This window comes from Pseudomonas sp. RW3S2, assembly GCF_014268955.1.
Classification (GTDB): domain Bacteria; phylum Pseudomonadota; class Gammaproteobacteria; order Pseudomonadales; family Pseudomonadaceae; genus Aquipseudomonas; species Aquipseudomonas wayambapalatensis.
Genome location: NZ_JABWRM010000005.1, coordinates 228,796 through 285,848 on the forward strand (window position 1 = coordinate 228,796; position 57,053 = coordinate 285,848).

Here is a 57,053-nt window from a genome sequence, read left to right on the forward strand (position 1 = left end):
CCTGGAGCCCGGCATGATCCTCGAAGGCGTGGTGACCAACGTCACCAACTTCGGTGCCTTCGTCGACATCGGCGTGCACCAGGATGGTCTGGTGCACATCTCGGCGCTGTCGGAGAAGTTCGTCAAGGATCCGCGCGAGGCGGTCAAGGCCGGCGACGTAGTCAAGGTCAAGGTCATGGAAGTGGACATCCCGCGCAAGCGCGTCGGCCTGTCCATGCGCATGAGCGACACCCCCGGCGAGAAGGTCGAAGGCAACCGTGGCGGCGCACGCGGCAACGGCGGCAACCGTTCGCAGCAGGCACCACGCCCACGCGAGACAGCCACCGCCGCACCGGCCAACAACGCCATGGCCGCGCTGTTCGCCAACGCCAAGCAGTTGAAGAAGAAGTGATGGACGTCCCGAAGGAATACGTCGAAAGCGCCTTCAGCCAGCTTCTGGGCTGCCGCCTGCAACGCCTGGACACAGGCGTTGCCGAGGTGGTCCTGCCGCTGGAACCGCACTTGCGCAACCGTGGCCAGAAACTGCACGGTGGGGCGATCTTCAGCCTGGTGGACATCGCCATGGGCCTGGCCTGTTCGGCCAGCCATGGCTTCGACCAGCAGAGCGTGACCATCGAGTGCAAGATCAACTACATGCGCGCTGTCAGCGACGGCGAAGTGCTGTGCACCGCCCGGGTGATACACGCCGGGCGGCGCACGCTGGTGGTCGACGCCGACGTGCTCCAGGGCGACAAACTGGTGGCCAAGGCACAGGGAACCTTCGCGGTTCTCTAGCTGCCCGAGTGATAACTGCGGTATTTTTGCCGGTATTGGTCGGGCGCTGTCACTGACCCTATCGCGTGACAAGCCCGCTCACACAGGTGCCTCGGTGCTTTTGTGGGAGCGGGCTTGTCACGCGATGGGCTCGGCACGGCCCCGAAGTATCTGCGCTACCAGCACCGGAACCGCGTAAACCAGGCGACAACGCCAGTTCCTTTGTCCCTACCCTTGTAGACCGTCATTTCTACCCCCATATTGGGGCGACTGACGCGTGAAGGAATCCATCTTGAGCGACCTCCTCAATCGCCGCCTGAGCTTGCTCGGCGCCAATCTCTCCCTGCTCAAGCAGTGCCTGCACGGCATTGAGCGCGAATGCCTGCGAGTAACCGACGAAGGTCGGCTGGCCCAGACCCCACACCCCGAAGCCCTGGGTTCGGCATTGACCAACGAGCAGATCACCACCGATTATTCCGAGTCGCTGCTGGAGTTCATCACGCCGGCCCTGGCTGATCCGGCCAAGGTGCTCGAGAACCTCGAGGAGATCCACCGTTTCGTCTACACCAAGCTCGGCGACGAATACCTGTGGAGCCCGTCGATGCCGTGCGCGCTGCCCGCCGAGGAAGACATCCCGATCGCCGAGTACGGCAGCTCCAACATCGGCAAGCTCAAGCACGTGTACCGCAAGGGCCTGGCCCTGCGCTACGGCCGCACCATGCAGTGCATCGCCGGCATCCACTACAACTTCTCGCTGCCCGAGGCCCTCTGGCCCCTGCTGCGTGAAGCGGAAGGCAGCGAGCAGGACGACCGTGACTATCAGTCGTCGGCCTACATTGCGCTGATCCGCAACTTCCGCCGCTACAGCTGGCTGCTGATGTACCTGTTCGGCGCCTCGCCAGCACTGGACAAAGGCTTCCTGCGCGGCCGCCCGCACCAGCTCGAAGAGCTGGATGCCAACACCCTCTACCTGCCCTACGCCACTAGCCTGCGCATGAGCGACCTGGGTTACCAGAGCAACGCCCAGGCCGGCCTGACGCCCTGCTACAACAACCTGTCCAGCTACACCGACAGCCTGCGCAAGGCCGTTGGCACGCCTTACCCGCCCTATGTCGAAGTGGGTACGCACAAGGACGGCGAATGGGTGCAGTTGAACACCAACATCCTGCAGATCGAGAACGAGTACTACTCGAACATTCGCCCCAAGCGTGTCACCTACACCGGCGAACGTCCGATCCAGGCCCTGATCGCGCGCGGCGTGCAGTACGTCGAGGTGCGCTGCCTGGACATCAACCCCTTCCTGCCGGTGGGCATCGACCTGACCGAGGCTCGCTTCCTCGACGCCTTCCTGCTGTTCTGCGCGCTTGAGGACAGCCCATCGCTGGACAACGGCGAATGCGGCCAGTGCACCAGCAACTTCCTCACCGTGGTCAAGGAAGGCCGTCGCCCAGGCCTGGAGCTGCAGCGCGATGGTCAGCCGGTCGCCCTGCGCGAATGGGCCAGCGATCTGATCGCCCGCATCGGCCAGCTGGCCGGACTGCTTGACCAGGCGCAAGGTGGTGACGACCACGCCAAGGCCCTGGAGGCGCAGCAGGCCAAGGTCGACGACCCAGAGCTGACACCTTCTGCACAGGTCCTGGCGCGCATGACCGAGCACGAAGAAAGCTTCGTCGAATTCTCGCTGCGCCAGAGCAAGCTGCACGCCGAAACCTTCCGTGAGCAAGCGCTGCCTGGCGAGCGCCAGCAAGCCTTCGAAACACTCGCCCGCGACTCTCTGGCCGAACAGTCGCGCCTGGAGCAGCAGGAAGTCGGCGACTTCGACCTGTTCGTCGGTGCCTACCAGGCCAGCATCCTGGCGATCAGCAACTGATGAGCCGCACGCCCTCGCCGCGCAAGCCCCGCGCCAGTAGCCAGGCCAGGATCGAAGCGATCCTGGCGGCCGCTCGCGAGCTGCTGGCAGGCGAAGGTGTGGCGGGGCTGTCGATCTACAGCGTGGCCGAACGGGCGCAGATCCCGCCGTCCTCGGTCTATCACTTCTTCGCCAGCGTTCCGGCGTTGCTCGAAGCCCTGACCGCCGACGTGCACCGCGCCTTTCGCGAGGCGCTGAGCGCGCCGATCGACAGCCACGCCTTCAGCACCTGGCAGGGTCTGTCACGCCTGGTCGAGCAACGCATGCTGGATATCTACAACCAGGACACTGCCGCCCGGCAGTTGATCCTCGCCCAGCATGGCCTGAGCGAAGTGGTCCAGGCCGACCGCCAGCACGACATGGAGCTGGGCGATTTGCTGCACAAGCTGTTCGACCGGCATTTCCTGCTGCCGGTGATGCCTGGGGACGTGGATGTGTTCGCCCTGGCAATGGAGCTGAGCGACCGGGTCTATGCCCGGTCGATACAGCTGCACGAGCAGATCACACCGCGCATGGCAGAGGAAGGCATGCGGGTGTTCGAGGCTTATCTGGGGCTGTATCTGCCGCCGTTCCTGGCCAAGCGCACAAGCTGAAATTGCCTTCGCGGGCAAGCCCGCTCCTACAGGTTACTGTGGGAGCGGGCTTGCCCGCGAAAGCCTTCACACGGCCCGGGAGTCGAACGCCATCACAGCTTGGCGATGGACACCTCGGTGGATTTCACGAAGGCAATCACTTCACTGCCAACCTGCAGTTCAAGCTCGCGCACGGAACGCGTAGTGATCACCGAAGTGACGATGCCGGAGGCGGTCTGCACGTCGATTTCCGACAGTACCGGGCCTTCGAGGATTTCTTTGACGGTGCCTTTGAACTGGTTGCGGACGTTGATCGCTTTGATGGTCATGGCTTGATTCCTTTGATTGGCTTCGCAGATTCAGTGGGCCCAACGCAGTTGCGTGGGCAAAGGGGCTACAGGCTCCGGCTCGGGCGGGGTGCCAGGGACGGACAGGACACGGTTGAGCACTTCGCTTTCCAGCGCCGCCAGGCGGTGCGAACCACGCGCCCGCGGCCTTGCCAGGTCGACGGTGAGGTCCAGACCGACCTCGCCGTCCTCGATCAGGATCACCCGGTCGGCCACGGCGACGGCCTCGTTGACGTCGTGGGTGACCAACAGCACGGTGAAGCCGTGTTCGCGCCAGAGGCGCTCGATCAGTTGCTGCATTTCGATTCGCGTCAGGGCATCCAGTGCACCCAGTGGTTCGTCGAGCAGCAGCAGGCGTGGCTGGTGGATGAGCGCGCGGGCCAGGGCCACGCGCTGCTTCTGCCCGCCGGACAGCGCAGCTGGCCATTCATTGGCACGATCGGCCAGGCCGACCTCTTCCAGCGCTTGCACCGCGCGTGGCCGCCAGTCTCCGGACAAACCCAGGCCGACGTTGTCGATCACCTTCTTCCAGGGCAGCAGACGGGCGTCCTGGAACATCAGACGGGTTTCCTCGCGGGCATCGGCCAGCGGCGCGGCACCGGCCAGCAGCTCGCCGGCGCTGGGTTGGTCCAGACCGGCCAGCAGGCGCAACAAGGTGCTCTTGCCACAGCCGGAGCGGCCAACGATGGCGACGAACTGGCCTGCCGGGATGTGCAGGTCGATACCGCGCAGCACTTCACGCTTGCCGAACGTCTTGCGCAGGCCGTTGGCGGCCAGCGGGATGCCACGCAGCAGGCGCGGCGGTTGTTCCTTGAGCACGGTCATGCGCCCTCCTTCTTCGCCACCTGGTAGGCGGGGTGCCAGCGCAGCCAGACACGCTCCAGGCCACGGGCGGCGAGGTCGGCGAGCTTGCCGAGCACGGCGTACATGACGATGGCCAGGACCACCACGTCGGTTTGCAGGAATTCACGGGCGTTCATCGCCAGGTAACCGATGCCGGCATTGGCCGAGATGGTCTCGGCAACGATCAGGGTCAGCCACATGAAGCCCAGGGCAAAGCGCACACCGACCAGGATCGAAGGCAGCGCACCGGGCAGGATCACCTGGCGGAACAGCGAGAAACCGGACAGGCCATAGCTGCGCGCCATTTCCACCAGCGCCGGGTCGACATTACGGATGCCGTGGTAGGTGTTCAGGTAGATCGGGAACAGCGTGCCCAGCGCGACCAGGAAGATCTTCGCCGACTCGTCGATGCCGAACCACAGGATCACCAGCGGGATCAGCGCCAGGTGCGGCACGTTGCGGATCATCTGCACCGAGCTGTCGAGCAGGCGTTCGCCCCAGTTCGAAAGGCCGGTGACGAACCCCAGCAACAGACCGATGCTGCCGCCGATCAGAAAGCCCACACCTGCGCGCCAGCCACTGATCGCCAGGTGCGTCCAGATCTCGCCGCTGCGCACCAGTTCGACACCGGCGCTGAGCACAGCGCTCGGTGCCGGCAGGATGCGCGTGGACAGCCATCCAGCGCTGACCGCCAGCTGCCACACCGCCAGCAGCAGCACGGGCAAGGCCCATGGCGCCAGGCGCTGTGTCAGGGTGGAGGAAGTTGCACGACTCATGGCCTGGCCCTCAGCTCTGCGACACGGACTTGGGCAGGATGTCGTTGGCGACCATTTCACCGAACGGGCTCACGTAGCCCCCGGTCTTGGCCTGCTCCGGGCGCTGCACGTCCAGGTGCGGGAACAGCAGCTCGGCGACGCGGTAGGACTCTTCCAGGTGTGGATAACCGGAGAAGATAAAGGTATCGATGCCCAGGTCGGCGTATTCCTTGACCCGCGCCGCGACCGTCGGGCCATCGCCCACCAGTGCTGTACCGGCGCCGCCTCGTACCAGGCCGACGCCCGCCCACAGGTTGGGGCTGACTTCGAGCTTGTCGCGGTTGCCGTTGTGCAAGGCCGCCATGCGTTGCTGGCCAACCGAATCGAAGCGCGCCAGCGAGGCCTGGGCGCGGGCGATGGTGTCATCGTCCAGGTGCGAAATCAGTCGATCGGCGGCAGCCCAGGCTTCTTCGTTGGTTTCCCGCACGATCACATGCAGGCGGATACCGAAGCGCACTTCGCGGCCTTGCGCAGCGGCTTTCTCGCGCACCGCGGCGATCTTCTCCGCCACTGCAGCCGGGGGCTCACCCCAGGTCAGGTACAGCTCGACCTGCTCGGCGGCGAGGTCTTGTGCGGCCTCGGACGAACCGCCGAAATACAGCGGCGGGCGCGGCTGCTGGATCGGTGGATAGAGCAGCTTGGCGCCCTTCACCTGGATGTGCTTGCCGTCGTAGTCGACCACTTCGCCTTCCAGCACCTTGCGCCAGATGCGCGTGAACTCGACCGAGGCTTCGTAGCGCTCCTGGTGGTTCAGGTGCAGACCATCGCCGGCCAGCTCGTCCGGATCACCGCCGGTCACCAGGTTGAACAGCGCCCGGCCATTGGACAGGCGATCCAGAGTCGCGGCCTGGCGGGCGGCCACGGTCGGCGAAATGATGCCCGGACGCAGCGCGACCAGGAACTTCAGGTTCTGCGTCACCGGAATCAGTGACGCCGCGACCAGCCAGGAGTCCTCGCAGGAACGACCGGTAGGGATCAGCACGCCACCGAAACCCAGGCGATCGGCCGCCTGGGCGATCTGGGTCAGGTAGCCGTGATCGACGGCGCGGGCGCCTTCGGTGGTACCCAGGTACTTGCCGTCGCCGTGGGTGGGGAGGAACCAGAAAATGTTAAGGCTCATTGGAGTTGTCTCCTCAAGGGGGGCTCAAGCCGCAGCGATGCTGCGGCGCAGGCGAATCGTTCAAGGCGCGCTGGCGACCTTGGCCGGTGGGGTCCAGATCACGTCCTTGATGCTCAAGGGCTTGGGAATCAGCTTCAGAGCCTGGAAGGTGTCGGCGATCTTCTGTTGCGCGGCGATCACCTCCGGGGTCAGCGGCGCGGCGCCGTAGCCCTGGCGCTTGACCGAGGTCAGGGTGATATCGGCCGGCAGGCCGAGCAGCGGCGCGACCTGGTCGGTCACTTGCTGCGGGTTGGCCTGGGACCACTCGCCCACGGCGCGCACCTCGTCGATGAGGGTGCTGATCACCGCCGGGTGCTGGGTGGCGTAGCTGCGGGTAGCCAGGTAGAACTGGTGGTTGTCGACCAGGTCCTTGCCATCACGCAGGGTACGGGCCTGCAACTGCTGTTCGGCAGCCGCCTGGTACGGGTCCCAGATCACCCAGGCATCGACGCTGCCACGCTCGAAGGCGGCGCGGGCATCGGCAGGTGGCAGGTAAACGGGCTGGATGTCGCTGTATTTCAGGCCGGCGTCCTCAAGGGCGCGGACCAGCAGGTAGTGCACGTTGGAGCCTTTGTTCAGCGCGACTTTCTTGCCTTTGAGCTCCTTCACCGACTGGATCGGCGAGCCCTTGGGCACGAGGATCGCCTCGCTGTGCGGCGCAGGCGGCTCATAGGCCACGTAGAGCAGGTCGGCACCGGCGGCCTGGGCGAAGACGGGTGGCGTTTCGCCGGTGACACCGAAATCGATCGAGCCGACGTTCAGCCCTTCGAGCAGCTGCGGGCCACCGGGGAACTCGGTCCATTGCACGTCGATGCCCTGTTCCTTCAGGCGCTTTTCCAGCGAGCCCTTGGCCTTGAGCAGCACCAGGGTGCCGTATTTCTGGTAACCGATGCGCAGGCTCTCGGCCTGGGCTTGGGTGATGGCGCCGAAGGACACAGCCGCCGCAAACAGGGCGACCAGACCACGACGCAAGAAGACTGTGCGCATGGCGCTCTCCTGTGCGAATGAGGTTTGGGTTGCACCTGCTTGCCTCGTTGTCGGGCGAGTAAGGTGGAAAAACGGTGACGCATTTGCGGGGTCGTTCAGATGCTCCAGCGAGCACTGATCAGGCGTTCGTTGAGAACACCTGGAGCGACCGGCTTGGGCCGACGCGCCAAGGCACTGTGAAAGGTTTCCAGCGAGTCCAGCAGGCGGGCCTCCAGGGCCTCGGCCAACTGTGCCGGGCGATTGCCTTCGGCGTAAGCGACCTGGCTGTCGTCTGCGAAGATCCCTTGAAGGGTCTCCTGCGCCTTGAGTGCCGACAGCACAGGCTTCAATGCGTAATCCACCGCCAGCATGTGGGCGATGCTGCCGCCGGTAGCGATCGGCAGGACTACCTTGTGTTCCAGCGCGCGCTCGGGCAGCAGGTCGAGCAAGGTCTTCAGGGCCCCGGCGAACGATGCCTTGTACACCGGGGTCGACACCACCAGCCCATCAGCCTGGGCTACCAGTTGCTGGAAGTGCTGCACCTGTGGGCTGTCGAAACGTGCGTGGAGCAGGTCTTCTGCCGGAAACTCGCGCACCTGGAAGGTCACCACCTCCACACCACGATCCTGCAACCACTGGCGCGAACGCTCGAGCAGCACGCCGGAGCGTGAACGGGGACTGGGGCTACCACCTATCGAAACAACCAGCATTGCAGCGCTTCCTTCAGTTCGGTTCCGGGGTGTGGCCCCTGTGAATGACTCCGACATTAGCAGCTCGCCACATATATCTAGAAATCATATTTTTTCATTTGTTTATGCTTTATGGAGATATAGCGTTTTGACCTCGCCCGTTTCGCGGGCCAGCCCGCTCCCACAAAAAGCGGGCATAAAAAAAGGCCGTCGAAACGGCCCGAAATCCCTGCTATGGCTAAGAGCAATGCAACGAGGATTCAACGATTGGGTTGCGGGGTGAGGCGCAGATAGGGTTTGACGGCCCGATAACCTTTCGGGAAGCGCTGCTTGATCTCGTCCTCATCCTTCAGCGAAGGCACGATCACCACTTCGTCACCGTCCTGCCAGTTACCTGGGGTGGCGACCTTGTAGTTGTCGGTCAGCTGCAACGAATCGATCACCCGCAGGATTTCGTTGAAGTTGCGCCCTGTGCTGGCTGGATAGGTGATGGTCAGGCGTACCTTCTTGTTCGGGTCGATCACGAACAGCGAGCGTACGGTAAGGGTGTCGTTGGCGTTGGGGTGGATCAGGTCGTACAGGTCAGACACCTTGCGATCGGCATCGGCGATGATCGGGAAGTTGACCACGGTGTTCTGGGTCTCGTTGATGTCATCGATCCACTTGTGGTGCGAGTCGACCGGGTCCACCGACAGTGCGATAGCCTTGACCCCGCGCTTGGCGAACTCATCCTTAAGCTTGGCGGTCAAGCCCAGTTCGGTGGTGCACACTGGGGTGAAGTCGGCCGGGTGGGAGAACAGCACGCCCCAGCTGTTGCCCAGCCACTCATGGAAACGGATCTTGCCGGCGCTGGAATCCTGTTCGAAGTCGGGGGCGATGTCGCCGAGTTTGAGGCTCATGGAAGCGGCTCCTGTGCTGTGTCTGGCCTTGTGGGATTCAATGTGCCTGCTTCCGATTAAAAACAAAAAGAATGAATACTGATTTATTTATAACCAGAAAGAATACGAATTTGCACACACAAAAAAGCCTCGCACCAGGCGAGGCTCTTTCGTTGCAGCTACGACTTACATGAAGTTGTAAGTGTAGTTGACGATGAAGCGGGTTTGATCCTGGTCTTGCAGGGAACTGGTACCCGACCCACGGTAGACACCGTGACGCAGGCTGGCGCCCAGGCCTTTGAGGGTGCCTTCCTGGATGACGTAGTCAACGCGAGCATCGCGCTCCCACTCACTGAAGGTACCGTTGCCGTTGGCGTTCTTGCCGTCTTCACCACGCAGGTACGACACGGAAGCCTTCAGGCCAGGAACACCCAGACGCGCGAAGTCATACGAGTATTGACCGAAGGTGGTGTTCTCACCGGCCTTGGCGAACTGGTTGATCATGCTGTCGGTGAACAGGTAGAAGCTGGAGCCGCCAGCGCCTTCGTTCGGCAGGCTACCCTGGTTCAGCCAGACAAAACCGCCGTCGTCGTTGACGCGCTGGTGACCGAGCAGGAAGGCATGACCACCCAGGGTATAAGTGAACATCGCCGACCAGGTCTTGTTGTCAACTTTGCCTGGCGTCTTCGCGTAGCCGCTGTTGTTGTTGAAGTTCCAGCCGCCGCCGCTGCCATTCTTGCCATCGCTGCTGCTATCGAAGTAGCGAAGGTCGGTCTTGAAGGACTGGTCGTCGGCGATCTTGAAGACGTGCGTCGCGCCTAGGAAGTGCTGCTTGTAGAAGTCTTCCAGGTTCGAGTAGTAGTACTGCAGGGTCAGGTCAGGCGTAAGCTTGTAGTCCAGACCACCGTAGCGGAACTTGTTGCTTTCCTGGGAAGCGCCGTTGACCGACAGGCCGGTACGGTTGCTCGAAGCACGCCCCATCGCATGGGTCAGCTGACCGGCATTGATGGTGAGGTTGTCGATTTCCTTCGATTGGATGGTGCCGCCTTCGAAGGTTTGCGGCAGCAGTCGGCCATCGTTGGCAACCAAGATCGGCAGGTTCGGCGCTAGGGCGCTACCGAAGTGCACTTCGGTCTTGGAGAAGCGTGCCTTGGCGTTCGCGCCCAAACGGGCCCATTGACTGGCAGAGCCGTCGCCGTCATCCGGGAAGAAGCCGCCTTTGTGGTAACCCTGACCGCCATCCAGGTGAATACCCCAGAGTGCCTGCGCATCGACACCAAAGCCAACGGTACCTTGAGTGAAGCCAGAAATGTAATCCAGCTTGAAGCCCTGACCGGACTCACGCTGATCCGGACGGATACCGGCCGTGGAAGTCGGCGCTTCACGGTTGTCGTTGTTGAAGTACATGGTACGCGAGCTGAGAGACAGCTTGCTGTCCTCGACGAAACCGGCTGCGCCCGCTTGTTGGGCGAGAACCCCCAGTGCCACGGCCAGAGCCAGGCTAGACTTGTACATGCTTTGCTCCTCTACGTTCTAATTTTTGTACTCTCAAGGCGGAGGGATCTGTTGCCCCCCTCGCCACGGGTAAGCGATTTAGCACCAAAGTGTGACCGGTAAGTCAATCGTTACCGGAGATTTCACGACTTTGGTCTAATGCACCTGCGCTACAGGATAATGACAATCCTATAAATCCAAAATGACCGTTTTATGAAATCGTCAGATTTTTCCGGAATAAATAAGGAACCTTCAGCGTCATTTGGTGTATTGGCGTCCCTTGCTCATAGCTTCCGGTTATCTACAGCCCTTTGCCAGAGGGCGCTCCGTGAAAAGTTGTGAAAGCGTAGCCTTTCACAAAAATTTCACAACCTTCCGTCCCACAGGCGCGTTCGCTAAGCGTTTTGTCTCCTAAGCTAATTCTCAAAAGTTATTTATTTTGTAATTCTTAGATCATTTAGTCTTCGCGTCATTCATCACCCGATGCCTGACGAGAGGTTCGATCATGATCCCCCACGCCCCCCTGCGCCTGTTCGCCGCGCTGACCCTGGCCAGCGCCAGCTGGTTCGCCCAGGCCGCCGACCTGACCGTGGCCTACCAGACCACCGTGGATCCGGCCAAGGTGGCCCAGGCCGATGGCAGCTACGAAAAAGCCAGCCACGCCAGCATCGACTGGCGCAAATTCGACAACGGTGCCGACATCATCGCCGCCGTGGCCTCCGGCGACGTGCAGATCGGCTACCTGGGCTCCAGCCCGCTGGCTGCCGCGACCACCCGCAAGGTGCCGGTGGAGACGTTCCTCATCGCCACCCAGATCGGCGCCGGTGAAGCGCTGGTCGCCCGCGACAGCATCAAGACCCCACAGGACCTGATCGGCAAGAAAGTCGCCGTGCCCTTCGTCTCCACGGGCCATTACAGCCTGCTGGCGGCGCTCAAGAGCTGGAACATCGACCCGGCCAAGGTGCAGATCCTCAACCTTGCGCCGCCTGCGATCATCGCCGCCTGGAAACGCGGCGACATCGACGCCACCTACGTCTGGGACCCGGCGCTGGGCGTGGCCAAGGAAAACGGCAAGGTGCTGATCACCTCTGGCGAACTGGCAAAGAAAGGCGCCCCGACCTTCGATGCCTGGATCGTGCGCAAGGACTTCGCCGAGAAGCACCCGGAGATCGTCAAGTCGTTCGCCAAGGTCACCCTCGACGCCTACGCCGACTACCGCAAGGACCCGAAAGCCTGGCTGGCCAATCCAGACAACGTGAACAAGCTGGCCAAGCTGTCCGGCGCCAAGACCGGCGATATCCCCGGCCTGCTGGAGGGCAACGTCTACCCGCTGGCCGCCGACCAGAGCGCGGCACTGGGCGCGCCAACCACCCAGGCGCTGACCGACACCGCGACCTTCCTCAAGGAGCAGGGCAAGGTCGAGGCGGTGCTGCCGGATTACTCGCCGTACGTAACGGCCAAGTTCCTTCCCGACTGAAGCACCTGCCCAACCGATCGAACCCAGGGGCGCCCTGCGCCCCGAACCGGAGCCCATCATGGCCTTGCTCGAGCTGGAGCGCATCAGCGCACAGTACCCCGGCGCCACCACCCCGGTGCTGGATGACATCAACCTGACGCTGGGGCCACGCCAACTGCTGGTCGCCCTCGGGCCCTCCGGCAGCGGCAAGACCTCGCTGCTCAATCTCATCGCCGGCTTCGTCGCCCCCAGCAGCGGGCGCATCACCCTCGACGGTGCGCCCGTGCAAGGTCCGGGTGCCGACCGTGGCGTGGTGTTCCAGGATGACGCCCTGCTGCCCTGGCAGGACGTGCTCGGCAATGTCGCTTTTGGCCTGGAGCTGGCCGGCGTCCCTCGCGCGGAGCGTGAAGCCAAGGCGCGCGAGATGCTGGCACTGGTCGATCTGGCCGGGTTCGGCGACCGGCGCATCTGGCAGCTTTCCGGCGGACAGAAACAGCGCGTGGGCCTGGCCCGCGCCCTGGCTGCCGACCCACGCGTACTGCTGATGGACGAACCCTTCGGCGCCCTCGATGCCTTCACCCGCGAGCAGATGCAGGAGCTGTTGCTGCAGGTATGGCAGCGCACCGCAAAGCCAGTGTTCCTGATCACCCACGACATCGAGGAAGCCGTGTTCCTGGCCAGCGAACTGGTGTTGCTGGCCCCTAATCCGGGGCGCGTGGTCGAGCGCCTGCGACTGGACTTCGGCCAGCGCTACGCCGCGGGCGAACCAGCGCGGGCGATCAAGTCCGACCCGCGCTTCATCGAAACCCGCGAGCACGTGCTGTCGCGGGTGTTTTCCCAACGTGCCGCCCGTCGCGAGGAGTCCGCATGAGCAGCCTGGACCTGCCGGTCGCCGGCAAAACCGACACCCGCACCGCCTCGGCGGTGAAGGCCCGCCGCCCGCTGCCGACCCGCTGGATCAGCGCCCTGACCCTGGCCAGCCTGCTGCTGGTCTGGTGGCTGGTGACCGCTGCCGGCTGGGTCGAGCCACTGTTCCTGCCCGCCCCCGGCGACATCCTGGCCAAGGCCTGGGTACTGCTGACCCAGGGCTACATGGACGCCAGCCTCTGGCAGCACCTGGGCGCGAGCCTGGGCCGCATCGGCGTGGCGTTGCTGGCAGCGACCCTGACGGCGATTCCGGTCGGCATCGCCATCGGCTACAACCGCGTGGCTCGCGGCATCCTCGACCCACTGATCGAGTTCTACCGACCGATACCGCCGCTGGCCTACCTGCCGCTGATCGTGATCTGGTGCGGGATCGGCGAGCTGTCGAAAGTGCTGCTGATCTACCTGGCGATCTTCGCCCCGATCGCCATCGCCACCGCCACCGGCGTGCGCACCGTCGACCCGGCCAAGCTGCGCGCCGCGCAGTCGCTGGGGGCGAGCAAGGTGCAACTGATTCGCCATGTGATCCTGCCCAGCGCCTTGCCTGACATCCTCACCGGCATTCGCATCGGCCTGGGGGTCGGCTGGTCGACCCTGGTCGCCGCCGAACTGATCGCCGCCACCAGCGGCCTGGGCTTCATGGTGCAGTCAGCCGCGCAGTTCCTGGTCACCGATGTGGTAGTGCTGGGCATCCTGCTGATCGCGCTGATCGCCTTTGCCCTGGAGATGGGCCTGCGCGCCCTGCAACGCCGCCTCGTACCCTGGCATGGACAGAGTCACTGACCTTTTAGGCCTCATCGCGGGCAAGCCCGCTCCTACAAAACGGGCTTGCCCGCGATGAGGTCCACAACGACACCGCCAACCGCCCCCCATTCGAGACCGACATGAGCCTGACCATCACTCCCCTCAGCCCGGCCCTCGGCGCGCAGATCAGCGGCGTCGATCTGTCACGCGAAATCACCGATGCACAGCGCGACGCCATCGAGCAGGCGCTGCTCGAGCACCAGGTGCTGTTCTTCCGTGAGCAGTCGATCGACCCCGCCCAGCAGGCCCGCTTCGCTGCGCGCTTCGGCGACCTGCACATCCACCCGATCTACCCCAACGTGCCGGAAACCCCGCAGGTGCTGATTCTCGACACTGCGGTCACCGACGTGCGCGACAACGCGATCTGGCACACCGACGTTACCTTCCTGCCGACCCCGGCACTGGGCGCGGTGCTCAGCGCCAAGCAACTGCCCGCCTACGGCGGTGACACCTTGTGGGCCAGCGGCATCGCCGCGTTCGAAGCCTTGTCGGCGCCACTGCGCACCCTGCTCGATGGCCTCACGGCCACCCACGATTTCACCAAGTCATTCCCGCTCGAGCGCTTCGGCACCACCGCTCAGGACCTGGAGCGCTGGGAAGCCACCCGCCGCAACAACCCACCGCTGTCGCATCCTGTGGTGCGCACCCATCCGGTGAGCGGGCGCAAGGCGTTGTTCGTCAACGAAGGGTTCACCACGCGGATCAACGAGCTTGCCGACCACGAGAGCGAGGCGCTGCTCAAGCTGCTGTTCGCCCATGCCACACGGCCGGAATTCAGCATTCGCTGGCGCTGGCAGGAGAATGACGTGGCGTTCTGGGACAACCGCGTGACCCAGCATTACGCGGTGGATGACTACCGGCCGCAGCGACGGGTGATGCATCGCGCGACGATTCTCGGCGACGCGCCGTTCTGAAACCATTTGCGGGCAAGTCGGAGCGCCGACTTGCCCGCAAATGGAGGCGCCGCGCCTTACCTGACCAGATGCAGGAACTGCATGTGCCGCTCGTACTGGTCGAGGATGTCGTTGATGATCTGCTCCTTGCTGTACCCGACCAGGTCATAGTTCTGGCTGCCTTCGGCCAGGTGCACTTCGGCGCGGTAGTAGCGGCGGTTCTTCAACTCCTGGGTGCCCAGCCCACCCAGTGCGAACGATGGGGTGAAGTAGCCACGCATCTGCACCTGGTAGATGAACGGCTGCTCCTCGCCATGGCCGATCTTCAGGCTGACGTTGTCGTGGCTCGGGTCGTCCTGGGTGATCAGCACCAGGCCCTTCTGCTCGAACACCTCGGTCACGTCGGCAATCGCCGGGCGCACCACGTCATCCATGAAGCGGTACACCTCGTCACGTGACGGGAAATGCACGGCCTGGCTCAAGCGCTGGCGCCAGCCACCGCGTCCGCGGCGGGACTGAGCGAACGGTGCCAGCGAGTGCATCTGCGCGATCTGTCGCTGGCTCTCCAGATAGAACGCCTTGTGCAAGCCCCACATCATGCACAGCAAGATCAGCGAAAACGGCAAGGACGTCAGCACCACGGCCGACTTGAGCGAATCGATGCTGCCGGCGAACAGCAAGCCGCTGGTGACCAGCGCCGTCATCGCGCCCCAGAAGATCCGCAGCCAGTTCGGCCCGTCTTCGTCAGCGTCGCCGCCCTTGGCAGACAGCGTCGACAGCACCACGGTGCCGGAGTCGGCGGAGGTGACGAAGAACACGAAGCTGATGAACACCGTGACGGCGATCACCGTCTTGCTCCAGGGATAGGTTTCCAGCAGCAGGTACAGGCTCATCGACGGGTTGTCCAACGCCGACTGCCCCAGCGCGGTCATCCCATGGTTGATCACCTGGTCCAGCGCACTGTTACCGAAGATCGACATCCACGCCAGGGTGAAGCCCAGCGGAATCAGCAGCACGCCGAAGACGAATTCGCGAATGGTGCGCCCACGCGAGATGCGCGCGATGAACAGCCCGACGAAGGGCGCCCAGGCAATCCACCAGGCCCAGTAGAACACCGTCCAGCCGCCCAGCCAGTCGCGGTTCTCGCCATAGGCATACACGTCGAAGCTCTTGCGCGGCAGGGCGCCGAGATAGTCACCGAGGTTCTGGATCAGGGTGTTGAACAGGTGTTGCGTGGGCCCGGCGAAGAGCACGAACAGCAGCAGCGCGCAGGCCAGGAACAGGTTGATGTCGCTCATCACCCGCACGCCCTTCTCTACTCCGGCGACCGCCACGGCCACCGCAGCGCCCATCATCAGGGTGATCAGCAGCACCTGCACCCACTGGCTGTGGTCGATGCCGAACAGGTAGTCCAGGCCGGCGTTCAGGTGCAACACGCCAAAGCCCATGTCCGCGCCCAGGCCGAACACCGTGGCGATGATGCCGAAGCCGTCCACCGCATAGCCGATCGGCCCGTTGATGCGCTTGCCGATCAGCGGGTACAGCGCCGAGCGCAGTGCCAGTGGCAGGTTGTGGCGGTAGGCGAAATACGCCAGGGCCATGCCGACGAAGGCGAACACGCCCCAACCATGCAGGCCCCAGTGCAGGAACAGGATCTGCATCGCCTGACGCCCGGCCTCGGCCGTGCCCGCCTCGCCCTGGGGCGGCTGGAGCATGTGGGTCAGGGGTTCGGAAACGCAGAAGAAGAACAGCGTGATGCTGATACCGGCAGCGAACAGCATGCCGGCCCAGGACAAGTAGCTGAACTCGGGCTCGTCATGGTCGGCGCCGAGCTTGATCTTGCCGTAGCCGGACACTGCGGTGACCACCACGAACACCAGATACAAGGTCATGGCCAGCATGTAGTACCAGCCGACCGTGTTGGCCGCCCAGTTCTGTGCAGCCAGCAACCAGTCGCCCGCCGCTTGCGGGTTGGCGATGACCACCAGGCCGAAGATGAGGATGAAACTTGCCGCGAAGTAGAACACCGGGGGGTTCATGCGGATCTTGCCATTGGCAAGGGAAGGCGTCGGTGCACTCATGAAACGGGCACCTCTACAGTGGTGAAAAGGCTCGGATTGAACGGGTTCAGCAAAGGGAATCCTCCTGTTGAACACCGGCAGCGGACCAGCGTTTTAATTTGAACAAGCGTTCAAGTTAAACATGGATCGGATTTCAATGCGACCTGTGGTCGCTGGCGGGCGACCAATTGACCTTTGCGCTTTGCCAGCAGTTCCGGCCCTATCGCGGGACAAGCCCGCTCCACTCTGTGGGAGCGGGCTCGTCCCGCGATAAAGCCCGCCGGGCCTACCTCACTGTTTGTCCTGGCAATCGAGCTGCAGGTTCGCCTGGGTGATGTTGCTCTCGGCCGGCACGCTGCGGGTCAGCCAGACATTGCCGCCAATGGTCGAGCCCTTGCCGATGGTGATCCGCCCCAGAATGGTCGCACCGGCATAGATGACCACGTCGTCCTCGACGATCGGGTGGCGCGCCAGCCCCTTGTGCAGGGTGCCCGACTCGTCCGACGGAAAGCGCTTGGCGCCAAGGGTCACGGCCTGGTAGATACGCACGCGCTCGCCGATGATCGCCGTCTCACCGATCACCACGCCCGTGCCATGGTCGATGAAGAAGCTCTGGCCGATCTGTGCGCCGGGATGGATGTCGATACCGGTGGCCGAATGCGCCAGCTCCGAGCTGATGCGCGCCAGCAGCGGCAGCCCGGCCTGGTAGAGGTAGTGCGCCAGGCGGTGGTGAATGATCGCCAGGATGCCGGGATAGCACAGCAGCACCTCATCGACGCTGCGCGCCGCGGGGTCGCCGTGGTAGGCCGCCAGCACGTCGGTGTCGAGCAGTACGCGCAACCCCGGCAAGGCTTTGGCAAAGCCTTGGATCAGGCCCAGTGCGTGGGCATCGACATCCTTGGGCTCGACCTCGGTATTGCCGTGCCGCGCGGCGTAGCGCAGTTCCAGCCGCGCCTGGGCGAGCAGTGCGGTCAGCGCCGCATCCAGGGTGTGGCCGACGTAGAAGTCCTCGCTCTCCTCACGCAGGTCCACAGGCCCCAGGCGCATGGGAAACAACGCCCCACAGAGTTGCTCGAGAATCTCGCGCATCGCCTCGCGCGAGGGCAGTTCGCGTCCGCCCTGCTTGTTGCTGCAACGGCCGTTGCGGCTGCGCCACTGGTCACGGGCCTGGCGCAGTTCGCTGACGATGCCCGGCAATTGCCAATGGCCGGTCGATGGATGTTCGCTCACGGTGTTCTCCTGGCTTGCGGCGATGTCGGAAAAGTAGGGCCGCAACTTGTAGGAATTACTCTACGGCAAATTCTTCCCTTGGAAAAAACAACGCTTTATTCCATCCTGCACTAAGTCGGGCATAAGCAGCGATGACGGGGGCCAGGTTCACGGCTACCCTCAACACTGCCCTTCAGGGACGAAATAACCGAAAGGAATAATAGATAATTTTTTATTATTTCCTGAACTATAAAGCCCACCCTATAGTCGCCACCCACTACTTAAAACAAAGCGCGGGGACAGCCATGACCAAATTCACCAAACCACTTCTCAACGCCAGCCTGGCCATCCTGCTGGGCACCGGTCTGTTCAGCCACGCCTTCGCGGGTGAGCAGCTCAAGACCATCCAGGAAAAAGGCGTGATCAACGTCGGCCTGGAAGGCACCTACCCACCCTTCAGCTTCGTCGACGAGAACGGCAAGCTGACCGGTTTCGAAGTGGAACTCTCCGAACTGCTGGCCAAGGAGCTGGGCGTCAAGGCCAAGGTCCAGCCAACCAAGTGGGACGGCATCCTCGCCGCGCTCGAATCCAAGCGCCTGGACGTGGTGATCAACCAGGTCACCATCTCCGAAGAGCGCAAGAAAAAGTACGACTTCTCCGAGCCCTACACCATCTCCGGCATCCAGGCGCTGATCCTGAAGAAGAAGGCCGAGCAGCTGAACATCAAGACCGCGCAGGACCTGGCGGGCAAGAAGGTCGGCGTGGGCCTGGGCACCAACTACGAGCAGTGGGTCAAGCAGGACGTCCCCAAGGCCGACGTGCGTACCTATGAAGACGATCCGAGCAAGTTCGCCGACCTGCGCAACGGCCGTATCGACGCCATCCTGATCGACCGCCTGGCCGCCCTGGAATACGCCCAGAAGGCCAAGGACACTCAACTTGCCGGCGAAGCCTTCTCGCGCCTGGAAAGCGGCGTGGCCCTGCGCAAGGGCGAGCCGGAACTGCTCGCGGCAGTGAACAAGGCGCTGGACAAGCTCAAGGCTGACGGCACCCTGGCCAAGCTGTCCGAGAAATACTTCGGTGCCGACGTCACCAAATGATCTCTGAAAGCCTGCAACTCGTAATCGACTCTACGCCCTTCCTGCTCAAGGGCGCGGGTTACACGGTACTGCTCAGTGTCGGCGGCATGTTCTTCGGCCTGGTGCTGGGCTTTGCCCTGGCACTGATGCGTCTGTCGAAGATCCTGCCGCTGGACTGGCTGGCGCGGATCTACGTGTCGTTCTTCCGCGGCACGCCACTGCTGGTGCAACTGTTCGTGATCTACTTCGGCATGCCGCAGATCGGCATCGAACTCGATCCGATCCCCGCCTCGCTGATCGGCCTGTCGCTGAACATGGCGGCGTACATCTGCGAAATCCTGCGCGCGGCGATCTCCTCGATCGACCGCGGCCAGTGGGAAGCCGCCGCCAGCATCGGCATGACCCGTACCCAGGCCATGCGCCGGGCGATCCTGCCCCAGGCCATGCGCACCGCCTTGCCGCCGCTGGGCAACAGCTTCATCTCGCTGGTCAAGGATACCGCCCTGGCAGCGACCATCCAGGTGCCAGAGCTGTTCCGCCAGGCGCAGTTGATCACCGCACGGACCTTCGAAGTCTTCACCATGTACCTGGCCGTGGCCGTCATCTACTGGATTCTCTGCAGTATCCTGGCGCACTTCCAGAACCGCATGGAAGCGCGGGTCAACCAGCATGACCAGGAGCACTGAAGATGATCGTAGTAGAAGGCCTGACCAAGCAGTTCAAGGGCCAGACCGTACTCAAGGGCATCGACCTGACGGTCGAGGCCGGTGAAGTCGTCGCCATCATCGGCCCGAGTGGCTCGGGCAAGACCACTTTCCTGCGCTGCCTGAACCTGCTGGAAACGCCCGATGCCGGGAAGATCCGCATCGGCGACATCGACATCGACGCCGACCGCCCGCTCAGCGGCCAGCAAAGCGCGATCCGCCGTCTGCGCCAGCAGGCCGGGTTCGTGTTCCAGAACTTCAACCTGTTCCCCCACCGCACCGCCCTGGAGAACGTCATCGAAGGGCCGGTGATCGTCAAGAAGACCCCGCGCAGCCAAGCGCTGGAGCTGGGTCGCAAGCTGCTCGCCAAGGTCGGCCTGGCCGGCAAGGAAGACGCCTATCCACGGCGCCTGTCCGGCGGCCAGCAGCAGCGCGTGGCTATCGCCCGCGCGCTTGCTATGGAGCCTGAAGTGATCCTCTTCGACGAACCGACCTCCGCGCTCGACCCCGAGCTGGTCGGCGAAGTGCTGGCGACCATCCGTGGCCTGGCCGAAGAGAAGCGCACCATGATCATCGTCACCCACGAGATGAGCTTTGCACGTGATGTGGCGAACCGGGTGATCTTCTTCGACAAGGGCGTGATCGTCGAACAGGGCGAGGCCAAGGCGCTGTTCGCCAATCCGAAGGAAGAGCGTACCCGGCAGTTCCTGCGCAAGTTCCTCGGGACCACTGCTTCGCAAGACTGAAAAGCTCGGCTGGATTCTTCGCGGGCAAGTCCCCCTCCCACAGGAGCCGCACCGGTGCTCAAGCCCGTGCGGGTCTCTGTGGGAGCGAGCCTTGCACGCGAAGAAGCCGGCACATCCAGGCAAATGCCTCTCTTCTATTCATATTCCAAAGAGTTAGTTCATAAACTTTTTATAAGCGCATAAGGTATATAGACCGGACCACCGGACCCGCACACATCCGTCGCGACCAGCTGTAGCGACGCATCTACTTCGTGAGGTTCAGGAATGGTCAGGAACACAATCACCCCAGTGCGTAACGCCAGGGCATTGAGTGCAGCCAAGGAGCGGCACTGATGTCCAGCCAACCCAACACCCAATTCCACAGCGACATCGACAGCTCGCCCCTGCTACTGCCGGCCAAGGTGCTGCGCAATGACACCGAGGCCCTGCAAGCGGCCCGCGAACTGGCCGAAACCGCACGCCAGCAGGCTTCGCGCCGCGACCAGCAACGCAAGCTGCCGTGGGCCGAGATCGAGCTGTTCACCCGCTCGGGGCTTGGCAGCATCAGCGTGCCCAAGGCCCATGGCGGCCCGGAGTTATCGTTCGCGACCATCGCCGAAGTCTTTCGCCTGATCAGCGCCGCCGACCCGGCGCTGGGGCAGATCCCACAGAATCAGTTCGGCCTGCTGCACCTGCTGCGCCTGACCGCCAGCGAGGCGCAGCAGGCGCTGATCTTCCGCTCGGTGCTGGACGGCTGGCGCATCGGCAACGCCGGCCCCGAACGCAGCACCAAAGACACCTTGACCCTCAAGGCACGCATCACCCGCGACGGCGACACCTACCGCATCAGCGGCGAGAAGTTCTACTCCACCGGCGCCCTGTTCGCCCATTGGGTGGCAGTCAAGGCCCTGGACGACGAAGGTCGCCAGCGCCTGGCCTTCGTACGCCGTGGCAGCCCGGGGCTGCGCATCGTCGACGACTGGTCCGGCTTCGGCCAGCGCACCACCGCCAGCGGCACGGTACTGCTCGACCAGGTGCCAGTAGACGCGGACTTGGTGATCGACAACTGGCGCCAGGCCGACCAGCCCAATATCCAGGGCGCAGTCTCGCAACTGATCCAGGCTGCCATCGACGCCGGGATCGCCGAAGCGGCCATCGAGGACGCCATCGCCTTCGTGCGTGACAAGTCGCGGCCGTGGATCGATGCCAAGGTCGAGCGTGCCAGTGACGACCTCTATGTGATCGCCGACATCGGCCGCCTCAAGCTTGAGTTGCACGCCGCCGAAGCCCTGTTGCGCAAGGCCGCGCAGGTGCTGGACGAGGTCAATGCGGCGCCCATCGACGCTGCGGCGGCGGCACGCGCCTCGATTGCCGTGGCCGAGGCCAAGGTGCTCACCACCGAGATTTCGCTGCAGGCCAGCGAGAAGCTGCTCGAGCTTGCCGGCAGCCGCGCGACACTCGCCGAATTCAACCTCGACCGCCACTGGCGCAACGCCCGGGTGCACACGCTGCACGACCCGGTGCGCTGGAAGTACCACGCGGTCGGCGCCTACTACCTCAACGGCACGCTGCCTGCGCGGCATTCCTGGATCTGACTTGAGGGCCTTTCGCGGGCAAGCCCGCTCCTACAGGGACAGCACAGGTCTGTGGGAGCGGCGGTTCGCCGCTGCGCCTTGTCCCGCGAAAAGCCCCGGAGAACAACATGACCACATCCCTGATCAGCAGCGACGCCCAGGCCCTTGCCGTCGCCGAAGACATCGCCCGGCAACTGCACCGCGACAGCGCCCTGCGCGACCGCGAACGCCGCCTGCCACACGCTGAACTGGAGCTGTTCACCCGCTCCGGTCTGTGGGCCATCACCGTACCCAAGGCCTTCGGTGGCGCCGAAGTGTCGAACGTCACCCTGGCCAAGGTCATCGCCCGCATCGCCCAGGCCGACGCTTCGCTCGGGCAGATTCCGCAGAACCACTTCTACGCCCTCGAAGTGCTGCGCGTGAACGGCACCCCCGAACAACAGCAGCGTCTCTACGCCGAGGTGCTGGCCGGCAAGCGCTTCGGTAACGCCCTGGCCGAACTCGGCACCAGGACCTCCAGCGACCGCACCACCCGCCTGACCCGCGACGACGGCGGCTACCGCATCAACGGCCGCAAGTTCTACGCCACCGGCGCGATCTATGCCCAGCGCATCCCTACCTCGGTGGTCGATGACGAGGGCGTGCAGCAACTGGCGTTCGTGCCCGCCGACAGCCCCGGTGTGCAAGTGATAGACGACTGGAGCGGCTTCGGCCAACGCACCACCGGCAGCGGTTCGGTGCTGTTCGACAATGTCCGTGTCGAGGCCGCCGATGTGGTGCCCTTCCAGGCCGCGTTCGAGCGCCCGACCACCGTCGGCCCCTTGGCGCAGATTCTCCACGCCGCCATCGACACCGGCATCGCTCGCGCCGCAGTCGAGGACGCCCTGCACTTCGTGCGCAACCACAGCCGCCCATGGATCGACGCGGGCGTCGACCAGGCTTCGGCCGACCCGCTGACACTCAACAGCTTCGGCCGCCTGAGCATCCGCCTGCACGCCGCCGAAGCGCTGCTCGAACGGGCCGGTGAAATCCTCGACCAGGCCCAGCGCGACAGCAACGCCAGCAACGTGGCCGCCGCCTCCATCGCCGTCGCCGAGGTCCGCGCGATCAGCACCGAGATCTCCCTGGCCGCTGCCAGCACCCTGTTCGAGCTGGCCGGAAGCCGCGCCACCCTGGCCGAACACAACCTCGACCGCCACTGGCGCAACGCCCGGGTACACACCCTGCACGACCCGGTGCGCTGGAAGTACCACGCCATCGGCAACTACTACCTCAACGGCGAAAATCCACCGCTGCGAGGGACCATCTGATGAGCAAGCAGATCCTGCTCAACGCCTTCAACATGAACTGCATTGGCCATATCAACCATGGCCTGTGGACCCATCCGCGCGACACCTCGACCCGCTACAAGGATATCGAGTACTGGACCGACCTCGCCCGCCTGCTGGAGCGCGGGCTGTTCGACGGGCTGTTCATCGCCGACATCGTCGGCACCTACGACATCTACGGCGACTCGGTCGACGTCACGCTCAAGGAGTCGATCCAGCTGCCGGTAAACGATCCGCTGCTGCTGGTCTCGGCCATGGCTGCGGTGACCCGCAACCTGGGCTTCGGCCTGACTGCCAACCTCACCTACGAGCCGCCTTATCTGTTCGCGCGCCGGCTCTCGACCCTCGATCACCTGAGCAAGGGCCGGGTCGGCTGGAACATCGTCACCGGCTACCTCGACAGCGCGGCCCGTGCCATGGGCCTGGAACAGCAGCCCGAGCACGACCGACGCTACGACCAGGCCGACGAATACCTGCAGGTGCTGTACAAGCTGCTCGAAGGCAGTTGGGCGGACGATGCCGTGGTCGAAGACCGCAAGCAGCGCGTCTATGCCCAGCCCGACAAGGTGCGCAAGGTCGAGCACCGAGGCGAATTCTACAAGGTCGAGGGCTATCACCTGTGCGAGCCCTCGCCGCAGCGCACACCGGTGCTGTTCCAGGCAGGCAGCTCGGCCCGCGGCCTGGCATTTGCCGGCAACCACGCCGAGTGCGTGTTCATCGGCGGCCAGACCCACGCCGGCACCCGTGCCCAGGTCGACAAGGTGCGCGCGGCCGCCCTCGCCGCAGGCCGCGATCCTCAGGCAATCAAGGTGTTCATGGGCATCACCGTGATCGTCGCCCCCACCGAGGAGCAGGCCCGCGTCAAGCACGCCGAGTATTTGCGCCACGCCAGTGCTGAAGCGGGTGTGGCGCACTTTGCCGCCTCCACCGGCATCGACTTCGCCGCCTTCGACCTCGACGAGCCGATCAACGCAGGCCAGGGCAACGCAATCCAGTCCGCCACCAAGCTCCTGCAGGACAACGCCTGGACCCGCCGCCGCCTGCTGGAACAACACGCCCTGGGCGGACGCTACGTGACCCTGGTCGGCGCGCCCGAGCAGGTCGCCGAGCAACTGATCGGCTGGATCGACGAGACCGGCCTGGACGGCTTCAACCTGGCACGCACCGTCACCCCGGAAAGCTACGAAGACTTCATCGACCTGGTGGTCCCCGAACTGCAACGCCGCGGCCGCTACAAGAACGCCTACGCCGACGGCAGCCTGCGCCAGAAGCTGTTCGCCAGCCCCAGCGCGCACCTGCCCGCCGACCATCCCGGCAGCACCTATCGCACCCCGACCAACGCCCCGACCGGAGCCCCGCACCATGCTTGAGAAACTCTATCGGCCCGTCGCGGCCGCCCTGCTGTCCCTGGGCCTTGCCGGCGCCGCGCTGGCCGCCGAACCGCTGAAGATCGGCACCACGGCCGCCTTCGCCATTCCGCTGGAGGCGGCCGTGGCAGAAGCGCACAAGCAAGGCCTGGAGGTGAAGCTGATCGAGTTCAGCGACTGGATCGCCCCCAACGTCAGCCTCAACAGCGGCGACATCGACGTGAACTACTTCCAGCACATCCCGTTCCTGGAGAACGCCAAGGCCGCGGCAGGCTTCAACCTGGTGCCCTATGCACCGGGGATCATCAACAACGTGGGCCTGTATTCGAAGAAGTACAAAAGCTTCGCCGAACTGCCCGAAGGCGCCAGCGTGGCCATCGCCAACGACCCGATCAACAGCGGCCGCGGCCTGCAGCTGCTGGCCAAGGCCGGGTTGATCACCCTCAAGCCTGGCGTGGGTTACAAGGCCACCGAAGATGACATCGTCGCCAACCCGAAGAAGCTGAGGATTCTTCAGGTCGAGGCCGTGCAACTGGTGCGTGCCTACGACGATGCCGACCTGGTACAGGGCTACCCGGCCTACATCCGCCTGGCCAACAGCTTCGATGCCACCTCGGCGCTGCTGTTCGACGGCCTGGAGAACAAGGAATACGTGATCCAGTTCGTGATCCGCCCACAAAGCAAGGACGACCCACGCCTGGCCAAATTCGTCGATATCTACCAACATTCGCCGGCCGTGCGTGAAGCCCTGAACAAGGCCCACGGCAGTCTGTACCAGGCCGGCTGGGAGGGCTGAGATGAGCAGCGCCAGCGCCCTCAGGGCGCCCGTCCCTCAAGTTACACCCGCCCCGGCGCGCGAGCAGGTACTGCGCCCGGAGGTGAACGAGGCCCATGTCCGCTTCATCGGGTTGGGCAAGACCTACCCCGGCCAGTCACACCCCGCGCTGCACGGCATCGACCTGAACATCCGCCGCGGCGAGATCTTCGGCATCATCGGCCGCAGCGGCGCCGGCAAGTCGTCGCTGCTGCGCACCATCAACCGCCTGGAGCAACCCAGCGAAGGGCGCGTGCTGATCGACCAGGTCGATATCGCACCGTTCGACGAGGACCGCCTGGTGTCGCTGCGCCGACGCATCGGCATGATCTTCCAGCACTTCAACCTGATGTCGGCCAAGACCGTGTGGCAGAACGTCGAGCTCCCCTTGAAGGTGGCTGGCGTGGCCAAGGCCGAGCGCCAGCGTAAAGTGCACGAGCTGCTGGAGCTGGTGGGCCTGGAGCAGAAGCACCATGTCTATCCGGCGCAGCTGTCCGGCGGTCAGAAACAGCGCGTCGGCATTGCCCGCGCGCTGGTGCACGATCCGCAGATCCTGCTGTGCGACGAAGCGACCTCGGCACTGGACCCTGAAACCACCGCCTCGATCCTCGAGCTGCTGCGCGACATCAACCGGCGCCTGGGCCTGACCATCGTGCTGATCACCCACGAGATGGCAGTGATCCGTGACATCTGCCAGCGCGTGGTGGTGCTCGAACGTGGCGAGGTGGTCGAACAAGGCGAAGTCTGGCAGGTGTTCGGCGCGCCGCGCCACGAGGTGACCCGCACCTTGCTCGCGCCCTTGCAGGCCAAGCTGCCCGCAACCTTGCAGGCCAACCTGCGGGCGCAACCGGTCAGCCAGGACACTGCCGTGGTGTTGCGCCTGCAACTGGTCGGCGAGCCGGAGCTGTCGGCATTGTTCGCCGATCTTGGTGGGCGTGTGCGCCTGCTCCAAGGGGGTGTCGAGACCATTGGCGAGCACGCCCTGGGCCAACTGGTCCTGGCCGTACGCGGCTCAGGGCTCGGGGCTCATCAACTGCTCGAGCGCGCCCGGCGCTGGGCTGCAGACGTGGAGGTGCTGGGTTATGTGGACTGAACGCCTGCTGCAAGGCCTGATCGATACCCTGCTAATGGTGGGGGTGTCTTCGTTGATCGCCCTGCTGGTGGGGATTCCGATGGCGGTGCTGCTGGTCAACAGCGGCAAGGGCGGCATCTACGAAGCGCCGCTGCTCAACCACGTGCTGGGCGCCTTCGTCAACCTGTTCCGCTCGATTCCCTTCCTGATCCTGATGGTGGCGTTGATCCCCTTTACCCGGCTGATCGTCGGCACCACCTATGGCGTCTGGGCGGCCGTGGTGCCGTTGACCATCGCGGCCACGCCGTTCTTCGCCCGGATCGCCGAAGTCAGCCTGCGCGAGGTCGACCATGGCTTGATCGAAGCCGCGCAGGCCATGGGCTGCCGACGCTGGCACATCATCTGGCATGTGCTGCTGCCTGAAGCGCTGCCAGGGATCGTCGGCGGCTTCACCATAACCCTGGTGACCATGATCAACTCTTCGGCGATGGCCGGTGCGATCGGTGCCGGCGGCCTCGGGGACATCGCCTACCGCTATGGGTATCAGCGCTTCGACAGCCAGATCATGCTGACGGTGATCGTCATGCTGGTGGCCCTGGTGGCGGTGATCCAGCTGGGTGGCGACCGGTTGGCCAAAGGCTTGAACAAGCGCTGACCGGAAGCCGGGCCCGCCCCTACAACCAGCGCAGGTTCTCGGCCGCCACGGGCCGTCCGAACCAGTAGCCCTGCCCCAGGTCGCACTGCTGCTCCAGCAGCAGTCGCGCCTGCTCGGCCTGCTCGATCCCCTCGGCATGCACCTGCATCCCCATGCTGCGCGCCAGGGCGATGATCACCCGCACGATGGCGATGTCATCTTCGTCATGGGGCAATCCGGCGACGAAGCCCTGGTCGATCTTCAGCTTCTGCACCGGCAGGCGCTTGAGCCGCAACAGCGACGAATAGCCCGTGCCGAAATCGTCGATCGCCAGGCGCAAGCCCAGCTCACGCAGACGGTGCAACTGCTCCAGTGCCACCTCCGGGTCTTCCATCACCGCGCTTTCGGTGACTTCCAGCTCCAGCAGCGCCGGGTCCAGGCCGGTCTCGTCCAGCACCTCGGCCACTTGTCGATACAGGGCGCGCTGGCCGAACAGGCGACTCGACAGATTCACCGCGACGAAATCCAGCACTCGCCCCTCGGCTTGCCACTGCACCATCTGCCGGCAGGCCTGGCGCAGCACCCAGGCATCGATATCGACGATCAACCCGGTGCGTTCGGCAATCGGGATGAACTCGCCCGGCGGCACCAGGCCGCGCTCGGGATGCTGCCAGCGCACCAAGGCCTCGACCCCGACCATGCTCCCGGTGAACAGGTCGTGCACCGGCTGGTAGAACACCCGCAGCTCTTCCTGGGCCAGGGCCCGGCGCAGCTCACCGGCGGTCTCGACGCGATGCTGGGCGTGGGCGGTGAGTTCTTCGGTGTACAGCGCATAGCAGGCGCGACCGTTGCTCTTGGCCTTGAACAGCGCCGAGTCGGCATTGCGCAACAGTTGCTCGGCGCTCAGCGCGTCGCTGGGGAACAGGCTGATGCCGATGCTCGCACCGATGAACAGGTGCTGCCCTTCGAACGCGAACGGCTGGCCCAGGCGCTCGAGGATGCCCTGGGCAGTGGTCGCCGCCTGCGCAACCTGCTGGCACCCTTCGAGCAGTACGGCGAACTCGTCGCCACCCAGCCGCGCCAGGGTCACGCCGCTACCCAACTGCTCTCGCAAACGCTCACCCACCAGCTTGAGCAACTGGTCGCCAATGGTGTGGCCCAGGCTGTCGTTGATGCTCTGGAAGTGGTCGAGGTCGAGCAGCAGCAAGGCGCAGCCGCGCTTGTTCGCCTGGGCCGCTGCCAGCGCCTGCTCGGCACGGTCGTTGAACAGCAGCCGGTTGGGCAGGCCGGTCAAGGGGTCGTGGTGAGCGAGGTAGGCCAGTTCTTCCTCGGAATTCTTGATCGCACTGATGTCGCTGAACACCGCGACGTAGTGACTCAGCTCGCCGCTGTCATCGCGAATCGCGCAGATCGTCTGCCATTGCGGATAGATCTCGCCGCTTTTGCGGCGATTCCAGATTTCTCCGCTCCACTCGCCCTTTTCGGCCAGGGCCGCGTAGATCTGCTGGTAGAAGTGCGCGCCATGGCGGCCCGACTTGAACTTGCTCGGGCGCTGGCCCAGCACTTCGTCCTGGTGGTAACCGGTGATGCGCATGAAGGCCCGGTTCACATGCACGATCAGGCCGTTGCGATCGGTCACCAGTACACCTTCCAGGGTACTGTCGAAGACCGCTGCCGCCATGCGCAGGCGTTCGCGGTCCTCGCTGCGCAGACGCGCACCGACGCCGATGAAGTTGAGCAGCCGCGCCCGTGACACGAAGATCAGCAAGGCACTGAGCAGCACCCAGACCACCACGTTGATCTGCCGCCCGACGGTCAGCGCCAGGTCGTTGTCGGTCATGCCGCGCAACACCCACTCCGACAGCACCAGCCAGAGGAACGACAACACAACGTAGAGCGCAGCCATGCGCAAGGCGTCGCGAACAGAAACAGACATGTCGGGTGCATCAGTCCATGGAAGATAATCGCGCAGTATAAAGGTTGAAACATGCCGTGACTTTAAATCCGGGCTCATAAATAAGTCGCGGTCCCGACGCCCTGGCCCCGTCCAGCCTGCCTCGGCGACGCCCTCGCCGACGGCAAGGTGACCGGTGGCGACGATCCTGGCGCAAGCGCGACTGGTTTTATTTCACCGTCAAGGGATAATGCGCCCGTTGTTTCCCCTGTTTTCCCGAGGGTCTTTCCAACTATGTGGTACAACGGTCTGCTCGACCTGTCGGCCTGGCAACTGGTCGCGGTCACCCTGCTGATGACCCATGTGACCATCGTCAGCGTCACGATCTACCTGCATCGCTACTCGGCGCACCGCTCCCTGGAGCTCAATGCCGGGCTCAAGCATTTCTTCCGTTTCTGGCTGTGGCTGACCACGGCGCAGAACACCCGCGAATGGACGGCGGTGCACCGCAAGCACCACGCCAAGTGCGAAACCCCCGACGACCCGCACAGCCCGGTGTACAAGGGCTTGGGCACGGTCCTGCGCAAAGGCGCGGAGCTGTACCGGGAAGAGGCGCGCAACGAGGAAACCCTGCGCATCTACGGCAAGAACTGCCCGGATGACTGGATCGAGCGCAACCTCTACTCGCGCTACAAACTGGGCGGCATCGTCCTGATGGCCGTGCTCGACCTGCTGCTGTTCGGCACCATCGGCATCACCATCTGGGCCATCCAGATGATGTGGATTCCGTTCTGGGCCGCGGGCGTGGTCAATGGCCTGGGCCATGCGGTCGGCTATCGCAACTTCGAGTGCCGCGACGCCGCCACCAACCTGGTGCCCTGGGGCATCATCATCGGCGGCGAAGAACTGCACAACAACCACCACACCTACCCCAATTCGGCCAAGCTGTCGGTACGTCGCTGGGAGTTCGACATGGGCTGGATGTGGATTCGCCTGCTGTGCCTGCTGCGCCTGGCCAAGGTGCAGCGCGTGGCGCCGATCGCCCATCGGGTCGAAGGCAAGGCCTCGCTGGACATGGACACCGCCATGGCGATCCTCAACAACCGCTTCCAGATCATGGCCCAGTACCGCAAGCTGGTGATCGGCCCGCTGGTCAAGCAGGAGCTGGAAAAGGTCGACACCTCGGTGCGCCACCACTTCCGTCGCGCCAAGCGCCTGCTGTCACGCGAGACCAGCCTGCTGCAGGATCGCCATCACGTACGCATCGAATCGATGCTGACGCACAGCCAGACGCTCAAGATCATCTACGAGAAGCGCCTGGCGCTGCAGCAGATCTGGGCACGCACCAGCGCCAACGGCCACGACATGCTGGCCGCCATGAAAGACTGGGTGCACGAGGCCGAAGCCAGTGGTATCCAGTCGCTGCGGGACTTCGCCGCGCAGCTCAAGACCTACTCCCTGCGTCCTACCGGCGCCTGACTGCCGTTGATCGGCATGCCCCGCCCAAGGGGCATGCCGACCGGAACTTCACCCCCCCGCTCGACTCAAAATCGGCATATCGCCCGCGTGGCGGGCCGGGTCGTGGCCGCACGCACATTCGTCGAGAACCGATCCGTGCACATGGCCAAAGAACGTCATCCTCCGATCCAGACCGGTCCACCCCGCCCTGAAGCTGCCCAGACCCTGCTCGCCCTGCTGCATGCCCAGGGTGAAGTGGCGCGTCTGAGCGAGCGCGAGCAGCTCTACAGTTCCCTGCTCGACAGCGTCAACGCCGTGCTCTGGGCCTTCGACTGGGAAACCCGCCAGGTGCTTTACGTCAGCCCCGCCTACGAGCGTATTTTTGGCCGCCCGGCCAGCCTGGTGATGGCCGACTACAACGAATGGCGCGACGCAATCCACCCCGACGACCTCGACTACGCCGAGCGCAGCCTGGCCCAGGTACTGCTCCAGGGCACCGTCGAGGACCGCGAATACCGCATCATCAACGGCGCAGGCGAAGTGCGCTGGCTCAGCGACAAGTGCTACATCAACCAGCAGCGCGAAGGCGAACGGGTGATCATCGTCGGCATTGCCGAGGACATCACCGAGAAGAAACAGCTCGAAGGCGAATTGCAACGCCTTGCCACCACCGACGTCCTGACCCAGAGCAGCAACCGCCGACACTTCTTCGACTGTGCCCAGCAGGCGTTCGACCGCGCCCGCGAAGACGGCACGCCAATGGCCTTCCTGCTGCTGGACATCGACGACTTCAAGCACATCAACGACAGCTATGGGCATCCAGAGGGCGATCAGGTGCTGCAGCGCATCGCCGACACCGGCAAGGCGGCGCTGCGCCGGGGCGATCTGTTCGGGCGTATTGGCGGCGAGGAATTCGCGGCGGTGTTCCCAGGCTGCACGGCACAGGTCGCCGAACAGATCGCCCAACGCCTGCAGCGGGAGATCCAGCGCCTGAGCTTCACCTACGGCCAGCAGACCTACGGCGTGACCGTAAGCCAGGGGCTGACCGAACTGAGCGAGCAGGATACCGACCTGGACAACCTGTTCGGCCGCGCCGACGCAGCGATGTACCAGGCCAAGCGCCAGGGCAAGAACCAGATCGTGCGCGGGTGACCGACAGCGCTCAAGGTTTGGCCGCGGTGCTGCCTTCGTCGGTATCCGGGGCCTGAGGCACCTCTTCCACAACCTCGGCTTCAACGCTCGCGGCATCGACCTCAGGCGTTGTGACCACCACCGGCGGCGCGGGCGGCTCGCGCAGGCGATTGAGCTCAGGCAGGCCAAGCTTGAGCAGGCGTGCAGTCTTGCTGCTGGCGATCTTCTCGTTGCCCTGGGTCGGCAACGCCCGTGACAACTGGCCTGCCAGGTTCATCGCCAGGATCTCTCGCGAATACACGCCACCGCCCAACTGGTAGATCGCAGCGATCAGCTCGCGCAGGTCCAGCGGCAGGCGCCAGCGGGTGCGCAGGGCCGAGCCGAACGGTGCGCCAAACTCATTGAGTGACAACTGCACCTGGTCTTCGTCCAGCGCGCCACCGGCCAGGCGCCACTCCTGCAGAGTGCGCAGCACCGCCAGGTCCCCCAGACAATGCAACAGGCCCGCGCAGTAGCAGCGCTCCTGGTCCAGCTCGAGCATGCGCGCCAAAGTACGCGCGAATTCGGCGGTGTGTAGCGAGATGTTCCAGAAGCGTGCGGCATGCTGTGCCAGCAGCGGGTCGCTCAGGCGTGCGCTGCGCTTCAGCGTCAGGCCCAGGATCAGGTTCATGCTCTGGGTGCTGCCCAACTTGTTCAGCGCCTGCAGCAGGGTCTGCACCGGCGCATCGCTATGCATGGCGGCACTGTTGGCTGCGGCGATGAGCACACCGGTGATCTGCGGGTCACTGCGCACTTCCTCTTCCAGCACCCGCAGGTTCAGGCCCTGGGGGTTGAGCGCGCGCTTGATCGCCAGTTGCACATCGGCAAACAGCGGGCCGCCATCGGCGGTAGCCCGGCGCTGCTCGAGGTAGGCCGGCAGGCTGGCCCCCAGCTGAAGGGGCGGCACCGGGCAGGCAATCTGCTCGCCGACTTCGAGCAACAGGTTTTCCAGGCGCTTGCGCAGGTTGTCCAGGTCCAGCGGTTTGCTCAGGTAGGCGGTGGGGTGCAGTGGCAGCGCTTCTTTCACACTGGCGCTGTCAGTGCGTTCGCTCATGAGGATGAACGGCAGGCCAGGCTTGTCGCTCTTGGCGCGCACCTTGCGCAGCAGATCGAGGCCATCGACACCGGACAGCTCACGGGCGGCGATGATCAGGTCGGGCTTGCTCGACAGCGCCGTCAGGGCCTGGGAGCCATCGGCACAGACCTCCAACCGGGCATCGCAGCGCACGCTGAGCAGCATCTCGCGAAGCATGTCGCGTACCCAGGGATCGCTCTCGGCGATCAGCACGCGGGGTGGGAGGGGGTCTGCAGCGCTCATGGGCAACTCCTGAATAATCCTGACACGCAGTCCATCGCGGCTTCCAAACACGTCCATCGGTTAACCATAGCGCCACCTGCCGTGAATTGGCACAAAAAAACCCGCGATGGCATGCAGTTCACAGTTTGTTCATCTTCGTCGCAGCATCCGTGCACGCATTAACTACCACCTCGCCCGGCCCCTGACCGGCTCTAGTGATGCCCCCATCACAACGCCGTACAGCAAGCACGGCCAGCGAGGAAGTCATGACGCTCGACCTTTCATCCACCACGCAACAAGCCCTTTCGACCCTGCGCACCCGCATCGACCAACGCCTTGCACAGTCCCCCTCGCTTGAGAGCATGGGGCTGGCCAATCTGGACCAGGCATTGACAGACGCAGAAGCTGCGAGCATCGAGCTGGCGATCAGGAGCGCCGTGCACGCTTACTGGGAGTCGCTCGAAAAACCCTCGAAGACGAGGCGCCAGTGTCACATCGAGGATATCGAGGCCACGCTGCGCCAATTGCTCGACATCCAGATCGCCGCCGGCAGGATTCACCCGACCTACGCCACCTGCCTGCCCGCTTCGCTCGATCAGAATGGCCTGGCCATCAGCACCCTGAGCCTCAAGCTCGAGGCAGGCCGCACAGCCACACTGCATGGCTGCCTGATGTTCAGCCTGGACAGCGGCCCGACCCTCGTGTGGATCGCTGGCCGCCAATGGGCCGCCTTCGCCACGCGCGACCTGGCGCTTGCCGCGCTGACGGCGCTGGTGAACCAGCCGGTGGCCGGGGCCAGCATCACCGATACCCTGACCCGCGCGCAGCGCCTCGCGATGACCCAGGCATCGGCAGTGCACCCCTACGAACAGCGCCACTGGGTGATCAAACCCGTACAGCGCAAGGCCTTTGCCGAGCTGCATCGACAGCTGCGCAGCCTGCAGCTGCACGATATCAAGTACGCCTTGCGGGTCGAGCCGGTGCCTGGTGAATCCCGCTCCGGACGCGTCGAGGATGCGCTGCGCCTGCCGCTTGCTCTCGGACCGAGCAGCGCTCTCGACGCCACCCTCGACGAGGCGCTCAAGACACCGCCCAAAGCACCCCACTGGCTGCGATACGCGCCAGAGGACCAGGCCAATCAATGCCTGAAGGCACTCCAGGAATACGACCACGCTCGTGCCGCCATGCTCAGTGCGCTGGGCGGCTGCGACAGCATCGAAAGCTTCGCCGCGACTCATCTGCGCAGCAGTATCGCCAACGACCTGGGCCTGGATCTGGACCCCGAGCAGATCATGCTGGTGACCAAGCGCACGCTGCCCGAAACCGCCACCCCCTATGAAATCCGGCGCAGCCTTGTGCACCTGGCTTTGCAGGGGCTGCACGATGGCGACGACCAGCCGGCCTCGGAATTCATCGCCGCCACACGCTTCGAACAACAAGACCGGCCACTGCCTGACGCGTACGCCACACTCACGCCTGCCTATGTCTGCAAGCTGATCGAAACACTGGCGCTGCACGGCAAGTTCGCCCCCGCTCAGATAGCCGCACACAAGCAGGACACCAACCGGTCGCTGATGAACACCGCGCTCTTGCAGCAGATCGCGGCCCAGGCCTGGTGCGCACGCCTGCAGGGCCAGATCACGCCCGAAGACCAGCAGACGCTGGCAACCTTCGTCGCAGGAAGCGGCACGGGCTATGACAGGTTGTCCAGTGCCAACCTGCTCCTGGCCGACCAGTACCTGCTGAGCGACGCGCTGCTGGTGCGCCAGGAAGACGCCGAGGGCGGCCTGCAGCGTCTGCTGCTGTGCTGCCCGCATCATCCGCACAAGCCGGTGCAGGGTTTCGACAGCGAACGGCAGTTGCTCGTCGAGGTGGTGGGCTGGTTCGCTGAGGCGGACTCCCAGGCCTACCTGCTGCAGAACGTGATAGCCCAGCAGCGCACCTCGTTCGCCGCCCTGATCAGTCAGATCGCCGACAAGCCACTCCCGCAAACACAGCATCAACCCACCAGCACCGACACGCAGGCCTGGAACACCTGGTACCTGGATATCAGCAAGCAGCGCGAGCGGATCCCTACCCCGCAAAAGCCCTACGAGCAATTCATGACGCTGGTGCGCTTCACGGGCCAGGAAGGGGTCAAAGCCCTGACCCAGAACCGCATCGAGGTTGCCGAGGCCAACACAGCCGCGCACGAGCCCGCCTGGTTGCAATCGGCCAGTGCCTCCCAGCGTGGCCAGCTGACACGCCTGGAAGACCAGATCCAGGCTGCAGAGCAGCAGTATGCCAAGGCCAGGCATGCGCAACTGCCGGACTTCGAGGCGTATGTCCATGCCCAGGCCCAGGACAAGCTCAAGCAGTTGCTCGGGAACAACGACGAGCGTGTCGATCCGGACCGCGTGATCATCAAGTCACCCAGGGAGACCTTGACCTACACCCAATTGCTGCGCAACGGCTATGACGACAGCCTGGGCCTGCTTACGGCCACAGCCGATACCACGGCGACCTTCGAAGGCCCACCCGGGGTCGATCTGTCGGCGCTGACGCCACAATCGGTCACCGGCTCCATACGCGGTCAGTGGGTATCCGACCGCTACGTCAGACTGATCGAGGAAACCCTGCTCTCGCCCAGACACACCGGCTACGCCTGGCGCCGTCGGCAGAGCGTGTTGATCGTGCAACTGCAGATGCAACTGGCGGCGCTGCGCAGCCTCCTGCAAGGGCATCTGGACGCCGACCAGCACACCTGTGTGCTGGCGAGCATCCAGAGCATGCACCGGACTGCCGACACCGAGCGTGAGCGCCATGCGTTCTACCGATTGGTGGTGCGTATCGACAACGAATTCCTGGCCAGCGAGCCGACAATCGGCAGGTTGTTCAACGAGCTGTACCGGATCATGGACAAGACTCCGCCCTACCGCGAAGAAATCATCCACGGTTGCTACCTGCTCAAATCGCCGGCAGGGCACCCTTCGCAGACGCTGCTCTACACGCCAGCGGCAGCAGACGGCATCGACTTCCGGCCCTTCAGCAGCTTCGTCCAGTCGCTCAACACCCCGGGCATGGCCGACTACTACAAGGACCGCAGTCGCAGACAAGCCGGGCAACTGCTGGCCTTCCTGTTCAAGGACCTGCGCGAGGGCGGCCCGAGCCCGGTACCAAGCGTACCCGAAGCCCCCGCGGACGACCTGCGCATCCTGTGCTATGACGACGGGCTGCGCCAACGCATCGTCGATGTGCGCGATGTCACCAAGGGCCGCGCCGATATGATCGCGAGCATCGTCTGGAACACACTGGAAACGGTGACCCAGATCGTGACGCTGCCCTTCCCGCCTGCTGCATTCGCAGTGGGCGCCGCACTTGCCCTGCGCGACTATGTCGCTGCACTGAGCGCATTCATCAACCGCGATGCCGGCACCGCAAGCCTTTACCTGTTGTCTTCGCTGCTCAACGGCGCAGGCGCCTATGGCGACCTGGCGCACGGCATGAAAGGCTTTGGCGGCCTGCTGCGCAATGCCGAGCGGCTGCCCAGCCAACCACGGCGCTGGGCAGACACGAAGGCGACAGTGCTCGGCCTCACCGAGCGTGAGCTCACGCCCGTCGAACTGAAGGGCCAGTCGGTACTGCTCGGGCCTCCTTGCGCACAGGGATTGGCGCGGGTAGCCAGGCGTAACGCAAGCGGTGAACTGATCGACACCGGACGTTACGCCCGGCAGGACAAGCTCGGGGACTGGACCCCGGTGGAGCATGCGGACAACGCTGCAGTCCAGCTTGCCCCCGACAAGCACGCCGTCGCCATCACGCTGGAAGGTGGCACACCGGCCAGTGGCGCACACGCGCAAGGCATCACGCTGGTCAATGGCCGCCCCTACGTACAGATCGACGCCCAGGTGTTCCAGGTGCAATTCGATCCGCACACCGCACAGTGGTCGATCATCGACCCGGACAATCCATTCGCCTTTTTCGGGCGCCAGCCATTGGCACGCCAGGCCGATGGCACCTGGAAACGCGTCGACAGTGGCGGGTTGCGTGGTGGCAGCCCTGGTGACAACGGCCAGGCAACCACACCAAAGCCTGTGACAACGCCTGACACCGTCACCCCACCCGCGGCCGGTGCTGACAACGTGGTCAGCCTGCGCAGTGAACGCTCGAGCTTCTGGGATACCCACATGAAAGAGGATGCGGCGCAAAGCGAACTGCTCTCGAACCAGGCCCAGGCCCGTCATCGCGCATTGCTGGACGATGCCGATATCGCCCGCCTGGAAGATGGCGAAAGTGCGCGCATGGATGAGCATGACTTCGAGTACCTGCAAACCGAGGAAGGTATTACCTACACCTACAAGGAAGACGAAGATTACGTAAACCGCCTCGTCGGCAACTACACGGATGAAGACTCACAGATCAACAGCTATCTGCGCCGTGGGGTGCATGAGTTCGCGTTCTGCGACTCGGACACCTTCGTCGACAAGCTGGTGGACTCGCTGGAAACCCTGCCCAAGAGCAACACAGTCGCTCTGTACCGCGGAGGCAACGGATCGAGAGGCACCTCGGGCGAGCACTTTCGCAGTGGGAGACTCAAGAAAGGCGATGTGCTGGTCAACTCGGACCTGACGTCCTTTACCGAGAATCCTTACGTGATACGTGCTTTCGCCAGCGATGAGCTCTCCTCGCCGGACATCGTCGTGGGTGCGTTCGACGACACATCAGTGGTCTTCGAAGTCCCTGCGGGCCAATACCACAGCGGGGTGCCCATAGCCCCCCTGTCATGGACAAAAACAGAGGCGGAAACCCTGTTCCCGCCAGGGTGCCGTTTCGAGATCGAAGACATCGGCGAGGTGGTGGGTGACGACTTCCGCTTCGTCAATGTGAAGCTCAAGGAGATCCCGAGCACAACGCCCGTAGTGCATCCGGTCTATGACCTGCGCACTGGCAACCCATTCAAGCGCGACGAGTACGCCGCCATGCTCAAGAACGACGACCTGGTCGAACGCTTCTTCCCGGCTGCCGACTGGACACCTCCCAGCCCTTCGAACACCTGAACCTCAGGTTGAAAAAAAACGCCCAGGCAATGCCTGGGCGTTTTCTACTCACGCGAATCAGCGATCAAGCCAGTTCAGCGAAGCACTCTTCGATGATGGCCAGGCCTTTGTCCAGCAGGGCGTCTTCGGCGGTCAGCGGAACCAGGATCCGCAGGACATTGCCGTAGGTGCCGCAGGACAGCAGGATCAGACCCTTGTCACGTGCCTTGGCGACCACTTGGGCCACGGCGGCAGCGTTCGGGGTGTGGGTGCCCTTCTCGAACACTTCCACGGCGATCATCGAACCCAAACCACGGACATCACCGATGATCGGGTGCTTCTTCTGGATTTCACGCAGGCCGGCGGTCAGGCGCTCGCCAACGGCCTTGCTGCGATCCAGCAGTTTCTCTTCCTCGAACACCTGGATGACGGCCAGGGCCGCGGCGCAGGCGATCGGCGAACCGGCGTAGGTGCCGCCCAGGCCGCCTGGAGCGATGGCGTCCATGTACTCGGCCTTGCCGCACACACCGGCCAGCGGGAAGCCGCCGGCGATGGACTTGGCGAAGGTGGTCAGGTCAGGCGCGACGCCCATCTGTTCCATGGCGAAGAAGGTGCCGGTACGGCCAGCGCCGGTCTGCACTTCGTCGGCGATCAGCAGGATGCCGTGCTGGTCGCACAGGGCGCGCAGGCGCTGCATCAGCTCTTTCGGCGCGGGCAGGAAGCCGCCTTCGCCTTGTACTGGCTCGAGGATGATCGCAGCGATGTCGCGCGGCTCGGCGTCGTTCTTGAAGATGCGCTCGACCGAGGCGATGGCGTCATCGACGCTCACGCCGTGCAGCTCGCTCGGGAACAGGGCACGGAACACGCCGCCTGGCATCAGGCCCATGCCTGCGGAGTACGGCACGACCTTGCCGGTCAGACCCAGGGTCATCATGGTGCGGCCGTGGTAGCCGCCGGTGAAGGCGATCACGCCGGCACGACCAGTGGCGGCACGGGCGATCTTCACGGCGTTTTCAACGGCTTCGGAGCCGGTGGAAACCAGCAGGGTCTTCTTGTCGAAGTCGCCCGGGACCAGCTTGTTGATCTTTTCGCACAGCTCTACATAGGGCTCGTAGGCCAGCACCTGGAAGCAGGTGTGGCTGACCTTGGTCAGCTGCTCTTGAACGGCGGCGACCACTTTCGGGTGCAGGTGGCCGGTGTTCAGTACTGCGATGCCGCCGGCGAAGTCGATCAGTTCGCGGCCTTCAACGTCGATCACCGTGGAGTTCTTCGCCGACTCGACGAAGATCGGGTGGATCTGGCCGACGCCACGTGGGACGGCGGCGACACGGCGTTGCATCAAGGATTCGTTGGTCTTGCTCATAATGCCCTCATTCGCGCCGACTCTGACGGCGCTGTTATTCGGGGGTGGCTGGGTGTGCCTGCGAACAGTATTCGTTGATCGACTGTCACCGGCGCCCTGGCCACCAGGTACTGCATGTCAAAAAAACCAGCGAGACGTCGCTCTCGCGCCCCGCTGGCAGAGGTAAAGCCCTTAGCGCATCAGACGCTGATGCACAGGTATTTGATTTCGAGGTAGTCCTCGATGCCGTACTTGGAACCTTCGCGGCCCAGGCCCGAGGCCTTGATACCGCCGAACGGCGCGACTTCGTTGGAGATCAGGCCGGTGTTGATACCGACCATGCCGTATTCCAGGGCCTCGGCGACGCGGAACACGCGGCTCATGTCGCGGGCATAGAAGTACGAGGCCAGGCCGAATTCGGTGTCGTTGGACATGGCGATGACTTCGGCCTCGTCCTTGAAGCGGAACAGCGGCGCCAGCGGGCCGAAGGTCTCTTCCTTGGCGACGGCGGCAGTCTTCGGTACGTCGACCAGGATGGTCGGCTCGAAGAAGTTACCTTCGATCAGCTTGCCACCGGACAGCACCTTGGCGCCCTTGGAGACGGCGTCCTCGATGTGCTCCTGGACCTTGGCGACCGCCTTGTTGTCGATCAGCGGGCCAGTGGTGGTGCCTTCTTCCAGGCCGTTACCGATCTTCAGCTTGCCAACGGCAGCCTTGAGCTTCTCGGCGAACGCGTCGTAGACGCCGTCCTGCACGTAGATGCGGTTGGCGCAGACGCAGGTCTGGCCGTTGTTGCGGTACTTGGAGATGATCGCGCCCTCGACCGCCTTGTCCAGGTCGGCGTCGTCGAACACGATGAACGGAGCGTTGCCGCCCAGCTCCAGGGATACTTTCTTGATGTCCTTGGCGCATTCTTCCATCAGCTGGCGACCGATTTCGGTCGAGCCGGTGAACGACAGCTTGCGTACCAGGGAGTTGCCAGTCAGCTCGCCGCCGACTTCACCGGCGCTACCGGTAACAACGCTCAGCACGCCAGCCGGGATGCCGGCGCGGGTGGCCAGCTCGACCAGGGCCAGGGCGGAGTAAGGGGTCTGCGAAGCAGGCTTGAGCACCATGGTGCAGCCAGCGGCCAGGGCCGGGCCGGCTTTACGGGTGATCATCGCCGCCGGGAAGTTCCACGGGGTGATGGCCGCGGTGACACCGATCGGCTGCTTGATGACGATCAGGCGCTTGTCTGGCTGGTGGCCCGGGATGGTGTCGCCGTAGACGCGCTTGGCTTCCTCGGCGAACCACTCGATGAACGAGGCGGCGTAGGCGATTTCGCCCTTGGCTTCGGCCAGCGGCTTGCCCTGTTCGGTGGTCATCAGGCGAGCCAGGTCGTCCTGGTTCTCGATCATCAGCTCGAACCAGCGGCGCAGCTTGTTCGAACGCTCCTTGGCGGTCAGGGCACGCCAGGCCGGCAGGGCCTTGTCGGCGGCTTCGATGGCGCGGCGGGTTTCCGCAGCCCCCATCTTCGGCACGGTGCCGATGACTTCGCCGGTGGCCGGGTTGGTCACCTTGATGGTCTGACCGCTGTCCGCATCCAGCCATTCACCGTTGATGAAGGCTTGCTGGCGGAACAACTGAGCGTCTTTGAGCTGCATGTCGGCTTCCCTTGACCGCGCCGCGCTGGCACGGAACGTCTTGTTGATTGTTGAAAGGCGCCCCTGGTGGGGCTGCCGTCAGGAATTCTGGCACCCAAACGAGCCAAGTGTTCAATATTGGGTATTGAGCGTTTGAAATCTCAAACGAATGCTAAGCGGGTGCTGGGTGTTTGGACAATAGGCTGTTCGAAAAAAAGAACGAATGGTCTTTGGAAACGGGGCTGGCCTCTTCGCGGGCAAAGCCGGTGCCCTCCACCTCGGCCTACATCAGATTTTCCCCATTGCGCGTAGTCCATTTCCCAAAGACACTTTTGCCGCACTCAAGCCATTGCGAGCGGCCTGTGACGGGATCTAGGCTCGCCCGGTCGTTGCCAAATCAACGATCGGGTTTAGCAGCCCATCATTCTCAGGCTCTTCGGGTGCGCCGGGTGCCTGACTTGCCGGTCTGCTAACCCGCGTACAGCTGCCCCCATTCGTTTAGCAGCGATGACAGGCAGCTTCACTGCCGTTCAGGAGCTGTAGCCATGAAAAAACTCGTTCCCGACCCACCCCGCCTCACACTCATCACCAACCCTGCCTTCTCCATCCACACCGACATGATCGCCCCCGACGCCCTGGCCCACGCCAGCGCACTGCTGCTCGGCGTTGCCGAAACCCTCGACGAACACTGCCGCGCCCGCGCCGGAGCGCCCGGTCTGAACATGCTGGCCAACGCTGCCCAAAGCGCCGAAACCGCGCGGGCACTGGTTGAACATGCCTTGAACCAGATCTGAGGGAATGTCCATGAACGATCAATCGAACCACTACACCACCGCCGGCATCGCCACATTCCTGGACATGTTCAGGGTGCAGCCCGGCGTGCCGCTGGAACGGGTGCTGGAGGAAGTCTCGGTTGTGCTCGGCTGCATCCGTGACCTGAGCGACCAGGAAGAAGCGCGCCCTGCCGCAGTAACGGCGCTGCACTACCTCAGCGCCCTGGCCAAGGGGTTGATGAATGATCTGGAGATAGCGCGCAACAGCGTGCATTGAGCCATTCGGGCCTGTGGTGAGCTTTTCGCGGGCAAGCCCGCTCCTACAGGTTTCCTGCAATCCTGTGGGAGCGGCGGTTCGCCGCTGCGACTTGCCCGCGAAAAGCTCACCACAGTTCCAAAACCCCGGGAAAAACAGCCACAGATCAAGGCGATGGACGCCACCGGCGCAGATGGGTATCATTGCGCCGCGTTGCACTCGTAGCTCAGCTGGATAGAGTACTGCCCTCCGAAGGCAGGGGTCGTGGGTTCGAATCCCGCCGAGTGCGCCATCTCCGAAAGCCCCGGGAAATCTCCCGGGGCTTTTTCGTTTGTGCGCCAGGTCGCGCCTCGCCCCTCCCCCGACACCGCCCATTGGTGTTAGCGTGGGCATGTTTCCTACCAATGGACATCCCTTTTAAACCCTTCGCGAAGGAATGCGTTTACCCATGCCCTTGCCCAAGCTTTCTGCCGTCTCCCTGATGCTGGCCAGCCTTGCGCTGTTCGCCGTTCCCGCACACGCCAACCTCAGCCCGCAACAGTCCGCCGCCATCCTCAAGGCCTACGACGGCACCGACCCGGCCGACTTCAAGCAGTTCATCGACAAGCTTGCCAACAGCGAACTGGCCAAGGTCGACAAGCTCGACGAAACCCTGAAGGCCTACCTCGCCGGCAAACCGCTCGCCGCCGAGCAGCAGAACGAGATCAACCGCCTGCTGGGCCTGTACACCCGCATCAAGTACGGCAAGGCTGCCACCCAGACGCTGCGCGAGCTGGTGGAAATCCCGACCTTCCAGGTCGAGGGCCTGCCACAACACGAGAACCCCGAGTTCCACAAGATTGCCGACAAGATCAAGACGCTGGCAGAAGACTTCGGCCTTGAGTTCCGCAACATCGACAACCGCGTCTACGAGATCACCCTCGGCGAAGGCAAGGAAGTGATCGGCATCCATGCCCACGCCGACGTGGTGCCAGTCAATCCGGCCAACTGGAAACTCGAAGACGGCACGCGCCTCGACCCGTTCAAGGTCACCCTGGTGGGTGATCGCATGTACGGCCGCGGCACCGAGGACGACAAGAACGGCATCGTCGTCGCGCTGTACGCCCTGAAGGTCGCCAAGGACGAGAAGCTGCCACTGGCGCGTCAGTTCAAGCTGCTGGTGGACACCACCGAGGAAACCTCCGGCGACGCCATTCCCTACTACTTCGCCCGCAACGCCACGCCGGACTACAACCTGGCGCTGGACGGTGGCTACCCGGTGGTGATCGCCGAGAAGGGCTACGGCACCGTCATGGCCAGCTTCAGCAAGCGCGCGGGTGAAGGCAAGGGCGCCGAGGTGATCAACCTCACCGGCGGCCTGGCGACCAACCAGATCCCCACCACCTCGGTGGCGACGCTGATCGGCGACCATCCGGCCGACCTGGCCCGACGCCTGAAGCAGGCCGGCGAGCTGTACCGCAAGGCCAATGGCAAGGACTTCAAGATCGACGCCGTGGTCTCGGGCAAGCAGGTGATCCTGACCGTGACCGGCGTCTCCGCGCACTCCTCCTCGCCACAGTCGGGGGTCAACCCGGTGGCACGCATGCTCGACTTCCTCAACGGCCTGGGCGACCGCGTGCCGCTCAAGCACAACCACATCACCGATGCTGCCCGCTACGCCGCCGACAACTGGGGGCTGGACTACCTGGGCAGCAAACTGGGCGTCGGCTTCAAGGACGATTTCATGGGGCCGCTGACCGCCTCGCTGACCTACGTCGGCCTGGACCAGAAAGCCCTGAAGCTGGCGGTGAACCTGCGCATCCCGAAAGGCAAGCCGATCGAGACGATCAAGGACGAACTGGCTGACAAGCTCGGTGAGTGGGCACGCACCAGCCACACCTCGGTGGCCTTCGAGTACACCCTGGACGAGCCGATGTACCGCAACCCCGAAGGCGAATGGGTCAAGGCGCTGCTGGATGTGGCCACCGAGAACCTCGGCCTACCCCACGAGTTCGGCACCTCTGCTGGCGCCACTTCGGTGCACGACCTGCCCAACGGCGTGCAGTTCGGCCTGTCGATGCCCGGCGTGAAGTACACCGGCCACAACGACAACGAGTTCAAGACCGTGGAGCAGTTCATGCTGGACCTGCAGGTGATCAGCGAGATGGTCGCGCGCATCGGGCAGATGCCCAAGCTCTGAGCGAATCCCGGCGAGGGCCGTCCACCGGCCCTCGTGCGCTTCGACCAATGACGTTTTTCAATCGCCTCGATGCCGTTTCCTGCATTGCCGTGCAGAGCGCGGTCCCGGATGCTTTATTTATTCCAGAACAGCGCTTTTTCCACCCCCGAGGCCCCCATGAAGAACGTCGAACAGATTCTCAAGACCAAATCCCAGCACCAGACCGTCTACACCATCGGGCCTGACGAGTCGGTGCTCGACGCGCTGAAGCTGCTGGCAGAAAAGAACATCGGTGCGCTGCCCGTGATCGAGAACGACCAGGTGGTAGGCATCGTCAGCGAGCGCGACTATGCGCGCAAGCTGGTGCTCAAGGGGCGCTCGTCGGCAGCCACGCCCGTGCGCGAGATCATGAGCTCGCCAGTGGTCACCGTGGAGCCCAAGCAGAACCTCGAGTACTGCATGAACCTGATGACCAACCGTCACCTGCGCCACCTGCCGGTGGTCGACCATGGCAAGCTGCTGGGCCTGCTGTCGATCGGCGACCTGGTCAAGGAAACCATTGCCGAACAGGCCAACCTGATCCTGCAACTGCAACAGTACATCCGCGGCGAATGAGCTGCCGGCTCAGTGGTAGGCGCGCTCCAGTTCGTCCAGCTGATGGTCGAAACTGCGCAGACGCGCCGACCAGGTGTACACCAGCACTTCCAGATCACGATTGAGCACTGCGGTATTGCCGCCGTCACGCCCCTGCGGGTCGCACAGGTCGAGCTGGTAGCGCTCGCGCGCCATGGCCGTGGCCACGCTCGACAGGTCGCGGGCATTGGCCAGCCAGTGGTGATGGTGATCGTGCACTTCTCGGTCCAGCTCGCGGCACTGGCGCTTGAGTGCGTCCAGGCACTGCTCCAGTGGCGTGCCCTTGAGCTCGCCCATGACTTCTTCGAAGGTACGCCCCGAATGCCAGTAGCTGCCCCAGAAATAGCGGTCGAACACTGTTTCGACCCGACGCAGGGCGACCTTGGTGTTCCAGATGGCCACCAGCGTTCGGCCCTGAGCCACTTCACGCTTGTTCAGGTGCAGCTGCTGCCAGGCGATCCACGCCAGGCCGCAGAGCGCCACCGCCGCGGTGACCGCAGCGGCGGCATACAGGAACTGCACCGCCTGGTTCATCTGATGGGTGTGCCGGATACCGTAGAAGTAGCCAGCAGTCAGGGTGCCCAGGATCGTCACGGTGCACCAGAAGCCTGGTGCGTAGGGATCTTTCATCGCGCTATCCCCTTTTTGTTTTCCTGAGCATAGCAACGCTGAAATCAACCATCAGGTGCCACTCGGCGCTTTATTTGCGCGGGCGACGCAAGGCCTCGTTGAGCTGATCGAACGGCACGGCCCAATCGGCGTCCTCGATGATGCTCTCTTTCAGAAAAGCTCGCTGCGCGTCGCTCCAGAACGGCGCGTCCACCAGCTTGATTTCGTTCTTGAGCGGCGAGTGCGAGGCGATGAACTGGTCGATGCTCACGGCATCGTCCGCCAGGCCCAGTTGCTTGAACAGCTCGGCGAAGGGGTGAATCGGTGCGTCCATGTGTCCTCCTCGATTGCACAGGTTAGGGGTTGCCTGCGGTAGACCGCGCCCTGGCCGCAACGACTCGATCGACATGAGCGCCACAGGCCCTCGGCAAGTTTAGGCCCTCTGCGTACAGGCGCAGCTAGACTTGAACAAGAGGGCCCTGAGATGACCACGCTGATCGCTCGCTGCTGGCGCAGGTTCTGGCTGTTGCTGATCCTCGGCGTCGCCGGGGCGGGCCAGGCTGCGGCCGGTAATGACGTCTGGCTGCTGGACATCGACGACGCCATCGGCCCGGCCAGCGCCGACTACCTGCTGCGCGGGCTCGACCAGGCACAGGAGCAGCAGGTGCAACTGGTGGTGATCCGCATGGACACCCCGGGCGGGCTCGACATCGCCATGCGCCAGATCGTCAAGGCGATCCTCGCCAGCCCCGTACCGGTGGTCACCTATGTGGCCCCCGGCGGTGCACGGGCCGCCAGCGCCGGGACCTATATCCTCTACGCCAGCCATGTGGCGGCCATGGCCCCCGGCACCAACCTGGGGGCGGCGACGCCGGTACAGATCGGTGCTGGCGACAAGAGTACGCAAAAGCCTGGCGCCACCAACGCTGAGCAGGACACCTTGGAGCGCAAGCAGGTCAACGATGCCGCGGCCTACATCCGGGGGCTTGCGCAACTGCGCGGGCGCAATGCCGACTGGGCGGAAAAGGCCGTGCGCGAGGCGGTCAGCCTGTCGGCCGAGGAAGCCTTGCGCCTGAACGTCATCGATCTGGTCGCCACAGACCTGCCGGGCCTGCTGCAACGCCTGGACGGTAAGACCCTGGTCGCCGCTGGCGAGGCCCGTGCGCTGCAGACCGCCAATGCCCGTGTGGTCGAGCACCTGCCGGACTGGCGCACCCGCCTGCTGGCCGTGATCACCAACCCCAGCGTAGCGCTGATCCTGATCATGCTTGGTGTGTACGGGCTGCTGTTCGAGTTCATGAACCCGGGTTCGGGCGTAGGCGGTGTGGTCGGCGGTATCTGCCTGCTGCTGGCGCTCTATGCCCTGCAGTTGCTGCCGGTGAGCTATGCCGGGGTAGCGCTGATCCTGCTCGGGGTGGCGTTCATGGTTGCGGAGGCGTTCCTGCCCAGCTTTGGCGTGGTCGGCTTCGGCGGCATCGTCGCCATCGTGGTCGGCGCGGTGATCCTGATGGACACCGATGCGCCGGGCTTCGGCATTCCGCTGGCGCTGATCGTCGCCCTGGCCGCGGTGTCGGCGCTGCTGCTCGGCGGTGTGCTGGGCATGGCCGTCAAGGCTCGACGGCGCGCGCTGGTCAGCGGCGATGCCGAGCTGGTAGGCAGCCTGGTGACCGTCACCCAGGTAACGCTCGACAACCCGTTCTGCGGCTCGGTACAGGCCCAGGGCGAACAATGGCAAGCCCGCTGCACCACACCGCTGCAGCCCGGCCAGCACGTGCGGGTCATCGCCCGGCGCGGCGTGGTGCTGGAGGTCAGCGCCAGTGCGCCATCGGCGCAAGGAGAGTAGAGATGTTCGTTCAATTCGGATTTGGCACCTTGCTGGTGCTGCTGGCGCTGCTGCTGATGTCGGCGCTGCGCATCCTGCGCGAGTACGAGCGCGGGGTGGTGTTCCAGCTCGGCCGCTTCTGGCAGGTGAAGGGGCCGGGGCTGATCATCCTGATCCCCGGCATCCAGCAGATGGTGCGGGTCGACCTGCGCACCGTGGTGCTGGATGTGCCACCGCAGGATGTGATCACCCGCGACAACGTCTCGGTCAAGGTCAATGCGGTGGTGTACTTCCGCGTGCTCGATCCGCAGAAGGCGATCATCCAGGTGGAAGACTTTTTAAGCGCCACCAGCCAACTGGCCCAGACCACACTGCGCGCGGTGCTGGGCAAGCACGAGCTGGACGAGCTGCTGGCCGAGCGCGAGCAGCTCAATCTCGATATCCGCCAGGTGCTCGACGCGCAGACCGACGCCTGGGGCATCAAGGTGGCCAATGTCGAGATCAAGCATGTCGACCTCAACGAGTCGATGGTCCGCGCCATCGCCCGCCAGGCCGAGGCCGAGCGCGAGCGGCGGGCGAAGGTGATCCATGCCGAGGGCGAATTGCAGGCGTCGGAAAAGTTGATGCAGGCCGCGCAGATGCTCAGCAAGGAGCCGGGGGCGATGCAGTTGCGCTACATGCAGACGCTGGGGTCGATTGCCGGGGACAAGAGCTCGACCATCGTGTTTCCGTTGCCGATGGATCTGCTCAGGGGCCTGGTGGACAAGGATCGATAGAGATCGCTGCGCAGCCACGCCCCCGTAGTTTCAGATCGGCGCCCGACGCAGGGTCGCGAGGAATGTCGCCGCACCGATGAACAGGCCGGCGAACGTGCGGTTCAGACGCTTCTGCTGTTTCGGCGTGCGCAACAGGCGCAGCACCCGCGAGGCCAGCCCGGTGTAACCCGCCATCACCAGCATGTCGACGCTGATCATGGTGGCGGTGATCGCCAGGTATTGCGCCAGCAATGGCTGGTGCGGGTCGATGAACTGCGGCAGCACCGCGAGCATGAACACCAGCGCCTTGGGGTTGCTGACGTTGACCAGAAAGCCTCGGAACACCAGGCTCAGTGGCTTGCCGATGGGCCGCACGGCGGACTCTTCGCTCATGTCCATCGGCAGCGCACGCCATTGCCGGTACGCCAGGTACACGAGGTAGGCGACACCGAACCACTTGATGATCTGGAAGGCGGTGGCCGACGCGGCGAGGATCGCGCCGACACCGGCGGCGATGATGGCGATCTGCACGATCAGGCCCAGTTGCAGGCCCAGGGCGTTCCAGTAGCCACGCCAGAAACCGTATTGCAGGCCGCTGGACATCGAGGCGATTGCCCCGGCCCCCGGCGACAGGCTGATGACCCAGCACGCGGCAAAGAAGGCCAACCAGGTTTCCATCGACATCACACACCTCGCTCGAACGAATGTTGCAAAACGTTAAGCTAAGGTTTTGGTGAAAAAATAACCAGCGGAATTTGTGGCGGCAGCCTGGTTTGTTTTGTGCCTGTACCGGCCCTATCGCGGGCAAGCCCGCTCCCACAGGGCTCAGCTGTATTCAGCGTCAGCGTGGTGTCTGTAGGAGCGGGCTTGCCCGCGATAGGGCCGGCAGAAGCTCAATCAGTCTCGGCCGATGTGCCGTTGCTGACGCCCGGCACCTCAGCCCCGCGCCAACGCCGCACCGACTTCTGGAAAAACTGGCTGTTGGGCACCTGCACCAGCGCCCCACCCGCCTCCGGCGTTTCCATCAGCGTGGTGTACAGCAGGTTGATCGCGATCACCCGTCCCTTCACCCCCGGCTTGTCGAGGGTATCGACCAGCTCGACCACGTCGCCAATGCGAAACGGCCCGACGGTGAAGATCAGCACGGCACACAACAAGTTCGACAGCACGCTCCAGATGGCGAAGAACGCCACTGCCGCCACCGCGACGAAGCCCGACAGGGCCGTCCACAGCACCGTGGCCGACACTCCCATGCGCTCCAGCACGAACAGCAGCGCACTGCCCATGATCAGCCAGCGCAGACCGCCGCGCACCGGCACCAGCAGCTCCGGCGGCAGCGGGTAGCGCTGGCCGAGGCGGCTCAGGGTGCGGGCGACAATGCGCTGCAGCACGAAGGCCAGCGCCAGGATCAGCAGAATCTGCAAACCCAGCCAGAACGCATCCATCCATTGCCCCGGCAACAGCGAGCGCAGCTGCTCCATCAGGACAGCGCCTCCAGCTCGGCCTGCATGCTTTCCAGCGTTTCCAGGGCCTCCATCCAGGCCTCTTCAAGCTCGCCTTCGCGCTGCTTGAGCTTGGTCTGGCGGGCCAGCAGGTCGCGCAGTTCATCCTTGTGGGCGGCGTCGTAGAGGCCACTGTCACCCAGCGCGGTCTCGATCTCGGCCAGTTGCGTGTGCACCTGGCCCAGTTCGGTCTCCAGCTTGTCGGCGGCCTTCTTGTGCGGTGCCAGTTGCTGGCGCAGGGCGGCGGCGGCCTGGCGCTGGGCTTTCTTGTCGGTCTTGTCCGGATTGACCGGCGTGTTGCTGACCGGGGCGGTGCGCTGGCGGTAGTCGATCAGCCAGCGGCTGTAGTCGTCCAGGTCACCATCGAAGGTGTCGACCTTGCCATCGGCCACCAGCAGGAAGTCGTTGGTGGTGCTCTTGAGCAGGTGACGGTCGTGGGACACGACCACCACGGCACCAGCGAATTCCTGCAACGCCATGGTCAGGGCCAGGCGCATTTCGAGATCGAGGTGGTTGGTCGGCTCGTCGAGCAGCAGCAGGTTTGGCCGCTCCCAGGCGATCAGCGCCAGGGCCAGGCGGGCCTTCTCGCCACCGGAGAAGTTGACCACCGGCTCGTCGATGCGATCACCGCGGAAGTCGAAGCCGCCGAGGAAGTCGCGCAGGGTCTGCTCGCGCTCGGCGGGGGCCAGGCGCTGCAGGTGCAGCAGCGGGCTGGCCTTGTCGTCCAGCGAGTCGAGCTGATGCTGGGCGAAGTAGCCGACAGCGAGGTTCTCGCCGCGCGACAGGCGCCCGGACAGCGGTTCGAGTTCGCCGGCCAGGTTCTTGATCAGGGTGGACTTGCCGGCACCATTGGGGCCAAGCAGGCCGATGCGCGCACCGGGAGTGAGCTGCAGCTTGACCTTCTCGAGGATGGTCTTGTCGCCATAACCCAGGCGCCCTTCGGCGAGGTCGAGCAGCGGGCTGGAGATCTTTTGGGCTTCGCGGAAGACGAAGTCGAACGGCGAATCGACATGCGCCGCCGACAGCTCCTCCATGCGCTCGAGGGCCTTGATCCGGCTCTGCGCCTGGCGGGCCTTGGTGGCCTGGGCCTTGAAGCGGGCGATGTACTTTTCCATGTGCGCGCGCTGCGCCTGCTGCTTCTCGTAGGCCTGCTGCTGCTGCGCCAGGCGTTCGGCGCGGGTGCGCTCGAAGGCGCTGTAGCCGCCCTTGTAGAGATTGAGCTTGCGCTGTTCGACATGCAGCACATGGTCGACCACGGCATCGAGGAAGTCGCGGTCGTGGGAGATCAGCAGCAGCGTGCCCGGATAGCCCTTGAGCCAGTCTTCGAGCCAGAGGATCGCGTCGAGGTCCAGGTGGTTGGTGGGCTCGTCGAGCAGCAGCAGGTCGGACGGGCACATCAGTGCCTGGGCCAGGTTCAGGCGCATCCGCCAGCCACCGGAGAAGTCGCCGACGCGGCGGTCCATCTGCTCGGCGGTGAAGCCCAGCCCTGCCAGCAACTTGCGGGCGCGGGCGTCGGCGGTGTAGCCGTCGGCACTGTCCAGCTCACTGTGCAGACGCGCCAGCGCCGTGCCGTCATGGGCCTGCTCGGCAGCGGCCAGGTCGGCCTGGACCTTGCGCAGGCGCAGGTCGCCGTCGAGCACATAGTCCACCGCCAGGCGATCGAGGGTGTCGACCTCCTGGCGCATGTGGGCGATGCGCCAATCGGCGGGGATCTGGCAATCGCCGGCGTCGGGCGACAACTCACCGCGCAGCAGGGCGAACAGGCTGGATTTGCCGGCACCGTTGGCGCCGATGAGGCCGGCCTTGTGACCGGTGTGCAGGGTCATCTCGGCGCCTTCTAGCAAGCGCTGAGGACCACGCTGTAAAGTGAGGTTGGATAGTCTGATCATGATGGTCGCGGAGTCTATCAGCTTCCGGGTGGCCCACACAGGCCACTCGATCATTGGCGCGAGACGAATCATGCACAGCGAGTTATGGAACCACGCCCTGGCCCTCTACGGCCGTCCAGGGGTCGAGAATGCCTGCCTGACCCTGCAGGGCCTGGGCGGCGATGTCTGCCTGCTGCTGTGCGGCACCTGGCTGCAGGCGCGGCGGGTCGCCCCTGATGCGCAGCGGGTGGAGGCATTGCGGCAACTGGCCGGCCCCTGGCAGCAAGAGGTGGTTACACCCTTGCGCGCGCTGCGTCAGGCGTGGCGTGCACAGGCACAAGGCGATCCGCACCTGGCGGCATTACGGGAGCAGGTGAAAGGGTTGGAACTGGAGGCGGAGCGAACCTTGCTGGCGCGCTTGCAGACGTGCGCCGCAACGTGGTCGGCGAGCCCGGATGGACACGCCGACGATTGGCTGGACCGGCTGGCGCCGGACCAGGCCCGTGACCACGACGCGCTGCATCAGCTGCGCGCCGCGGCCAGAGCGCTTCAGGACGCCGAAGACGGCGACTGAGCCGGGGTGCTGGCCGGAGCCGATGGCGCTGGAGAAGCCGGAGTGCTGCTGGCAGCAGGAGCTGCGGGCTTGGCTTCGACAGGCTTGGCAGGAGCCTTGGTGGCAGCTGGCTTGGCGGCAGGTTTCGAAGCGGGTTTGGCTGCAGGTTTCGCAGCCGGTTTTGCCGCTGCTGGCTTCGCGGCAGGTTTGGCTGCCGCTGGCTTGGCTGCTGGTTTGGCTGCTGACTTGGCAGCCGCTGCAGGCTTGGCTGCAACCGGCTTGGCGGCGGCTTTGGCTGGAGCTTTGGCAGCAGCGGGCTTGGCAGCAGGTTTAGCGGCTGCCGGTTTGGCTGCTGGTTTGGCGGCAACCGGCTTGGCTGCAGCTGCCTTGGTCGCAGGCTTGGCCGCAGTTGCTTTGGCTGCTGGCTTGGCCGGGGCCTTGGCCGCAGCAGGTTTGGCAGCGGGTTTGGCCGCAGCAGGTTTGGCCGCAGCGGTTTTCGCAGCAGGCTTGGCGGCTGCCGCTTTGGCCGGTGCCTTGGCAGCGGCAGGTTTGGCGGCGGCTTTAGCAGCAGGCTTGGCAGCGGCGGTTTTCACGGGTGCCTTGGCGGCGGGCTTGGCAGCAGGAGCCTTGGTGGCAGGCTTGGCAGCCGCGACCTTGGTGGCAGGTTTTGCAGCAGTCTTGGCCGCAGGCTTGGCTGCCGCACGCAGGCCGAGCGCCTTCCCAGCGGCTTCACGCACCTTGCCGACACCCTGAGCCAGTTTCAGGCTCTCCTGGGCATCACGCTTGAGTTGCTGAATATAAGTACGCGTCTGAGTCTGGCGATCTTTCAGCGAATCGAGCAGTGCTTCAAGTTCACCGATAGCCCCCTGGGCCTTGCTTTGTGCCTTGGCCTTGCCGGCCTTGGCAGAATCCTGCAACTTCAGACGGGCATTGTGCAGTTTCTCCTGCGCCTTGCCGCGTTGTTTTTCCAACTTGGCGAGCAGTTTCTCTGCATCCGCCAGCGCTTGCGAGCAAGCCTCTTCCAGATGTTCGAGCAGGCTACCGGAAAGTTGCTGGAGCAGATGCAACGGCGTACTGACGGGCTTCTTTTTAGCCGACATGGCTTACCTCCTGGCTGACGAGATTGCGGCTCATACTATGCTTCTGCTGCTACCGCCGCTAGGGCATGTTGACAGTATTGTTTGCGCCGCGTTGCATGCCTGGGCAAAGTTGTTATCTTGCAGCTCGGTGCAAGTGTAGTAGTCGATTAAATGATTGCCGACATTTACTCATTGGCCGGCAACAAAGGCTGGCATACTTCGCCTTCATCGCCGCAGGAGTTGCCCGTGCCTCGTTATCTGATTCTCGGCTTGAGCCTGTTGGCAGCCTCTGCCCTGGCCGCCCCCGAAACACCCCCCGCCAATGACCAGGACCTGGCCTACAGCCTGGGCGCAAGCCTTGGCGAACGCCTGCACCAGGAGATGCCCGGCCTGCAGCTCGATGCGCTGGTAGAGGGGCTGCGCCAGGCCTATCAGGGCCAGCCGCCGCGCATCGACAAGACGCGCATGCAGGCGATTCTCCAGCAGCATGACGAGCAGGCCAACGCCGCCGCGCAGCAGGCGCAGGTCGACAAGCTGCTGGCCGCGGAAAAACGCTTCATGGCCAACGAACGCGCCCGCAGCGGTGTACATGAACTGCCCGAAGGTGTGCTCTACAGCGAGCTGGCCAGCGGCAGCGGCGCGCAACCCAAGGCGGGTGGAAAAGTGCAGGTTCGGTATGTCGGCAAGCTGCCGGACGGCTCGGTGTTCGACCAGAGCCAGCAACCGCAGTGGTTCAGCCTGGGCTCGGTGATCGAAGGATGGCAGGTGGCATTGCCACACATGAAGGCAGGCGCCAAGTGGCGACTGGTGATTCCGTCGGCGCAGGCTTATGGCGCCGATGGGGCGGGCGACCTGATCGCGCCCTATACCCCGCTGGTGTTCGAGATCGAACTGCTGGCAGTTGGCGACTGAGACAGGCCGTCAGGCCTGTACCGCACCCTCTTCCTTGTGCGCGTTGTGCAGCACTTCGATCAGGCAGTCTTCGAGCTCGAAGCGTTCGTGCAACAGGCCGCCCAGCTTGCCGAGCTTGTCGGCGAAACGTTCGGTATCCTTGCACTCGCCTTTCTCGCAATGGTCATTGAAAGCCAGAGCGATCTGGGTGATGTCGTTGATCCGGGGATTGATTTCCTCGGCCAGTTTGAGCGCCTGCTCGTCGCCGAACGCCTTCGCTTCAGTGACCAATTGCTCGCTGACCTCGAAGTGCCAGGCCGACACGTAGTCAACCAGGATCGCGCAGAAGTCGCGGTTCTTGTCCTTGTCGGCGAAGGCTGGCTTGGCATCGCGCAGCGCGCGGAAGGCCTGCACCAGTTCATGACGCTCCTCCAGCCAACGGTCGATCAGCTTGTGAACCCCGCCCCATCGTTCCTGGGCGTTCTGGCAACTATCGAGCATGGCAGTCTCATCCCTAGCTGGGCAGATGCCGCTGCACCTCGCGTCACAACTGCGCGACACAAAGGTGACATCCGCAGAGCGGCATCGAACCGTATGTTTTCAATGTGCGTGCAGGGGAGATTATTCCCGCGCGTGCTGACCATCAAGGTACGCAGAGGACTAAGTTCATACAAGCGTTTGATGCCCACACACAGGACCATTGGTCGCGCAATTGCGCTGGGTCAACTGCCGCCAGGGTTGCGGAAACGATACGCCAGCAGGCAGTACAAGGGCAACGCCGTGAGCAGCAGGAAGGCCATCAGGCTCCATTCGGGGAGCGTGAGGTCCAGGAAGCTCCAACTGATCGAAACACATTCGGAGCTGCCGACCAGCAGACGTTCCAAGGCCTGTGTCCAGGAGCGCTGAAGTGTCTGCGCGAAAGGTTCGGGGGTAATCGCAAGCCACTCGCCCTGCAGCCACACCTGCCGTGACGCAAGGGCGACACCGGCACTGGAACAACCACCTGCCAGCCACGCATAGACCCGCGTGCCGGCTGCACCCGGGGCATGCAGCATGGCGCACAGGCAAACCAGCGCGTAGCACACCAACAGCAGGCGCTGGGTCAGGCAAAGGGGGCACGGAACCAGGCCAAGCCAGTTCTCAAGCACGATCGCCCCGCCCAAGGTGGCGAGCGAGACGAGGAAGGCTGCAAAGAACAAAGGGCGCGAGCGAGGCTGCGACATGAGCGACGGAAATCCCGGAAGAGCAGTAGTGGCGTGAAACGGTAGAGGAAAGAGGATCGCTGTTTCAAGTTGCTACAGTGGGGACAAATCGCTGATTGGAAGGGAAAGTTTTCTAATCTTGGTAGGACATATCCGAAGGTCAGCCACTGCGCAGATACTGTCCTACCACTGCCAGGGGAAACACCAATCGGATGTGCCCGATAGCAACACAAGGCAGCACCTGCAGCGGGCGCTGACTTGTGTTGCTGTCGGGCTACGCAACGCCCTGGCGAACTCAGGACGCGTGCACACCCTCAGGCAGCGGCAAGGCCAGCAAGCGCTCGTCAAGCAGGCCAAGACCCTCCTGGAACAGCTGGTTGCTGCGCTCGGTCTCGCCCAGCCCGGCCAACAGCCGCGCAAGCTCGGCGCAGGTTTCCGGGTTGCGCTCCATGCGCAGGCTGCTTTCGAGGTAGTCACGCGCCTTGCCCCACAGGCGGTTCTGCAGGCTCAGGCGCCCCAGGGTAAGCAGCAGGCTGGGGTCTTGCGGATGATCCTTGAGCCAGCCTTCGGCCGTCTGCAACTGGCGCGCCGGGTCATCGCCACGTACCAGGCCATAAAGGCGCGCCAGGTGGCTTTCGAACTGACGCTTCAATGCGGTACGCAACACCTGCTCGGCGTCACCCTGGGCGCCAACCTGGCGCAGTTGCTCGGCATAGGCCAGCACCAACTGCGGCTCCTGGCGCTGGGCCGAGGTAAGCTGTTGCCAGGCGCGCTCCAGCGATTGGCGGGCGGCTTGAGAGTCCTCGCCGCGGGTTGCGGCCAGTGTCAGGTTCTGGCCCCAGGCACGCTGCTCCAGTTCGGCCAACTCGTTGCCCGGCAGCACCTTGCCCTTGCGCAGATCCGGCAGCAGGCGAATCAACGCCGGCCAGTCACCACGCTCGCGGTGCAGACGCTGCAGCAAGCGCAGCACCTGGACGTTGTGCGGGTGCCGCGCCTGCATCGCCAGCAGGGTTTCCAGGGCACCGTCGCTGTCGCCGCGGTCCATCTGCAACTGCGCATGGGTCAGGGCGATCCCCAGCTCCGCCTGGGGCTGACGCTCCAGGGCACGTTCGAGCAGGTTGTCGCTGTCTTCGGTGCGCCCCTGCTCGTTGGCCGCACGGGCAGCGCCGAGGTAGTAGAGCAAGGGTTGACGCTCGGCTTCGGCGGCGCGGTGCAGGTGGCGTTGGGCACTGGCCCAGCGACCCTCGGCGAGGTCCAGTTGGCCCTGCTCGATGGCGACACGCACCCGCCGGCTGCGATTGCGCCGTGACCAAGGGTTGACCACCCCGCTGGACGCCAGCACCAGGCCAACCACGTAACGCAGCAACAGCAGCGCCAGCACCAGCACCACCAGTGCCGCGAACGCCGCCCACAGCCCTGATTGGTAACGGAAGCCACCATAGGCGATCAGCACGTAGCCACTGTGCTTGGCGATGGCCACACCCAAGGCCGCGGCGATGACGATCGCCAACACTGCCAGCAGGTAGACACGCTTCATGGCTTGCCCCCTTCGCCTTCGGCCGGCAGATGGCGCCGCTGGATATAGGCCTGCACGGCGGCAAGGCTTTCGCTCAGGTCAGGCACCACCACCGAGACGGGCTGCTCGGCCAGTGCGTTGAGGCTGTCGAGCATGGCCTTGCTCTGCGGGTTGTCCGGGTTGAAGTTGGCCAGCAGCACGCTGCGCGCATCGTCCAGCGCCTGGCTGTAGACCTTGGCCTGGCCATTGAGCGCCGCCCACTGGGCCTGCTCGATGGTGAGGCTCAGCGCGAGGCGCAGCTGGTTGAGCGATTGCCCGGCCAGCAGCGGACGCACGTTCTGGTCGGCGTCGAAATCGATCTGGAAATACTTGGAAATCTCTGCCCACCACCGGGACAGGCGGCTCGCACCATCGCCGTCGGCGGTCAGCGCACCAAGGGCGTCGGCATCGCTGTTGAACTCAGGCGACTGGGCACTCAGTTGCTGTACCTGCTCGCGCTGGGCGGCGAGCTTGAGGAACAACCCGGTACGGTCGGGTTGCTGGGTGCTGTTGAGCGTCGCCAGGCTGCGC

At 64.2% G+C, this 57,053-nt stretch carries 52 protein-coding genes and 1 tRNA gene (2 of these 53 only partly in view); 29 read left to right on the forward strand and 24 right to left on the reverse strand.

The window, feature by feature from the left end:
* From HU748_RS09650 to HU748_RS09665, 4 genes are all read left to right on the forward strand, one after another.
* Positions 1-391: the end of a Tex family protein gene (locus HU748_RS09650; protein WP_186720205.1), read on the forward strand. The gene continues 1,934 nt to the left of window position 1, outside the view; 391 of the gene's 2,325 nt are visible here — the last part of the coding sequence; its start codon lies off the left edge, out of view; its stop codon occupies positions 389-391.
* The gene (locus HU748_RS09655) at positions 391-774 is read left to right on the forward strand and encodes a PaaI family thioesterase (RefSeq protein WP_186667420.1); all 384 of its coding nucleotides are present in this window, start codon (positions 391-393) and stop codon (positions 772-774) included. Before HU748_RS09650 ends, HU748_RS09655 begins: the two co-directional genes overlap by 1 nt.
* 271 nt (positions 775-1,045) lie before the next feature.
* Complete coding sequence (gene gshA, locus HU748_RS09660; RefSeq protein WP_186710730.1) at positions 1,046-2,623, forward strand: glutamate--cysteine ligase; 1,578 nt, start codon at positions 1,046-1,048, stop codon at positions 2,621-2,623.
* Entirely contained in the window at positions 2,623-3,255 is a 633-nt protein-coding gene (locus HU748_RS09665; RefSeq protein WP_186720206.1) for a TetR/AcrR family transcriptional regulator, read from the forward strand. The genes gshA and HU748_RS09665 overlap by 1 nt, the downstream gene beginning before the upstream one ends.
* Before the next feature lie 92 nt (positions 3,256-3,347).
* Here HU748_RS09665 and HU748_RS09670 read toward each other — a convergent pair whose 3' ends face one another.
* From HU748_RS09670 to HU748_RS09705, 8 genes are all read right to left on the reverse strand, one after another.
* On the reverse strand, positions 3,348-3,563 hold the full coding sequence (locus HU748_RS09670; RefSeq protein WP_003255829.1) for a molybdopterin-binding protein: 216 nt from the start codon (positions 3,561-3,563) through the stop codon (positions 3,348-3,350).
* A gap of 30 nt (positions 3,564-3,593) precedes the next feature.
* Positions 3,594-4,406 (reverse strand): aliphatic sulfonates ABC transporter ATP-binding protein, encoded by an 813-nt coding sequence (gene ssuB / locus HU748_RS09675; RefSeq protein ID WP_186710734.1) that lies wholly within the window; start codon positions 4,404-4,406, stop codon positions 3,594-3,596.
* Positions 4,403-5,200 (reverse strand): aliphatic sulfonate ABC transporter permease SsuC, encoded by a 798-nt coding sequence (gene ssuC, locus HU748_RS09680; protein ID WP_186720207.1) that lies wholly within the window; start codon positions 5,198-5,200, stop codon positions 4,403-4,405. The genes ssuB and ssuC overlap by 4 nt, the downstream gene beginning before the upstream one ends.
* 10 nt (positions 5,201-5,210) lie before the next feature.
* Positions 5,211-6,359: an FMNH2-dependent alkanesulfonate monooxygenase gene (gene ssuD, locus HU748_RS09685; RefSeq protein ID WP_186667415.1), complete on the reverse strand. Its 1,149-nt coding sequence runs from the start codon at positions 6,357-6,359 to the stop codon at positions 5,211-5,213.
* Between the two features lie 60 nt (positions 6,360-6,419).
* Complete coding sequence (locus HU748_RS09690) at positions 6,420-7,385, reverse strand: sulfonate ABC transporter substrate-binding protein (RefSeq protein WP_186667414.1); 966 nt, start codon at positions 7,383-7,385, stop codon at positions 6,420-6,422.
* A gap of 95 nt (positions 7,386-7,480) precedes the next feature.
* Complete coding sequence (gene ssuE / locus HU748_RS09695) at positions 7,481-8,074, reverse strand: NADPH-dependent FMN reductase (RefSeq protein WP_186720209.1); 594 nt, start codon at positions 8,072-8,074, stop codon at positions 7,481-7,483.
* Between the two features lie 239 nt (positions 8,075-8,313).
* Positions 8,314-8,952, reverse strand: a complete 639-nt coding sequence (locus tag HU748_RS09700) for a peroxiredoxin (RefSeq protein WP_054891663.1) — start codon at positions 8,950-8,952, stop codon at positions 8,314-8,316.
* 165 nt (positions 8,953-9,117) lie between these two features.
* A complete protein-coding gene (locus HU748_RS09705; protein WP_186667413.1) occupies positions 9,118-10,446 on the reverse strand; it encodes an OprD family porin in 1,329 nt (442 codons plus the stop codon).
* Positions 10,447-10,930: 484 nt separating this feature from the next.
* Here HU748_RS09705 and tauA point away from each other — a divergent pair, with 484 nt between their 5' ends.
* The 4 genes from tauA (at position 10,931) to tauD (ending at position 14,523) form a co-directional block, all read left to right on the forward strand.
* On the forward strand, positions 10,931-11,902 hold the full coding sequence (gene tauA / locus HU748_RS09710) for a taurine ABC transporter substrate-binding protein (protein WP_186667412.1): 972 nt from the start codon (positions 10,931-10,933) through the stop codon (positions 11,900-11,902).
* Positions 11,903-11,960: 58 nt separating this feature from the next.
* Positions 11,961-12,752, forward strand: a complete 792-nt coding sequence (tauB, locus tag HU748_RS09715) for a taurine ABC transporter ATP-binding subunit (protein ID WP_186720211.1) — start codon at positions 11,961-11,963, stop codon at positions 12,750-12,752.
* Positions 12,749-13,588, forward strand: a complete 840-nt coding sequence (gene tauC / locus HU748_RS09720) for a taurine ABC transporter permease TauC (RefSeq protein ID WP_186720218.1) — start codon at positions 12,749-12,751, stop codon at positions 13,586-13,588. Before tauB ends, tauC begins: the two co-directional genes overlap by 4 nt.
* Positions 13,589-13,689: 101 nt before the next feature.
* The gene (gene tauD, locus HU748_RS09725) at positions 13,690-14,523 is read left to right on the forward strand and encodes a taurine dioxygenase (RefSeq protein ID WP_186667409.1); all 834 of its coding nucleotides are present in this window, start codon (positions 13,690-13,692) and stop codon (positions 14,521-14,523) included.
* Between the two features lie 56 nt (positions 14,524-14,579).
* On the opposite strand, the gene betT is transcribed toward tauD, so the two are convergent.
* Positions 14,580-16,541, reverse strand: coding sequence for a choline transporter BetT (gene betT / locus HU748_RS09730; protein ID WP_186667576.1), 1,962 nt, complete (start codon positions 16,539-16,541; stop codon positions 14,580-14,582).
* 312 nt (positions 16,542-16,853) lie between these two features.
* Entirely contained in the window at positions 16,854-17,792 is a 939-nt protein-coding gene (epsC, locus tag HU748_RS09735; protein ID WP_186667408.1) for a serine O-acetyltransferase EpsC, read from the reverse strand.
* Positions 17,793-18,076: 284 nt separating this feature from the next.
* On the opposite strand from epsC, the gene tcyJ reads away from it, so the two are divergent.
* From tcyJ to HU748_RS09780, 9 genes are all read left to right on the forward strand, one after another.
* A complete protein-coding gene (gene tcyJ / locus HU748_RS09740; protein WP_054891655.1) occupies positions 18,077-18,871 on the forward strand; it encodes a cystine ABC transporter substrate-binding protein in 795 nt (264 codons plus the stop codon).
* Positions 18,868-19,536 carry a cystine ABC transporter permease gene (gene tcyL, locus HU748_RS09745; RefSeq protein ID WP_054891654.1) on the forward strand — a complete coding sequence of 223 codons (669 nt, stop codon included), beginning with the start codon at positions 18,868-18,870 and terminating at the stop codon, positions 19,534-19,536. Before tcyJ ends, tcyL begins: the two co-directional genes overlap by 4 nt.
* Before the next feature lie 2 nt (positions 19,537-19,538).
* Positions 19,539-20,300 carry an L-cystine ABC transporter ATP-binding protein TcyN gene (tcyN, locus tag HU748_RS09750; protein WP_186667407.1) on the forward strand — a complete coding sequence of 254 codons (762 nt, stop codon included), beginning with the start codon at positions 19,539-19,541 and terminating at the stop codon, positions 20,298-20,300.
* Positions 20,301-20,632: 332 nt separating this feature from the next.
* Positions 20,633-21,874, forward strand: a complete 1,242-nt coding sequence (locus tag HU748_RS09755) for an SfnB family sulfur acquisition oxidoreductase (protein ID WP_186720222.1) — start codon at positions 20,633-20,635, stop codon at positions 21,872-21,874.
* A gap of 107 nt (positions 21,875-21,981) precedes the next feature.
* Positions 21,982-23,163 (forward strand): SfnB family sulfur acquisition oxidoreductase, encoded by a 1,182-nt coding sequence (locus tag HU748_RS09760; protein ID WP_186711239.1) that lies wholly within the window; start codon positions 21,982-21,984, stop codon positions 23,161-23,163.
* Positions 23,163-24,551 (forward strand): LLM class flavin-dependent oxidoreductase, encoded by a 1,389-nt coding sequence (locus HU748_RS09765; protein ID WP_186720223.1) that lies wholly within the window; start codon positions 23,163-23,165, stop codon positions 24,549-24,551. Before HU748_RS09760 ends, HU748_RS09765 begins: the two co-directional genes overlap by 1 nt.
* Positions 24,544-25,344, forward strand: coding sequence for a MetQ/NlpA family ABC transporter substrate-binding protein (locus HU748_RS09770; protein ID WP_186667403.1), 801 nt, complete (start codon positions 24,544-24,546; stop codon positions 25,342-25,344). Before HU748_RS09765 ends, HU748_RS09770 begins: the two co-directional genes overlap by 8 nt.
* A gap of 1 nt (position 25,345) precedes the next feature.
* Entirely contained in the window at positions 25,346-26,455 is a 1,110-nt protein-coding gene (locus HU748_RS09775; protein WP_186720225.1) for an ATP-binding cassette domain-containing protein, read from the forward strand.
* Complete coding sequence (locus tag HU748_RS09780) at positions 26,445-27,089, forward strand: methionine ABC transporter permease (RefSeq protein ID WP_186720226.1); 645 nt, start codon at positions 26,445-26,447, stop codon at positions 27,087-27,089. The genes HU748_RS09775 and HU748_RS09780 overlap by 11 nt, the downstream gene beginning before the upstream one ends.
* Before the next feature lie 19 nt (positions 27,090-27,108).
* On the opposite strand, the gene dibA is transcribed toward HU748_RS09780, so the two are convergent.
* Entirely contained in the window at positions 27,109-29,004 is a 1,896-nt protein-coding gene (dibA, locus tag HU748_RS09785) for a phosphodiesterase DibA (RefSeq protein ID WP_186720228.1), read from the reverse strand.
* A gap of 252 nt (positions 29,005-29,256) precedes the next feature.
* Between dibA and desA the strand changes: the two genes are divergently transcribed.
* Both desA and HU748_RS09795 read left to right on the forward strand, forming a co-directional pair.
* Positions 29,257-30,441, forward strand: a complete 1,185-nt coding sequence (gene desA, locus HU748_RS09790) for a delta-9 fatty acid desaturase DesA (RefSeq protein ID WP_186667400.1) — start codon at positions 29,257-29,259, stop codon at positions 30,439-30,441.
* Between the two features lie 141 nt (positions 30,442-30,582).
* Positions 30,583-31,572: a sensor domain-containing diguanylate cyclase gene (locus HU748_RS09795; protein WP_186667399.1), complete on the forward strand. Its 990-nt coding sequence runs from the start codon at positions 30,583-30,585 to the stop codon at positions 31,570-31,572.
* A 10-nt stretch (positions 31,573-31,582) separates the two neighbouring features.
* Here the strand turns inward: HU748_RS09795 and HU748_RS09800 are convergent, their stop codons facing one another.
* Complete coding sequence (locus tag HU748_RS09800) at positions 31,583-32,908, reverse strand: response regulator (protein ID WP_186720230.1); 1,326 nt, start codon at positions 32,906-32,908, stop codon at positions 31,583-31,585.
* A 245-nt stretch (positions 32,909-33,153) separates the two neighbouring features.
* On the opposite strand from HU748_RS09800, the gene HU748_RS09805 reads away from it, so the two are divergent.
* Positions 33,154-37,923, forward strand: coding sequence for a DUF6543 domain-containing protein (locus HU748_RS09805; protein WP_186720231.1), 4,770 nt, complete (start codon positions 33,154-33,156; stop codon positions 37,921-37,923).
* Between the two features lie 64 nt (positions 37,924-37,987).
* Here the strand turns inward: HU748_RS09805 and gabT are convergent, their stop codons facing one another.
* Together gabT and gabD are read right to left on the reverse strand one after the other, a co-directional pair.
* A complete protein-coding gene (gabT, locus tag HU748_RS09810) occupies positions 37,988-39,265 on the reverse strand; it encodes a 4-aminobutyrate--2-oxoglutarate transaminase (RefSeq protein ID WP_186667396.1) in 1,278 nt (425 codons plus the stop codon).
* A 179-nt stretch (positions 39,266-39,444) separates the two neighbouring features.
* The gene (gene gabD / locus HU748_RS09815) at positions 39,445-40,887 is read right to left on the reverse strand and encodes an NADP-dependent succinate-semialdehyde dehydrogenase (protein ID WP_054891643.1); all 1,443 of its coding nucleotides are present in this window, start codon (positions 40,885-40,887) and stop codon (positions 39,445-39,447) included.
* A 524-nt stretch (positions 40,888-41,411) separates the two neighbouring features.
* On the opposite strand from gabD, the gene HU748_RS09820 reads away from it, so the two are divergent.
* The 5 genes from HU748_RS09820 to HU748_RS09840 all read left to right on the forward strand — a co-directional run bounded on the left by HU748_RS09820 (position 41,412) and on the right by HU748_RS09840 (position 44,668).
* Entirely contained in the window at positions 41,412-41,660 is a 249-nt protein-coding gene (locus HU748_RS09820) for a hypothetical protein (protein ID WP_186720233.1), read from the forward strand.
* A 10-nt stretch (positions 41,661-41,670) separates the two neighbouring features.
* A complete protein-coding gene (locus HU748_RS09825) occupies positions 41,671-41,916 on the forward strand; it encodes a DUF3077 domain-containing protein (RefSeq protein ID WP_186667394.1) in 246 nt (81 codons plus the stop codon).
* A 194-nt stretch (positions 41,917-42,110) separates the two neighbouring features.
* Positions 42,111-42,187, forward strand: a tRNA-Arg gene (locus HU748_RS09830).
* 156 nt (positions 42,188-42,343) lie between these two features.
* Positions 42,344-44,074 carry a dipeptidase gene (locus tag HU748_RS09835; RefSeq protein WP_186720235.1) on the forward strand — a complete coding sequence of 577 codons (1,731 nt, stop codon included), beginning with the start codon at positions 42,344-42,346 and terminating at the stop codon, positions 44,072-44,074.
* Between the two features lie 156 nt (positions 44,075-44,230).
* Positions 44,231-44,668, forward strand: a complete 438-nt coding sequence (locus tag HU748_RS09840) for a CBS domain-containing protein (RefSeq protein WP_186667392.1) — start codon at positions 44,231-44,233, stop codon at positions 44,666-44,668.
* Positions 44,669-44,677: 9 nt separating this feature from the next.
* Here HU748_RS09840 and HU748_RS09845 read toward each other — a convergent pair whose 3' ends face one another.
* Together HU748_RS09845 and HU748_RS09850 are read right to left on the reverse strand one after the other, a co-directional pair.
* Positions 44,678-45,316, reverse strand: coding sequence for an NADH:ubiquinone oxidoreductase subunit N (locus tag HU748_RS09845; protein WP_186667391.1), 639 nt, complete (start codon positions 45,314-45,316; stop codon positions 44,678-44,680).
* Between the two features lie 70 nt (positions 45,317-45,386).
* Positions 45,387-45,629, reverse strand: coding sequence for a DUF2789 domain-containing protein (locus HU748_RS09850; protein WP_186667390.1), 243 nt, complete (start codon positions 45,627-45,629; stop codon positions 45,387-45,389).
* Positions 45,630-45,788: 159 nt separating this feature from the next.
* On the opposite strand from HU748_RS09850, the gene HU748_RS09855 reads away from it, so the two are divergent.
* Positions 45,789-47,138, forward strand: a complete 1,350-nt coding sequence (locus HU748_RS09855) for a nodulation protein NfeD (protein ID WP_186720282.1) — start codon at positions 45,789-45,791, stop codon at positions 47,136-47,138.
* 2 nt (positions 47,139-47,140) lie between these two features.
* On the forward strand, positions 47,141-47,893 hold the full coding sequence (locus HU748_RS09860; RefSeq protein WP_186720236.1) for a slipin family protein: 753 nt from the start codon (positions 47,141-47,143) through the stop codon (positions 47,891-47,893).
* Positions 47,894-47,923: 30 nt separating this feature from the next.
* Here the strand turns inward: HU748_RS09860 and HU748_RS09865 are convergent, their stop codons facing one another.
* From HU748_RS09865 to HU748_RS09875, 3 genes are all read right to left on the reverse strand, one after another.
* Positions 47,924-48,556, reverse strand: a complete 633-nt coding sequence (locus tag HU748_RS09865; RefSeq protein ID WP_054891623.1) for a LysE family transporter — start codon at positions 48,554-48,556, stop codon at positions 47,924-47,926.
* A 209-nt stretch (positions 48,557-48,765) separates the two neighbouring features.
* Positions 48,766-49,353 carry a mechanosensitive ion channel family protein gene (locus tag HU748_RS09870; RefSeq protein ID WP_186711059.1) on the reverse strand — a complete coding sequence of 196 codons (588 nt, stop codon included), beginning with the start codon at positions 49,351-49,353 and terminating at the stop codon, positions 48,766-48,768.
* On the reverse strand, positions 49,353-51,263 hold the full coding sequence (locus HU748_RS09875; RefSeq protein ID WP_186720240.1) for an ATP-binding cassette domain-containing protein: 1,911 nt from the start codon (positions 51,261-51,263) through the stop codon (positions 49,353-49,355). The genes HU748_RS09870 and HU748_RS09875 overlap by 1 nt, the downstream gene beginning before the upstream one ends.
* A gap of 70 nt (positions 51,264-51,333) precedes the next feature.
* Here HU748_RS09875 and HU748_RS09880 point away from each other — a divergent pair, with 70 nt between their 5' ends.
* On the forward strand, positions 51,334-51,816 hold the full coding sequence (locus HU748_RS09880; protein ID WP_186720245.1) for a TIGR02444 family protein: 483 nt from the start codon (positions 51,334-51,336) through the stop codon (positions 51,814-51,816).
* Here the strand turns inward: HU748_RS09880 and HU748_RS09885 are convergent.
* Positions 51,792-52,895, reverse strand: coding sequence for an AlgP family protein (locus tag HU748_RS09885; protein WP_186720247.1), 1,104 nt, complete (start codon positions 52,893-52,895; stop codon positions 51,792-51,794). The two genes, HU748_RS09880 and HU748_RS09885, sit on opposite strands and share 25 nt — an antisense overlap.
* 225 nt (positions 52,896-53,120) lie before the next feature.
* Here HU748_RS09885 and HU748_RS09890 point away from each other — a divergent pair, with 225 nt between their 5' ends.
* On the forward strand, positions 53,121-53,786 hold the full coding sequence (locus HU748_RS09890; protein ID WP_186667384.1) for an FKBP-type peptidyl-prolyl cis-trans isomerase: 666 nt from the start codon (positions 53,121-53,123) through the stop codon (positions 53,784-53,786).
* Positions 53,787-53,795: 9 nt separating this feature from the next.
* On the opposite strand, the gene rsd is transcribed toward HU748_RS09890, so the two are convergent.
* The 4 genes from rsd to HU748_RS09910 form a co-directional block, all read right to left on the reverse strand.
* Positions 53,796-54,266 carry a sigma D regulator gene (rsd, locus tag HU748_RS09895; protein WP_186667383.1) on the reverse strand — a complete coding sequence of 157 codons (471 nt, stop codon included), beginning with the start codon at positions 54,264-54,266 and terminating at the stop codon, positions 53,796-53,798.
* Between the two features lie 221 nt (positions 54,267-54,487).
* A complete protein-coding gene (locus HU748_RS09900; protein WP_186720249.1) occupies positions 54,488-54,988 on the reverse strand; it encodes a disulfide bond formation protein B in 501 nt (166 codons plus the stop codon).
* Between the two features lie 274 nt (positions 54,989-55,262).
* Positions 55,263-56,504, reverse strand: coding sequence for a heme biosynthesis protein HemY (locus HU748_RS09905; RefSeq protein WP_186720251.1), 1,242 nt, complete (start codon positions 56,502-56,504; stop codon positions 55,263-55,265).
* On the reverse strand, positions 56,501-57,053 hold the 3' portion of the coding sequence (locus HU748_RS09910) for a uroporphyrinogen-III C-methyltransferase (RefSeq protein WP_186720257.1). 548 nt of this gene lie beyond the right edge of the window; only the last 553 of its 1,101 coding nucleotides appear in the window; its start codon lies off the right edge, out of view; the stop codon is at positions 56,501-56,503. The genes HU748_RS09905 and HU748_RS09910 overlap by 4 nt, the downstream gene beginning before the upstream one ends.

Bases quoted from the DNA above. Each gene is read 5' to 3' on its own strand.
- HU748_RS09755 (WP_186720222.1), top strand. From the start codon at position 20,633: ATGTCCAGCCAACCCAACACCCAATTCCACAGCGACATCGACAGCTCG.
- HU748_RS09865 (WP_054891623.1), bottom strand. From the start codon at position 48,556: ATGTCGATGGAAACCTGGTTGGCCTTCTTTGCCGCGTGCTGGGTCATC.
- tauD (WP_186667409.1), top strand. From the start codon at position 13,690: ATGAGCCTGACCATCACTCCCCTCAGCCCGGCCCTCGGCGCGCAGATC.
- HU748_RS09905 (WP_186720251.1), bottom strand. From the start codon at position 56,504: ATGAAGCGTGTCTACCTGCTGGCAGTGTTGGCGATCGTCATCGCCGCG.
- gabT (WP_186667396.1), bottom strand. From the start codon at position 39,265: ATGAGCAAGACCAACGAATCCTTGATGCAACGCCGTGTCGCCGCCGTC.
- HU748_RS09845 (WP_186667391.1), bottom strand. From the start codon at position 45,316: ATGAAAGATCCCTACGCACCAGGCTTCTGGTGCACCGTGACGATCCTG.
- HU748_RS09665 (WP_186720206.1), top strand. From the start codon at position 2,623: ATGAGCCGCACGCCCTCGCCGCGCAAGCCCCGCGCCAGTAGCCAGGCC.
- HU748_RS09690 (WP_186667414.1), bottom strand. From the start codon at position 7,385: ATGCGCACAGTCTTCTTGCGTCGTGGTCTGGTCGCCCTGTTTGCGGCG.
- HU748_RS09795 (WP_186667399.1), top strand. From the start codon at position 30,583: ATGGCCAAAGAACGTCATCCTCCGATCCAGACCGGTCCACCCCGCCCT.
- tcyN (WP_186667407.1), top strand. From the start codon at position 19,539: ATGATCGTAGTAGAAGGCCTGACCAAGCAGTTCAAGGGCCAGACCGTA.
- HU748_RS09775 (WP_186720225.1), top strand. From the start codon at position 25,346: ATGAGCAGCGCCAGCGCCCTCAGGGCGCCCGTCCCTCAAGTTACACCC.
- HU748_RS09805 (WP_186720231.1), top strand. From the start codon at position 33,154: ATGACGCTCGACCTTTCATCCACCACGCAACAAGCCCTTTCGACCCTG.
- tauC (WP_186720218.1), top strand. From the start codon at position 12,749: ATGAGCAGCCTGGACCTGCCGGTCGCCGGCAAAACCGACACCCGCACC.
- HU748_RS09885 (WP_186720247.1), bottom strand. From the start codon at position 52,895: ATGTCGGCTAAAAAGAAGCCCGTCAGTACGCCGTTGCATCTGCTCCAG.
- HU748_RS09870 (WP_186711059.1), bottom strand. From the start codon at position 49,353: ATGGAGCAGCTGCGCTCGCTGTTGCCGGGGCAATGGATGGATGCGTTC.
- gabD (WP_054891643.1), bottom strand. From the start codon at position 40,887: ATGCAGCTCAAAGACGCTCAGTTGTTCCGCCAGCAAGCCTTCATCAAC.
- HU748_RS09825 (WP_186667394.1), top strand. From the start codon at position 41,671: ATGAACGATCAATCGAACCACTACACCACCGCCGGCATCGCCACATTC.
- HU748_RS09655 (WP_186667420.1), top strand. From the start codon at position 391: ATGGACGTCCCGAAGGAATACGTCGAAAGCGCCTTCAGCCAGCTTCTG.
- tauA (WP_186667412.1), top strand. From the start codon at position 10,931: ATGATCCCCCACGCCCCCCTGCGCCTGTTCGCCGCGCTGACCCTGGCC.
- rsd (WP_186667383.1), bottom strand. From the start codon at position 54,266: ATGCTCGATAGTTGCCAGAACGCCCAGGAACGATGGGGCGGGGTTCAC.
- HU748_RS09820 (WP_186720233.1), top strand. From the start codon at position 41,412: ATGAAAAAACTCGTTCCCGACCCACCCCGCCTCACACTCATCACCAAC.
- tcyL (WP_054891654.1), top strand. From the start codon at position 18,868: ATGATCTCTGAAAGCCTGCAACTCGTAATCGACTCTACGCCCTTCCTG.
- ssuC (WP_186720207.1), bottom strand. From the start codon at position 5,200: ATGAGTCGTGCAACTTCCTCCACCCTGACACAGCGCCTGGCGCCATGG.
- tcyJ (WP_054891655.1), top strand. From the start codon at position 18,077: ATGACCAAATTCACCAAACCACTTCTCAACGCCAGCCTGGCCATCCTG.
- dibA (WP_186720228.1), bottom strand. From the start codon at position 29,004: ATGTCTGTTTCTGTTCGCGACGCCTTGCGCATGGCTGCGCTCTACGTT.
- ssuD (WP_186667415.1), bottom strand. From the start codon at position 6,359: ATGAGCCTTAACATTTTCTGGTTCCTCCCCACCCACGGCGACGGCAAG.
- HU748_RS09850 (WP_186667390.1), bottom strand. From the start codon at position 45,629: ATGGACGCACCGATTCACCCCTTCGCCGAGCTGTTCAAGCAACTGGGC.
- HU748_RS09770 (WP_186667403.1), top strand. From the start codon at position 24,544: ATGCTTGAGAAACTCTATCGGCCCGTCGCGGCCGCCCTGCTGTCCCTG.
- HU748_RS09765 (WP_186720223.1), top strand. From the start codon at position 23,163: ATGAGCAAGCAGATCCTGCTCAACGCCTTCAACATGAACTGCATTGGC.
- HU748_RS09840 (WP_186667392.1), top strand. From the start codon at position 44,231: ATGAAGAACGTCGAACAGATTCTCAAGACCAAATCCCAGCACCAGACC.
- HU748_RS09875 (WP_186720240.1), bottom strand. From the start codon at position 51,263: ATGATCAGACTATCCAACCTCACTTTACAGCGTGGTCCTCAGCGCTTG.
- HU748_RS09835 (WP_186720235.1), top strand. From the start codon at position 42,344: ATGCCCTTGCCCAAGCTTTCTGCCGTCTCCCTGATGCTGGCCAGCCTT.
- HU748_RS09700 (WP_054891663.1), bottom strand. From the start codon at position 8,952: ATGAGCCTCAAACTCGGCGACATCGCCCCCGACTTCGAACAGGATTCC.
- betT (WP_186667576.1), bottom strand. From the start codon at position 16,541: ATGAACCCCCCGGTGTTCTACTTCGCGGCAAGTTTCATCCTCATCTTC.
- HU748_RS09880 (WP_186720245.1), top strand. From the start codon at position 51,334: ATGCACAGCGAGTTATGGAACCACGCCCTGGCCCTCTACGGCCGTCCA.
- HU748_RS09800 (WP_186720230.1), bottom strand. From the start codon at position 32,908: ATGAGCGCTGCAGACCCCCTCCCACCCCGCGTGCTGATCGCCGAGAGC.
- HU748_RS09670 (WP_003255829.1), bottom strand. From the start codon at position 3,563: ATGACCATCAAAGCGATCAACGTCCGCAACCAGTTCAAAGGCACCGTC.
- HU748_RS09780 (WP_186720226.1), top strand. From the start codon at position 26,445: ATGTGGACTGAACGCCTGCTGCAAGGCCTGATCGATACCCTGCTAATG.
- tauB (WP_186720211.1), top strand. From the start codon at position 11,961: ATGGCCTTGCTCGAGCTGGAGCGCATCAGCGCACAGTACCCCGGCGCC.
- HU748_RS09705 (WP_186667413.1), bottom strand. From the start codon at position 10,446: ATGTACAAGTCTAGCCTGGCTCTGGCCGTGGCACTGGGGGTTCTCGCC.
- HU748_RS09860 (WP_186720236.1), top strand. From the start codon at position 47,141: ATGTTCGTTCAATTCGGATTTGGCACCTTGCTGGTGCTGCTGGCGCTG.
- HU748_RS09760 (WP_186711239.1), top strand. From the start codon at position 21,982: ATGACCACATCCCTGATCAGCAGCGACGCCCAGGCCCTTGCCGTCGCC.
- ssuE (WP_186720209.1), bottom strand. From the start codon at position 8,074: ATGCTGGTTGTTTCGATAGGTGGTAGCCCCAGTCCCCGTTCACGCTCC.
- HU748_RS09900 (WP_186720249.1), bottom strand. From the start codon at position 54,988: ATGTCGCAGCCTCGCTCGCGCCCTTTGTTCTTTGCAGCCTTCCTCGTC.
- desA (WP_186667400.1), top strand. From the start codon at position 29,257: ATGTGGTACAACGGTCTGCTCGACCTGTCGGCCTGGCAACTGGTCGCG.
- ssuB (WP_186710734.1), bottom strand. From the start codon at position 4,406: ATGACCGTGCTCAAGGAACAACCGCCGCGCCTGCTGCGTGGCATCCCG.